At 60.2% G+C, this 56,714-nt stretch carries 51 protein-coding genes and 3 pseudogenes (2 of these 54 only partly in view); 20 read left to right on the top strand and 34 right to left on the bottom strand.

From position 1 onward, the window contains the following. From ACIQLI_RS17375 to ACIQLI_RS17350, 6 genes and pseudogenes are all read right to left on the bottom strand, one after another. Nucleotides 1-868: the 5' portion of a dipeptide ABC transporter ATP-binding protein gene (locus ACIQLI_RS17375; protein ID WP_400390632.1), read on the bottom strand. 791 nt of this gene lie to the left of the window's left edge; only the first 868 of its 1,659 coding nucleotides appear in the window; it begins with the start codon at nucleotides 866-868; its stop codon lies off the left edge, out of view. Continuing rightward, entirely contained in the window at nucleotides 865-1,605 is a 741-nt protein-coding gene (locus tag ACIQLI_RS17370) for an ABC transporter permease (RefSeq protein ID WP_400390695.1), read from the bottom strand. The genes ACIQLI_RS17375 and ACIQLI_RS17370 overlap by 4 nt, the downstream gene beginning before the upstream one ends. Before the next feature lie 24 nt (nucleotides 1,606-1,629). Continuing rightward, nucleotides 1,630-1,806, bottom strand: a pseudogene (locus tag ACIQLI_RS17365) (hypothetical protein); the annotation flags it as partial. Nucleotides 1,807-1,808: 2 nt separating this feature from the next. Next, nucleotides 1,809-2,813: an ABC transporter permease gene (locus ACIQLI_RS17360; RefSeq protein ID WP_400390630.1), complete on the bottom strand. Its 1,005-nt coding sequence runs from the start codon at nucleotides 2,811-2,813 to the stop codon at nucleotides 1,809-1,811. A 452-nt stretch (nucleotides 2,814-3,265) separates the two neighbouring features. Next, a complete protein-coding gene (locus tag ACIQLI_RS17355; protein WP_400390628.1) occupies nucleotides 3,266-4,309 on the bottom strand; it encodes a proline racemase family protein in 1,044 nt (347 codons plus the stop codon). 241 nt (nucleotides 4,310-4,550) lie between these two features. Next, nucleotides 4,551-5,915 carry an ABC transporter substrate-binding protein gene (locus ACIQLI_RS17350; protein WP_400390626.1) on the bottom strand — a complete coding sequence of 455 codons (1,365 nt, stop codon included), beginning with the start codon at nucleotides 5,913-5,915 and terminating at the stop codon, nucleotides 4,551-4,553. A 555-nt stretch (nucleotides 5,916-6,470) separates the two neighbouring features. Between ACIQLI_RS17350 and ACIQLI_RS17345 the strand changes: the two genes are divergently transcribed. From ACIQLI_RS17345 to ACIQLI_RS17335, 3 genes are all read left to right on the top strand, one after another. Beyond that, the gene (locus ACIQLI_RS17345; protein ID WP_400390624.1) at nucleotides 6,471-7,745 is read left to right on the top strand and encodes a D-arabinono-1,4-lactone oxidase; all 1,275 of its coding nucleotides are present in this window, start codon (nucleotides 6,471-6,473) and stop codon (nucleotides 7,743-7,745) included. Nucleotides 7,746-8,100: 355 nt separating this feature from the next. Continuing rightward, the gene (locus ACIQLI_RS17340; protein WP_400390622.1) at nucleotides 8,101-8,877 is read left to right on the top strand and encodes an SDR family NAD(P)-dependent oxidoreductase; all 777 of its coding nucleotides are present in this window, start codon (nucleotides 8,101-8,103) and stop codon (nucleotides 8,875-8,877) included. A 514-nt stretch (nucleotides 8,878-9,391) separates the two neighbouring features. Continuing rightward, on the top strand, nucleotides 9,392-9,676 hold the full coding sequence (locus ACIQLI_RS17335; protein WP_400390620.1) for a hypothetical protein: 285 nt from the start codon (nucleotides 9,392-9,394) through the stop codon (nucleotides 9,674-9,676). 661 nt (nucleotides 9,677-10,337) lie between these two features. Here the strand turns inward: ACIQLI_RS17335 and ACIQLI_RS17330 are convergent. The 5 genes and pseudogenes from ACIQLI_RS17330 to ACIQLI_RS17310 form a co-directional block, all read right to left on the bottom strand. Continuing rightward, nucleotides 10,338-11,564, bottom strand: coding sequence for an MFS transporter (locus ACIQLI_RS17330; protein WP_400390618.1), 1,227 nt, complete (start codon nucleotides 11,562-11,564; stop codon nucleotides 10,338-10,340). A 251-nt stretch (nucleotides 11,565-11,815) separates the two neighbouring features. After that, nucleotides 11,816-12,412, bottom strand: a pseudogene (locus ACIQLI_RS17325) (putative PEP-binding protein); the annotation flags it as partial. A 740-nt stretch (nucleotides 12,413-13,152) separates the two neighbouring features. Further along, the gene (locus tag ACIQLI_RS17320; RefSeq protein ID WP_400390616.1) at nucleotides 13,153-13,956 is read right to left on the bottom strand and encodes a TetR/AcrR family transcriptional regulator; all 804 of its coding nucleotides are present in this window, start codon (nucleotides 13,954-13,956) and stop codon (nucleotides 13,153-13,155) included. Between the two features lie 60 nt (nucleotides 13,957-14,016). Beyond that, complete coding sequence (locus ACIQLI_RS17315; RefSeq protein WP_400390614.1) at nucleotides 14,017-14,988, bottom strand: PDR/VanB family oxidoreductase; 972 nt, start codon at nucleotides 14,986-14,988, stop codon at nucleotides 14,017-14,019. 4 nt (nucleotides 14,989-14,992) lie between these two features. After that, a complete protein-coding gene (locus ACIQLI_RS17310) occupies nucleotides 14,993-16,153 on the bottom strand; it encodes an aromatic ring-hydroxylating dioxygenase subunit alpha (RefSeq protein ID WP_400390612.1) in 1,161 nt (386 codons plus the stop codon). A gap of 202 nt (nucleotides 16,154-16,355) precedes the next feature. Between ACIQLI_RS17310 and ACIQLI_RS17305 the strand changes: the two are divergent. Continuing rightward, nucleotides 16,356-16,754: pseudogene (locus ACIQLI_RS17305) on the top strand (DUF779 domain-containing protein). Nucleotides 16,755-16,887: 133 nt separating this feature from the next. Here the strand turns inward: ACIQLI_RS17305 and ACIQLI_RS17300 are convergent. Continuing rightward, a complete protein-coding gene (locus tag ACIQLI_RS17300; protein WP_400390610.1) occupies nucleotides 16,888-17,919 on the bottom strand; it encodes a DUF4192 domain-containing protein in 1,032 nt (343 codons plus the stop codon). A gap of 1,514 nt (nucleotides 17,920-19,433) precedes the next feature. Here ACIQLI_RS17300 and ACIQLI_RS17295 point away from each other — a divergent pair. Next, entirely contained in the window at nucleotides 19,434-20,381 is a 948-nt protein-coding gene (locus tag ACIQLI_RS17295; protein ID WP_400390608.1) for a hypothetical protein, read from the top strand. Between the two features lie 1,289 nt (nucleotides 20,382-21,670). Here ACIQLI_RS17295 and ACIQLI_RS17290 read toward each other — a convergent pair. The 4 genes from ACIQLI_RS17290 to ACIQLI_RS17275 are packed head-to-tail and all read right to left on the bottom strand — an operon-like array spanning nucleotide 21,671 to nucleotide 26,379. Then, nucleotides 21,671-22,714: a zinc-binding dehydrogenase gene (locus ACIQLI_RS17290; protein ID WP_400390606.1), complete on the bottom strand. Its 1,044-nt coding sequence runs from the start codon at nucleotides 22,712-22,714 to the stop codon at nucleotides 21,671-21,673. 46 nt (nucleotides 22,715-22,760) lie between these two features. Then, nucleotides 22,761-24,062, bottom strand: coding sequence for a four-carbon acid sugar kinase family protein (locus ACIQLI_RS17285; protein WP_400390604.1), 1,302 nt, complete (start codon nucleotides 24,060-24,062; stop codon nucleotides 22,761-22,763). Nucleotides 24,063-24,064: 2 nt separating this feature from the next. Next, the gene (locus ACIQLI_RS17280; protein WP_400390602.1) at nucleotides 24,065-25,330 is read right to left on the bottom strand and encodes a RuBisCO large subunit C-terminal-like domain-containing protein; all 1,266 of its coding nucleotides are present in this window, start codon (nucleotides 25,328-25,330) and stop codon (nucleotides 24,065-24,067) included. A gap of 38 nt (nucleotides 25,331-25,368) precedes the next feature. Continuing rightward, nucleotides 25,369-26,379, bottom strand: coding sequence for a 2-keto-3-deoxygluconate permease (locus ACIQLI_RS17275; RefSeq protein ID WP_062065703.1), 1,011 nt, complete (start codon nucleotides 26,377-26,379; stop codon nucleotides 25,369-25,371). Between the two features lie 149 nt (nucleotides 26,380-26,528). Between ACIQLI_RS17275 and ACIQLI_RS17270 the strand changes: the two genes are divergently transcribed. Both ACIQLI_RS17270 and ACIQLI_RS17265 read left to right on the top strand, forming a co-directional pair. Further along, nucleotides 26,529-27,389 (top strand): GntR family transcriptional regulator, encoded by an 861-nt coding sequence (locus ACIQLI_RS17270; protein WP_354517222.1) that lies wholly within the window; start codon nucleotides 26,529-26,531, stop codon nucleotides 27,387-27,389. Nucleotides 27,390-27,756: 367 nt separating this feature from the next. Then, complete coding sequence (locus ACIQLI_RS17265) at nucleotides 27,757-28,134, top strand: hypothetical protein (protein WP_400390600.1); 378 nt, start codon at nucleotides 27,757-27,759, stop codon at nucleotides 28,132-28,134. A 215-nt stretch (nucleotides 28,135-28,349) separates the two neighbouring features. Here the strand turns inward: ACIQLI_RS17265 and ACIQLI_RS17260 are convergent, their stop codons facing one another. After that, complete coding sequence (locus ACIQLI_RS17260) at nucleotides 28,350-29,141, bottom strand: SDR family NAD(P)-dependent oxidoreductase (protein WP_400390598.1); 792 nt, start codon at nucleotides 29,139-29,141, stop codon at nucleotides 28,350-28,352. A 150-nt stretch (nucleotides 29,142-29,291) separates the two neighbouring features. After that, complete coding sequence (locus ACIQLI_RS17255; RefSeq protein ID WP_400390596.1) at nucleotides 29,292-30,044, bottom strand: sugar phosphate isomerase/epimerase family protein; 753 nt, start codon at nucleotides 30,042-30,044, stop codon at nucleotides 29,292-29,294. 14 nt (nucleotides 30,045-30,058) lie between these two features. Here ACIQLI_RS17255 and ACIQLI_RS17250 point away from each other — a divergent pair, with 14 nt between their 5' ends. Next, entirely contained in the window at nucleotides 30,059-30,484 is a 426-nt protein-coding gene (locus tag ACIQLI_RS17250; protein WP_400390594.1) for an aldehyde dehydrogenase family protein, read from the top strand. Between the two features lie 172 nt (nucleotides 30,485-30,656). Here ACIQLI_RS17250 and ACIQLI_RS17245 read toward each other — a convergent pair whose 3' ends face one another. Together ACIQLI_RS17245 and ACIQLI_RS17240 are read right to left on the bottom strand one after the other, a co-directional pair. Beyond that, the gene (locus tag ACIQLI_RS17245) at nucleotides 30,657-31,175 is read right to left on the bottom strand and encodes a PaaI family thioesterase (protein ID WP_400390592.1); all 519 of its coding nucleotides are present in this window, start codon (nucleotides 31,173-31,175) and stop codon (nucleotides 30,657-30,659) included. A 43-nt stretch (nucleotides 31,176-31,218) separates the two neighbouring features. Further along, nucleotides 31,219-31,935: an SDR family oxidoreductase gene (locus ACIQLI_RS17240; RefSeq protein ID WP_400390590.1), complete on the bottom strand. Its 717-nt coding sequence runs from the start codon at nucleotides 31,933-31,935 to the stop codon at nucleotides 31,219-31,221. Between the two features lie 126 nt (nucleotides 31,936-32,061). Here ACIQLI_RS17240 and ACIQLI_RS17235 point away from each other — a divergent pair, with 126 nt between their 5' ends. Further along, on the top strand, nucleotides 32,062-32,544 hold the full coding sequence (locus ACIQLI_RS17235) for a winged helix-turn-helix transcriptional regulator (protein ID WP_400390588.1): 483 nt from the start codon (nucleotides 32,062-32,064) through the stop codon (nucleotides 32,542-32,544). A gap of 378 nt (nucleotides 32,545-32,922) precedes the next feature. Here the strand turns inward: ACIQLI_RS17235 and ACIQLI_RS17230 are convergent, their stop codons facing one another. The 5 genes from ACIQLI_RS17230 to ACIQLI_RS17210 form a co-directional block, all read right to left on the bottom strand. Continuing rightward, nucleotides 32,923-33,795, bottom strand: coding sequence for a hypothetical protein (locus ACIQLI_RS17230; RefSeq protein ID WP_400390586.1), 873 nt, complete (start codon nucleotides 33,793-33,795; stop codon nucleotides 32,923-32,925). A 17-nt stretch (nucleotides 33,796-33,812) separates the two neighbouring features. Then, nucleotides 33,813-34,322, bottom strand: a complete 510-nt coding sequence (locus ACIQLI_RS17225; protein WP_400390584.1) for a flavodoxin family protein — start codon at nucleotides 34,320-34,322, stop codon at nucleotides 33,813-33,815. Between the two features lie 84 nt (nucleotides 34,323-34,406). Then, complete coding sequence (locus ACIQLI_RS17220) at nucleotides 34,407-34,808, bottom strand: hypothetical protein (protein WP_400390582.1); 402 nt, start codon at nucleotides 34,806-34,808, stop codon at nucleotides 34,407-34,409. A gap of 115 nt (nucleotides 34,809-34,923) precedes the next feature. Beyond that, a complete protein-coding gene (locus ACIQLI_RS17215) occupies nucleotides 34,924-35,331 on the bottom strand; it encodes a hypothetical protein (protein ID WP_400390580.1) in 408 nt (135 codons plus the stop codon). Continuing rightward, a complete protein-coding gene (locus ACIQLI_RS17210) occupies nucleotides 35,328-36,728 on the bottom strand; it encodes a DUF4389 domain-containing protein (protein ID WP_400390578.1) in 1,401 nt (466 codons plus the stop codon). Before ACIQLI_RS17210 ends, ACIQLI_RS17215 begins: the two co-directional genes overlap by 4 nt. 382 nt (nucleotides 36,729-37,110) lie before the next feature. Here ACIQLI_RS17210 and ACIQLI_RS17205 point away from each other — a divergent pair, with 382 nt between their 5' ends. The 3 genes from ACIQLI_RS17205 to ACIQLI_RS17195 all read left to right on the top strand — a co-directional run bounded on the left by ACIQLI_RS17205 (nucleotide 37,111) and on the right by ACIQLI_RS17195 (nucleotide 39,129). Further along, nucleotides 37,111-37,242, top strand: a complete 132-nt coding sequence (locus tag ACIQLI_RS17205; protein ID WP_400390576.1) for a hypothetical protein — start codon at nucleotides 37,111-37,113, stop codon at nucleotides 37,240-37,242. Between the two features lie 995 nt (nucleotides 37,243-38,237). Further along, complete coding sequence (locus ACIQLI_RS17200; protein ID WP_400390574.1) at nucleotides 38,238-38,684, top strand: universal stress protein; 447 nt, start codon at nucleotides 38,238-38,240, stop codon at nucleotides 38,682-38,684. Nucleotide 38,685: 1 nt separating this feature from the next. Continuing rightward, nucleotides 38,686-39,129 (top strand): pyridoxamine 5'-phosphate oxidase family protein, encoded by a 444-nt coding sequence (locus ACIQLI_RS17195; protein WP_400390572.1) that lies wholly within the window; start codon nucleotides 38,686-38,688, stop codon nucleotides 39,127-39,129. Between the two features lie 84 nt (nucleotides 39,130-39,213). Here ACIQLI_RS17195 and ACIQLI_RS17190 read toward each other — a convergent pair whose 3' ends face one another. Further along, on the bottom strand, nucleotides 39,214-40,077 hold the full coding sequence (locus ACIQLI_RS17190) for a universal stress protein (protein WP_400390570.1): 864 nt from the start codon (nucleotides 40,075-40,077) through the stop codon (nucleotides 39,214-39,216). A 475-nt stretch (nucleotides 40,078-40,552) separates the two neighbouring features. Here ACIQLI_RS17190 and ACIQLI_RS17185 point away from each other — a divergent pair, with 475 nt between their 5' ends. Beyond that, nucleotides 40,553-41,251 carry a response regulator gene (locus tag ACIQLI_RS17185; protein ID WP_400390568.1) on the top strand — a complete coding sequence of 233 codons (699 nt, stop codon included), beginning with the start codon at nucleotides 40,553-40,555 and terminating at the stop codon, nucleotides 41,249-41,251. A 4-nt stretch (nucleotides 41,252-41,255) separates the two neighbouring features. Here ACIQLI_RS17185 and ACIQLI_RS17180 read toward each other — a convergent pair whose 3' ends face one another. Continuing rightward, nucleotides 41,256-42,965, bottom strand: a complete 1,710-nt coding sequence (locus ACIQLI_RS17180; protein WP_400390566.1) for a GAF domain-containing sensor histidine kinase — start codon at nucleotides 42,963-42,965, stop codon at nucleotides 41,256-41,258. A 153-nt stretch (nucleotides 42,966-43,118) separates the two neighbouring features. Between ACIQLI_RS17180 and ACIQLI_RS17175 the strand changes: the two genes are divergently transcribed. The 4 genes from ACIQLI_RS17175 to ACIQLI_RS17160 are packed head-to-tail and all read left to right on the top strand — an operon-like array spanning nucleotide 43,119 to nucleotide 46,267. Then, complete coding sequence (locus ACIQLI_RS17175) at nucleotides 43,119-43,589, top strand: pyridoxamine 5'-phosphate oxidase family protein (protein WP_400390564.1); 471 nt, start codon at nucleotides 43,119-43,121, stop codon at nucleotides 43,587-43,589. Continuing rightward, the gene (locus ACIQLI_RS17170; protein ID WP_400390562.1) at nucleotides 43,586-44,050 is read left to right on the top strand and encodes a pyridoxamine 5'-phosphate oxidase family protein; all 465 of its coding nucleotides are present in this window, start codon (nucleotides 43,586-43,588) and stop codon (nucleotides 44,048-44,050) included. Before ACIQLI_RS17175 ends, ACIQLI_RS17170 begins: the two co-directional genes overlap by 4 nt. A gap of 49 nt (nucleotides 44,051-44,099) precedes the next feature. After that, nucleotides 44,100-44,336: a hypothetical protein gene (locus ACIQLI_RS17165; RefSeq protein WP_400390560.1), complete on the top strand. Its 237-nt coding sequence runs from the start codon at nucleotides 44,100-44,102 to the stop codon at nucleotides 44,334-44,336. Beyond that, entirely contained in the window at nucleotides 44,333-46,267 is a 1,935-nt protein-coding gene (locus ACIQLI_RS17160; protein ID WP_400390558.1) for a heavy metal translocating P-type ATPase, read from the top strand. The genes ACIQLI_RS17165 and ACIQLI_RS17160 overlap by 4 nt, the downstream gene beginning before the upstream one ends. Here the strand turns inward: ACIQLI_RS17160 and ACIQLI_RS17155 are convergent. Continuing rightward, entirely contained in the window at nucleotides 46,206-46,628 is a 423-nt protein-coding gene (locus ACIQLI_RS17155; protein WP_400390556.1) for a pyridoxamine 5'-phosphate oxidase family protein, read from the bottom strand. The two genes, ACIQLI_RS17160 and ACIQLI_RS17155, sit on opposite strands and share 62 nt — an antisense overlap. 262 nt (nucleotides 46,629-46,890) lie before the next feature. Between ACIQLI_RS17155 and ACIQLI_RS17150 the strand changes: the two genes are divergently transcribed. Further along, entirely contained in the window at nucleotides 46,891-47,397 is a 507-nt protein-coding gene (locus tag ACIQLI_RS17150) for a pyridoxamine 5'-phosphate oxidase family protein (protein WP_400390554.1), read from the top strand. Here the strand turns inward: ACIQLI_RS17150 and ACIQLI_RS17145 are convergent. Further along, nucleotides 47,394-48,188, bottom strand: a complete 795-nt coding sequence (locus ACIQLI_RS17145) for a universal stress protein (protein WP_400390693.1) — start codon at nucleotides 48,186-48,188, stop codon at nucleotides 47,394-47,396. The two genes, ACIQLI_RS17150 and ACIQLI_RS17145, sit on opposite strands and share 4 nt — an antisense overlap. A gap of 169 nt (nucleotides 48,189-48,357) precedes the next feature. Here ACIQLI_RS17145 and ACIQLI_RS17140 point away from each other — a divergent pair, with 169 nt between their 5' ends. Then, nucleotides 48,358-49,506, top strand: coding sequence for an acetate/propionate family kinase (locus tag ACIQLI_RS17140; RefSeq protein ID WP_400390552.1), 1,149 nt, complete (start codon nucleotides 48,358-48,360; stop codon nucleotides 49,504-49,506). A gap of 7 nt (nucleotides 49,507-49,513) precedes the next feature. Then, a complete protein-coding gene (locus ACIQLI_RS17135) occupies nucleotides 49,514-51,931 on the top strand; it encodes a phosphoketolase (RefSeq protein ID WP_400390550.1) in 2,418 nt (805 codons plus the stop codon). A 323-nt stretch (nucleotides 51,932-52,254) separates the two neighbouring features. Here the strand turns inward: ACIQLI_RS17135 and ACIQLI_RS17130 are convergent, their stop codons facing one another. The 5 genes from ACIQLI_RS17130 to ACIQLI_RS17110 all read right to left on the bottom strand — a co-directional run. Then, nucleotides 52,255-52,878: a DUF305 domain-containing protein gene (locus ACIQLI_RS17130; RefSeq protein ID WP_400390548.1), complete on the bottom strand. Its 624-nt coding sequence runs from the start codon at nucleotides 52,876-52,878 to the stop codon at nucleotides 52,255-52,257. 148 nt (nucleotides 52,879-53,026) lie between these two features. Continuing rightward, complete coding sequence (locus ACIQLI_RS17125; protein WP_400390546.1) at nucleotides 53,027-53,518, bottom strand: hypothetical protein; 492 nt, start codon at nucleotides 53,516-53,518, stop codon at nucleotides 53,027-53,029. Nucleotides 53,519-53,618: 100 nt separating this feature from the next. Further along, on the bottom strand, nucleotides 53,619-55,754 hold the full coding sequence (locus ACIQLI_RS17120) for a copper-translocating P-type ATPase (RefSeq protein WP_400390544.1): 2,136 nt from the start codon (nucleotides 55,752-55,754) through the stop codon (nucleotides 53,619-53,621). Nucleotides 55,755-55,816: 62 nt separating this feature from the next. Then, the gene (locus ACIQLI_RS17115; protein ID WP_400390542.1) at nucleotides 55,817-56,122 is read right to left on the bottom strand and encodes a heavy-metal-associated domain-containing protein; all 306 of its coding nucleotides are present in this window, start codon (nucleotides 56,120-56,122) and stop codon (nucleotides 55,817-55,819) included. 177 nt (nucleotides 56,123-56,299) lie between these two features. Next, a protein-coding gene (locus ACIQLI_RS17110) for a multicopper oxidase family protein (protein WP_400390540.1) crosses the window boundary here: on the bottom strand, nucleotides 56,300-56,714 show its 3' portion. 1,046 nt of this gene lie beyond the right edge of the window; only the last 415 of its 1,461 coding nucleotides appear in the window; its start codon lies beyond the right edge, outside the window — the gene reads right to left on this strand; the stop codon is at nucleotides 56,300-56,302.

Genomic DNA, 56,714 nt, shown 5'->3' with positions numbered 1-56,714 from the left:
CAACCGGGGGACGCGCTTTATCGTCCTGTGGCAGAGTGGACGCGACTTCCTTGTCGACTGATGGTGCGGCGGCCAGGAGCTTTTTGGTGTACTCGTGCTGGGGATCACCGAATATTCGGGCGGAATCGCTGATTTCCACGATTTCGCCGTTAAACATGACGGCAGTTCTGTCAGCGATTTCCGAAACGACGGGCAGGTCATGGCTGACATAGACCGCTGAGATGCCAGTTGTGACTGTGAGGTTCCGGACCAACTCCAGGAATTTGCGCTGAGTGGTTACGTCGAGGCCGGTGGTGGGTTCATCAAAGACCACGAGCGCCGGCCGGGCCGCCAGTGCTATGGCGATGCCGACGCGCTGTTGCTGGCCGCCGGATAGTTGGTGAGGGTATGCCCGCAGTGTTCTCTCACCGCCTGGTAATCCCACCTGATCCAGCAGAGAACTAATTCTTGTCTCCACAGTTTCGTTTTCTTCAAGGCAGCCCGTGTGTGCGGCGACAGCTTCGGCAAGTTGGACGCCTACTTGCATCGAGGGATTCAGTGCGCTGGCCGGGTCTTGGGGCACATATGCCACAGTGCCACCTCGGGCTTGCCGGAGGGCTCTGCTGCCCAGAGAGAGTATGTCTTCCCCATCGACAAGGACAGAGCCGCTTTGAATTTTCAGGCCGGAGCGGACGTAGTTGAGCAGGGCGAGTCCGGTTGTTGTCTTTCCGGACCCGGATTCCCCTACGAGACCTAGGACCTGACCCTTGAGTATGTCGAAGGAAGCCGATCGAACAACGCTTTTCCCTCCTTTTTTGAGGGTAATCGTGAGGTCCTTGACCTGAACGCGTGGCGATTCGGCAACGTCGTGGCTGATTGCTTTGATCATCGGTCAATAACCGTTCCTAGTGAGCTTGCAATGACTGCTTCTTCGCCGCTTTCGTCTCCCATGCAGGCACGGGCTATGGCATCACCGAAGGTGTTTGCTCCCACGGCAAGTATCGCAAGCAGGAGGGCTGGGATGACGACAGCCAGCGAGTTGAGCTCAAGGCCAAGCCTGTTCTCGTTAATCATCAGTCCCCAATCTGCAGCTGGAGCCTGCCGGCCAAATCCCAGAAAGCTAAGGCCGGCAAGGATAATGATTGAGAAGCTCAGTCGAAGACCGAACTCGACAATCATCGGTCCCAGAAGGTTGGGAAGGACGTCACGCCGTAGCACTCTGGCAACGCTTACTCCCCACAGCCTCGAAATTTTCACGAAATCTCTTTCGGTTACATCCTGGGCGGCCGCGAAAATCACCCGTGCAACCTGGGGCGCGTGGGAGAAGCCTACTGCGAGAACAAGTAGCCACAGCTGCGGGCCGGCGACGCTCAGCAGCAGCAGTGCGAAAATAATCTGAGGAAGTGCGAGCACGATATCGACAAGGCGCATGATGACCGTCTCCGCCCAGCCACCAACGTAGGCGGCAATCAGGCCAGCAGTTGCGCCCAGGATCACTCCGATAGCAGTCGCTGAGGCGGCTAATAGGAGCAGAACCCAACCGCCATTGAGAACTCTGGACAGCACATCCCGTCCGAGGGAGTCACTTCCAAAGAGGAAGGAGGCATCCGGGCTGCCGAAGGTCAAGGTGACTACCTTGTCGGAAGGGAACGGCGCCACGAAAGGACCGATTGCTGCCAAGAGCACAATGAACAGGAGCAGGCCAGCTCCTACTTTGCCTCTGGTACTGCGCATAGTGCGCTTGAAGATGATCAAGGCCCCGGATCGGGAGCGCTCAACGTCAGAGGCGGGCGCGGCGGGAGATGCCGGTAGTTCAACAGCGGACATCATTACACCGACTTCCTGCGACGAGGCGTAAGGGCAAGAACAACCAGGTCAGTGGCAATGTTCAGCAGAACGTAAAAGACTGCCAGGAGCAGTACTACGTACTGAATAACAGGGACATCCCGGGTTGTGACGGCACTTACCAGGGCCAGGCCGACGCCCTGATAGTTGAAAACGGACTCCACGAGGACGACGCCTCCGGCCAAATACAAGATGTTGAGGCCGACTACCTGAACGGTGGGGGCAAGGGCATTCGGCATGGCATGCCGCAGCAGGATCCGCCCTCTGGAAAGCCCCTTGAGTGTCGCCAGCTCTGCATATTCGCTCGAAAGCGCCTCGATGGTAGCGGCCCGCATCATCCGGAAAACATATGGCGTTACAACAATGACCAAAGTGAGGGCGGGCAACACCAACTGATCGAGGTGACCAAGCACGGTGTCCCCGGGCGGCATGACGGACACGGCTGGAAACCAATGGAACACAGCTACCGAGAACACGAGGATCACGAAGATCGCCACAACGAACTCGGGGAGGGCGCTAGCGACCAGGGCGGCCACACTTGAGACATGGTCAAACCAGCCATCGCGGCGGGCTGCCGCCAACAGACCAAAGACAATGCCAAGGACAGTTGAAACCACTGTGGCGATAAGCAGAAGGACTCCCGTGTTGATCAGCCTCGGAGCGAGCAAGGCGACGACGGACTCGCCGTTAGCTAGGGAATTCCCGAAATTCAGGGTCAGAGCATTGCCAATCCATGACAAAAACTGCTCCAACGGTGGCTGATCCAGCTTTAGTTGTTCCGTCAGCGCGGCCAGCCGCTCAGGCGTGGCGCTCTGCCCAAGAATCGCTGTTGCGGCAGTGCCAGGCAGAACGAGTGTCGCCCAGAAAACAATGACGCTAACTGCAGTGATCGACAAGATGCCTGTACCCAGACGTGAAAGAGCCAGCCGAAGAAGCGGGGGCAACCGAAAACGAGACCGACTGTGAACGTAGGGCGTCGTTGCACTCATGTCCGGTCCTGTTCAGGATATTCAGGCGTTGGGCGGAATTTCTTCATCAGTGCCTCCGTGTGCTCAGTTGTGCGTCGTGCTCTAGCTCACTTAAGGCTAGATCTAGTGGCCATTTATGGCAATAGCTTTTTACTGTTTAGCGGTATATTTCCTGACCGATTTCGTGAACCGCTGTGCCGTTGGTGTTGGAGTCGATCCGGCAGTCGGCCTGCAGTTACCCTTTGAAGCGGCTTGGGCCAACCCAGCGGCGGCAAGACTTGTCCTCCAGCGCTGGCGGCGAAAGATTGGGCGTATCCGCAATGTCGATGTGCGCTCGAGGCCTTTCTACCTTTTCCTAACTCCGTGAATGAGCTGATACCTGGGAGTCAGATTAGGCAAAACTTGTCGAGCCCATCGCCCGATACACCGGTTAAGGTTTCCGGTTTCTCGCGCTCCTGCGGGGATCTGGTTTTTCATTCCAAGGGCGGGAGCTCAGTGATTGAGAAGCCTGACCCTAGGGGATCATCGCCGTATATGTGGACCTGTCCGGTGCCAGTAAGGTAGCCGCGGCCGGATATTTTGACAGTTGTTTGCAGGTTCCCGCCTATATGGTCCACACGGTGAACAGTCCCGGTGAATCTCTCGCCAAGAGGTCCTTCGTGAATTAAGACATCCCCGGAAGACATGTGGCCGCTCGCAACCAAGGAGGCGATCCTCGCTGTTGTGCCCGTTCCACAAGGTGAGCGATCGATGATGCCTGGCGTGACGATCACGACGATGGGACAAGCCACTTCGGACATTCGGTGCTGGTTATAGAAGAGGACGTGATCCACTCTCCGCAAAGCTGGGTCTTCGGACTTTGCGAGGGCGCGCAAGAGGGTCACACCCGCGACCTTCAAAGCGGGGAGGTCGCCCCTGACGTCCAGGCCAAGGTTGGTGGCGTCTACTAGAGCGAAATGATTGCCGCCCCATGCGATATCGGCTGCGACTGCACTGCCGTCAGAAAGGGGAATTTTCTGATCCAGCGCTATGCTGCGGGCCGGGACGTTAGTAAAGGTAACGCTTTTCACGCGCGCGCCGCGGATGCTTGCCGTAGCCTCCACAAGTCCTGCCGGCGTCTCTATTACCAGTTCTGTTAGGGGTTCGGACATATGCACCACGCCTGCCTCCAAGAGCGCAGTGACGGCGGCGATAGTGTCGCTACCGCACATGTCCAGATAGCCGTGTGCCTCCATGTAGAAAAGCCCTATGTCCGCCCGTTTGTCACCCGGTTCAACCAGGACAGCTGCGCTTGTGAGTGCGCCACCCCGCGGCTCCAGAACCAAGGCAGTACGTATGTAATCGAAGCGCTCACGGAATTCAGCCTGAGCGTTGGCAACGTTATTTCCTGCAAGCTTCGGAATACCACCGATGAGCACGCGTGTAGGGTTGCCGCCGGAATGAGAGTCGAGAACGTCCAGGGTAATCCGGTCCCTTCCGTCCAGGATGCCGTGCGATTCTGCATTCGAATAATGCATGCTACTCCTGCGTCCTACATTGAAGTCTTTTCCGGAAATGGCTTCTAGGTCCGGAGCGGTGCCTTCCCCTGCTTTACGTGTTGCCCTCATCGCCGGACCCTTGCTTCGACCACACATTGCCGGTTCCAAGTGCACTGCATTTTGTATCGGCGCGTTCTCAGTCGGAGAGGCTTGCCTGGTCCAGGGACTTCGGCCGGAGAAGCCGGGCGAGGCTTCTCCGGCGTTGCCAGAACAATCTTTTTCAGGGCTGGAGCCAGATGTCTTGGTACGTGTTGTTGCTGAGGGGAAAACCGGATATATCTTCCACCACGCCGCCGACTTTGGGAGTGACTGCATCGATGACGGGGTAGAATGCAGGGATGATGTTTCCGCCACGGTCGTAGTCGATCTTCTGCATGGCTTGCACATAGCCTGAACGCTCGTTGGTATCGAGGGTAGAGATGGCCTTTTGGAACAGCTGGTCGTACTCATCATCCTTGAATGCTGTGGCGTTGAATGGAGCGGTCGAGAGCGTAGCGCCCACCACGTTTGCCAGGTAGGGAACGTAATACCAGTAGTCTTGGGCGAAGGGCGCCTTCAGATAGCTTTGCGCGAAAAACGTCGTTGCTGTCTGAAACTCCACCGAGATATCGATGCCGGCTTCCTTGGCCTGGGCTGCGAAAAGGGTAGCGACACTGCGCTGTGCGGGAACGACGTCATTTGTGATAAGGGTGAGCTTCAGATTTTCGTGCCCAGCCTCGGCGAGCAGCTGCTTCGCCTTGTTGACGTCCCGGTTTCTTGTCGCCGCACCGGCAGATAGTGGGTCAGCGACACCAAATACATCATTACCTAGGGTTCCGTACCCGCCGTAGACATTCTGGTTGATCTGGTCCCTGTCAATGACCAAACGCAACGCCTCTCTTACTTTGGGGTCATCGAAAGGTGCTGTGTCGCAGCGCATCGTGATCGGCGCCCAACCGCCGGTCTTGGAAATTACCACTTGGTATTTTCCGGTTTGGACCTGACGTACGGACTGGGCGGACAGGTAGTTAATGGCGTCCACTTGTCCGTTCTGAAGGGCGTTCAGCTGGGTGGTTTCGTCCGCCATGTTCAGGACCGTAATCTGGTCCAAGTAGGGCTTGCCGGAATCCCAATATCCGTCAAAGCGCTTCACTGAGCTGCTGACTCCAGGCTTGAAGGACTCAAGAACAAACGGGCCGGTACCCACTGGCTTTTCCGCCGTCCAGCTTTGAGGCGCCATGTAGTAGAAGGGCAGCCCCGCCAATACTTCTTCGAGAATTGTAAAGGGAGAATTAAACGCAAGTTCAACGGTCGTGCTGTCAACAGCGCGGGACGCGCCCATGTTGATTGGACCCAGAGGCACTGCCCCCTGGTAGTTGTTGTCGATGATGCGCTTGAAATTCCACAACACGTCTTCGGCAGTGAACGGATTGCCATCATGCGTTTTGGCGTTCGGGCGGATCTTAATAGTCCACCGCGTGCCCTGGGCATCAGCCTGCATGGACTCCGCGAGGAAATACTTGATGCTCTTTCCATCATGAGAGAGCTTGACCAGCGGATCGTAAACTTGGGGCAGGCGCACATAGTCCGTGTTACTGATACCCAAGTGCGGATCAAGTGAATCAGTAGCGGCACCTCCGGACGCGCCGATGCGCAAATGCCCACCCCGCTGAGCAGGCCCAGAAGGGCCCGAAGACCGGAGGGCAGTGCTCCCCCCGGACGTGCAGGCACTGAGGCTGACTCCCAAGGCCCCGACACTGAGCGCGCTCAACTGCAGGAAGCGCCTGCGTCCCACATCCGTATGTTGTCCTGAATGCATGATCGCTCCAATTCTCCGCCCACCGCCGGGTTAAGTTGCGGGAGCAACCACCGACGGCAGTTCTTATACGTTGAAAGGCTAGATGAAGTTACCAATTTTGGATAGACCTATCGCGATAATGGTTCAGTAGGGGCAACTTTGAGACCACGGATGATGTGCTCCTAGACGAAAAAGGCCAATTACTATGGCCGTTGTCTCTAGTTGATGTTACCTTCTACGGAAAGACGTACGCTCGGCACCGCAATCAGAAGGTGACCGGTCCTCGGCTCATCGGCGGCACCAACAGCAACTGGCTCCTGAGTGTACCAACCGTCATCACAGCTAAGAAACGATGGGTGTTTTATGCTCGAGAACTTCCCTGGTCCTCCACGGACACGACCAGAAGCTGCCGAATGGAATAACTGGGGACAGAATCAGAGGTTCCGTCCTCAAGAAGTCCGCCACCCGGGGACGGAGATCGGGGTCCGGGACGCCGTCCGCTCGGCAATCAGCAAGGGTGAATCAGTCCGCGCGGCCGGTTCCGGTCATTCCTATACCCCTGTTGTTGAGACAGAGCACACTCTTCTGGATCTCAGGAGAATCTCGGGAATCGTCTCCTTGGACCAAGCGAAGCGTCAGGCCTTTGTCCGCTCAGGCACGATACTGGCAGATCTCGGAGAGCCACTTTGGAAGGCCGGATATTCCCTTGCGAATCAAGGCGACACCCACGGACAAACTCTCGCTGGGGCGACCGCAACGGGCACCAAGGGATCCGGAAAGAGGCTCGGCACTCTCTCATCGATGATCCGCGGCCTGCGCCTGGTCAACGGTCACGGCGAAATTGTCGATATCGACGGCACCGATCCCGAACTCTTGCAATCCGCGCAAGTCTCCCTCGGCCTGCTAGGCATAGTCACCGAAATTACCATCGAGGTCGTACCCGCCTACCGGCTACAGGAGTCAAACCGCATCATGGGTATCGATGACCTGCTTGCGGATTGGGATTCTGCGGTAGAGCAGTACCGCCACTTTTCATTCTTTTGGTCCCCAAGGGACGCCTCATCAGAAATGTACTCACTTCCGCCCACTCCCGCGGATCATGCCTGGGTGAAGTTCCTTTCAGAAGAACCTGCTGAAAATGGGGATCTCAAGAGACCGAGCATCGAAGGGGCTTGGGGCAACAGAAACGGCCGCTCGTACCTCATATACCCGGACATAACGGGGGAGCAGTCCGGGGAGTACGTCGAACTGGAATACATGGTTGATGAGCGGCATGCGAAAGAAGCGTTCTTGGCTGTTCGCGACCTGATGCTGACAAAGTACCCCGACCAATCGCCCGTCCAAGTCAGGTGGCAGCAAGCCGACTCAGCCTTTCTATCCGCCCAATACCAGCGAGATTCAGTGTCAATATCAGTTTCTGGGTCGAGGGCTGGAGACTACGACAAGTTTCTCCGCGCAGTGGATGCAGAGCTCCGTCCATTCAGTGCAAGGCCTCACTGGGGAAAGATGCACTATCTCGGCCCTGAAGACGTCGCACTTCTATACCCGGGACTGACGCGCTTCCTCTCCATCAGGGACAAGTTTGACCCGCAAGGCATCTTTCTCAACAGGCACTTCAAGCATCTCTTCCGTCGCTAGACGGCTGCCACTTTAGGCGCCTTATCAAGCGCCCTGCTGGCTAAACAGACGCCCCGCCCGCTCAGGTTCCAATCCAAGTGCCGTGAGATTCGAGTCCGCAATACAGACCCAGGTTTGCCCCTACACATCACTGCCTCACCGCCCACGCGCCCTTTGCTGGCAGAGCCCAACTCTACGACCCCCTGCTAAGGATGGATCACAATGGAAAGTTTCAGATGGTCCTGGCCGAAGAAATTGAACCGAAGCTATCTGATTCATGGCAAGTAGCCGAGCTTCGCAAGTGACCGGAGAAGCCGTTGCCGTCAACGGCGGATTGATGATGGATTAAGAAATGTCGAATATGCAACTACACCCGATGGACCAAAAACGTGGCATTGTCACGGGTGCATCCCGGGGGCTCGGCCGATCAACAGCCTTGGCCCTAGCTGAAGCGGGGGCCCTGATCCTGGCCGCCGCCCGCGATCAGGACGCCCTCCTAGAAACCTGCGAACTGGCCTCCGATCTGCCTGGAAAAATTATCGGAGTCGTCGCAGATGTAACCAGCGAAGCCGAGGTCAAGGCACTGGTGGATCGCTGTGTCAGCGAGTTCGGGGGCTTGGACTATGTAGTCAACAATGCCGGCGTCCAAGTCGAAAGGTCTCTTTTGGACACTACCAACGAGGACTGGGACCTCGTCGATGTGACAAACGTGCGAGCAACCTTCTGGTCCTGCAAATACGCCATTGCATGGATGATCGCCAATGGCGGAGGCAGCATCGTGAACATCGCATCAGTTCTCTCAGTTAGTGCAGACCCAATGCTTCCGGCTTATACCGCGAGCAAGCACGCCGTCTTGGGGCTAACACGAAGCATCGCTGTAACCAGGGAGTATGCCCGCGCAGGGGTCAGAGCGAATGCAGTCCTTCCAGGCGACATGGAAACCCCTATGGTCGCCCAATACTTCGCATCCCACGATGACCCTGACGCTGCTCGGCAGCAAATAGCCTCTGCCTATCCGGCAGAACGCATCTCTGACCCCATGGAAGTAGCCCGAGTAGTCAGGTTCCTGGTTTCCGACGAATCCTCCTTCGTCAATGGCAGCGCCATCACGGTTGACGGCGGGATTCTCGCGAGTCTCTACACGACCGCGTAACCATGTGAAGTGGTGGCGGGTCGCGGCGTGGCGAACGCGGCCTGCCAGATGTGGCCCCGCTTAATGCTGAACGGCTTTGACCCGCGAATACTCATTGGCTCCTCTGCAGACGGGACGGCACCTCAAAAGGAGAAGCCCATAAACGAAAAAGCGTTCCTTTGTTTTGGGGACTCCCTGACATGGGGCTGGACCCCACTGGTGAAGTGGTGCCTGCCTACGACGCGCTTCCCAAGGCCTCTTCGCCGGACTGGCGTAGTAGCAGACCTGCGCGGAGAAGGACATGCCGCTATTGAAGCAGGACTAAGCGGACGCACAACAAACGCTGAAGATCCGCTTGATCGCGACTGAATGGTGCAGCGTACCTCCCAGCCTGCTTGGCCGGCCACCTTCCCTTGGATTTGGTCGTGCTCATGTTGGGAACTAACGACACGAAGGCATACTTCGATCGAACCGTAGAGGACATATCCGTCGGAATGGCAGCGCTTGTGAGTCAAGTGCTCGCATCAACCGGGGAGTGGGAACAAATTATCCCGCTCCCGAAGTCTTGGTTGTCGCCCCTCCCTCAATCAGTCCCCTGACGGATGCCTGGACATCGAACGTATCTGAAGGGGCCAGGGCCAAAACGGCAGGGCTTGCGCCGGCATACAGAGAATTTGCCCAGTTCTATGGTCACCACTTCTTCGATGCCGGCTCAGTGGTCAGCACTGAAGAGGTCGACGGCCTGCACTTAAGCGAAGAAAACAACCGGAAGCTGGGCATCGCGTTGGCCCGGGAAGTACAGAAGATCCTTGCATCATAACTCCCGTCCGGATGGGTGCCGATATCCTCAGCCTTCCTGGCGAGCTAAGAGAAGCGGATGCTGGGGCGTAGGTCGCCCAAGTCCTGGAACTGGATTTAATAACTACTCCATTGCCAGAAACGGCCAAAGAAACTAACCTTTTAGGTGCCGGAGTATCACCGATGCACCGGCCCGTTAGCTTACTTGCAAGCTTGCGGCCCCTGCGTGAAGGGTATGACTAAATGCACTATCTAGGCTTGGCCCTGATGCTCTTAGCCTTTGTTGTTTTGTCAAAGGAGCCCGTAGTCTGGGCTCGCCGGCTCCCACCGGCGAGGGCGGCATCTGGGCGAACTATGCATACGATATCGCCCTCAGCCGCAGCGGTCCTTAGCGCAATTGCCGGAGCTTTTCTTCTGGTGAGTGGCCTGACGGGCGACTGATAGACAAGGGACAGGCAGGTATTCGCCTGAGAATATATATCCATTGAAGGCAGTTTGAACCTTGCCTCGTTCCTCTGAGGAGAAAACGGTCTAGAGGAGAATTATGGAGCTGGTCGATGGCAAGCCTGACAATTGCATTTGTTCGAGTTCCAGACTTCCACGGCTCTTGATCAGAAATACCAAGGGCAGGCATTCACTGCGATCCAGGGTGCCAGCATATTGGTGCGGATGCCCGCCGTGCCTTAGAAGCGGCGGTCAGGTGTGGGGCCACCTACAGGGCGGACGGTCTCATGCAGTGTTTGGTTGTCGTCAGGGGGCCAAACCTCGGCCGGAAGTCTTGCAGGATCTGGAGTGGTAGTTGCAGGAATCTGCGTCGCCGTTCCGAGAGCAGCAGAAGCTATTGCAGCAAGAACCAGAAGAACTAAGACCACTGTTGTAGCGAGTCGGAGGCCGAAGTGTTCCCCCAGGATTCCCAGCGCGGGTGGTCCTACCAGGAATGCGACGTAACCAGCCGCGGAAACCGATGCAACGCGGGCGGCTTCATTTGGCCCGGATTCACCCGCCGCCGATATTGCAACTGGAAATCCTAAAGCCGCGCCCATTCCCCAAAGAACAACGCCGATTACGGCAAGCAATTGGTTGTCCGGGAATATTACAAGGATCAGGCCAACGCCCCCGACTAAGGCACTGCCGCGGATGGTGGAGATGCGTCCAAACCGTGTGAGCACGGGCGCTCCAAGAAATCTGCCCAGTGCCATGGCCGCGGCAAATACGGCGTACATGGCGGCACCGCCGCTGGGGGTAAGACCATGCCCGTCGACCATCAGAAGTGGGAGCCAGTCGTTTGCGGTTCCCTCAGAGAAAGCCATGGCAAGGACTATGAGGCCTAAAAGTAAGAGCTTGGATTCCTTGCAAAGGGCTGTTGCGTGGCTCTTCGTCCGGCTACACCCTTGGATCCGCCCCACGCCGGATGGTATTTTTCGAATCGAAGTCGCCATAACAACTGCAGCAAAGATCCCGATGCTAAGGAGATGAATTGCGACCGGGAAATCAATCGCTGTCAGGACCAAGCCTATTGTGGCTCCAATGAGCATTCCGAGGCTGAAAAATCCGTGCATCGGTGGCAGAGTGGTTACTCCGAGAGTAGCTTCCACGTCCACTCCCTCGACATTCATAGCGACTTCGCTGCATCCCATTCCCAGACCGAACAAAACGAGTCCAGCGCAAACAGTTAAGGCCGACGACGTAGCAGCTCCAAACCCGATTGCCGGTGTGCTGAGCACGATGCCGATCATTCCGCCCAAGACGACGGGCTGGGTTCCAAGCCTGGCGACCAATGCTCCTGAGGAGAGAACGCCAATCATTGAACCCACCGACAGGCCAAAGAGGATGAAACCCATTTCGGCTGTTGAAACCCCGAGGATGTCGCGTATGGCCGGCGTTCGGGTGACCCAGGACGAGATGCTCAAGCCTGGTAGGGAAAAAAATAGAGCGAACAACGCGTAACGACGATGGATGGAAGCAATGCCCACGGGTAGTCCTTTCTAGCGGAGACGGGAGGTGACGGAATTCAGGGGCGTGCCGTAATAGGAGGCACCGTTAGCAGGGACGCAGCGGTACAACGTGCCATACACAATCTATTTCGCCAGTGCACCGGCGGGCAGTGCCTACTGGGTCCAGGTCAGGCCGAAGACCAAACCCGTGACACAGCCGAGGCTCGTCAGCTCGCCGGGACCCCGCCCCTTACTTCGACTGTTGCGCCAGCGAGGCGGAGCCAGGTATCCACTACGGTGTCGGGGTTCAGGGAGACGGAGTCGATGCCTTCGGCCACCAGCCACTCAGCAAAGTCGGCATGGTCGCTCGGGCCTTGGCCGCAGATACCGACGTATTTCCCGCGTTCCTTGCATGCCTTGATGGCCATGCTTAGGAGCTTCTTGACGGCAGGATCGCGCTCGTCGAAGCCTGCTGCGACGGTGGCGGAGTCCCGGTCCAGCCCCAGGGTCAGCTGTGTCATGTCGTTGAAGCCTATGGAGAACCCGTCGAAGTACTCCAGGAAATCGCCGCCCAGCAGCGCGTTGGAGGGGATCTCGCACATCATGATCACTTCCAGGCCGTTCTGCCCCCGGACCAGGCCGTTTTCTGCCAGCAGATCGATGACGCTGCGGGCCTCATCGAGGGTCCGCACGAAGGGGATCATGAGCTTGACGTTGGTCAGACCCATGTTATTGCGGACGAAGGACAGGGCCTCACACTCGAGGTCGAAGCAGTCCCGGAATGAGGAGTCCAAATAGCGTGAGGCACCGCGGAATCCGAGCATCTCGCCCGCTCTTCGGCGGAGAACACCGCCGTCCGCACCGGTGAGCACTGCCCGCATAGTGGGTGGTGGTACCCGGTCCAGCCAGAATTGGCTGAAGTGCTTTCGGCGGACACTTCTGGAGCAAGGTTCATCGGGGAGGGAAGCGTTATGCCCGCTGTGGGTGGCCAGTCAATCCTTTGGCTTCGCGGCCAGGAGCAGTCGACCGTGAAAATGTTTGAGGATCTCGCGCGCTGACCATTCACGCGCGCCTAGGATTCTGTACTGCAGGCCTACCTAGAGTATTAGGGAAGCCGACGGCGGAAACGCGCCTCACACCAGATACGGCGGCTCTGCCCTTGAGAATGACACCGTGGCCTCTGTCTCGCGTCGAACGGAGTCAGTAGCGAAATCCGCTGTTCAGCCGTCCCACAGGACTTGAAGCCTTGAACCAGGTGGGTCAGAAAGGTGTACTTGCTCAAGAGTCCTATCGTGGTCTCCGTGTGGCACACGCTCGATTCTGCGGCCATCATGACGTGGCCAATACGCGCGTGGCCCTGGACTTGTCGGCCGTCGCTGCGATCCTCGAGCATACTTCGGGCCGGACTAAGGCGATGGTCGAGGACAGCTGGGCCGAATACAGCAGGGCCGAGGTGAAGTCTTATAGCCGCCCGATGGTTTCCGATCTGGTCGATGAATCGGAGATGCATGGGTGGGGGCAGTGGCCCCTTGGGAAGGTGGATTATCGGCAGATTTGCAGGATGCTAAGCGGTCAACAGATCTGCATAGGCGGGTAGTTCGGGAAGGAGTTGGGGCCTCTGCGGTTCGCACTCCCACGGAGAGAAATCAAGGCTCTCCACCAAGGTGACGCTTTCCGTTGTAGACAGCGGCTCGGCCTGCAGTAGTCTCAGCCCGTGGTTTACGAGATGGATACAAAGGGCAGATGGGCTGAGCGCTTTGTTAGGGCGGTACCACAGGCTGGTTGCTGAGTACATGCCTAGTAAGCTGAGGCGGGCAACGTTAAGGTCTTCGCACTCGAATTCGCCAGTTGCCACACCAGCCAAAATTGCATCCTGCCAAAGGGCTTCATAGCTTCGCCGCAGATTGAGGATTCGCTGTCCTGTCTCCGCTTCCCGGTCAATCGCCCGTAGCTCATTGTCGATGATGTAACAGGTCCTCGGGCTGCTGACTTGTGCCGCGATCAACGCCCCAGCCAACTGGGTGAACCCCAGTCGAGCTCCGGACGAAGCCCTCACCGAGGCTACACCTGCCTCCAAAATAGTTTGGTTGGAGTCCTCCATGATGGATTCGAGGATCGCACGTTTGGAAGCGTAGTAATGGTAGAGAGTCGCAGAGTTTATGGAAGCGGCCGAGGCGATCTGCCGTATTCCCACAGCGTTATAGCCGTAGCTGAAGAACAGGTCAACGGCAGCAATCCTTATCACCCCTTCACGTTCACGGACGGCAGGTGCTGGATCTGCCCCAATAGACGACGACAGGTTCTGGGGTTCCGACTGCTGAGGGCGCATGGAGTCCATACTAAGGGCCCGGGTTGAGGAGATATTCATGTACGATCGCTCCGCTCCTTCTCCGGAATTTTGTTTCCGGGTAGGCACACACACAGAAGTTCAGATGTCTAGAACCAGCCGGCGTGACTTGGCGCGCGAACAGCAGATCATCAGCGACTCATTCGCGACCTGCTCCTCAGGGGTGAGAACGCTGTCCCGGTGCTCCGCTTCGCCGTCCACGAGATAAACCTCGCAGGTACCACAGGTGCCTTCGCGGCACGATGTCTTGACTGATATGCCGCTAGTTTCAAGTACCTCCAAGATCGATTTATCCTTCGGAATGGTGAAGACCTCACCTGATTTCGCCAGCTCGACCTCGAACTCGGTTGAGGGGCTTTTCGTGTCCTGCAGCACTGGCTGGAAGCGCTCTGCATGGAGTGATGCTGACGGCCATGTTGCTGATGCTTCCGTCATTGCAGCGAGCAGAGGTGCAGGACCACAGCAGTACACTCGAGCGCCGAAGGACGGGGAAGTAAGGAATTGACTGACCGGGAATCGGCCCCGCTCATCACTCGGCCACGCCTGCACCCGATCGCCGTACTTCTCAAGTTCGTCCAGAAACGCCATTTTCTCCCTGGACCGCCCCAAGTAAATGAGCTGCCAGGCAGAACCCCTTGCTTCAAGTTCATACACCATCGGAAGGAGGGGAGTTATACCGATGCCACCTGCCACCAGGAAATGCGACGTCGCATCCACCAGCGAAAAATGGTTGCGTGGTTCACTCACCCCAACCTGCTGACCTATGCGTATGCGTTCGTGGATATAGCGCGAGCCGCCCCGACCAGCTTCGTTACGCAATACTGCGATTCTCCATCTGAATACGTCTTCAGGATTGCCACACAGGGAATACTGTCTCACCACTCCCGGGGCCAGCTCGAAGTCGATGTGAGCCCCAGGTGTCCACCGCGGCAATACACCATCCTTTGCTTCCAGCGTAAGAGTGAGAATACCCTCTGCTGCGAGGCTCGCGTCCGCGACTATTGCTTGGTAGGACAGGGGAGTCTTGGGCGCCGTCGCTACCTCGCTCAACATTGGCCTAGATCTCCTTTACAGACGCCGGATCGCCAATCATGGACAAGTACAACTCCAAAGAGCTGCGGATCCCCGGTTCGCGCGTAGAGCTATTAGGACCTGGTGTATATTTCGACGAATTCACGCCGAGTTGCTGGCCTTCGGTAAGTGCGATGTCCTGCTGGGTGGTGACATCCCATAGAAAAGTCAGCTCCTCCAGTTGATAGTCGACACCCTCTTCCGCCTCAGCATTTACATACCAGTCCACTATCAACTTGGACTCCGTCGGCGAAACCGGGAACACTTTCGTCGTGATCCCGTGGTCTACGTAAAACTCAGAGAAGATCCCGGTGGGCTGGAAAACGAACCCCGTGGCGAAGCCCTCCGGCACTGGGCGACCATCGGCATATTCGCCAAGCAGCTTTTTCGAGACGACGCTGCCATCTCGAGTAAGCGATTGTAGCCCCTTCTTCAACGGCATATAGCTGTGGTCGTAGGGCCTCGCTGCGGTCCATTCCTGATGATGGTTGTGCATTTCTTCCAGATCCAGAACCTGACACAGCTCAGGGTGTGACGGTGCGCAGTGATAACACTCAAGAATGTTCTCCATCAGCAGCTTCCAGTTAGCTGCACACGGATATTCGATCGTCGCCGCAATCTTCATCCGATCCCCCTTCATGGTACAGAAGGAGTCATCCGCGTTCTTGAGTTCGTCGGCCAGTGAAGATAGCGGCTCCTCCGAGAAGTTCACAAAAATAAAGCCTTGCCACACCTCTACCTGAGCACGGTGCAGACCAAAATCGCGGAAGTCGAAGCCCTCCCCGTCACTGTGCGACGGCGCCGCCATAAGTTGGCCGTCTAATTCGAAAGACCAAGCGTGATACGGGCACACGACACGGCGCGTCTGCCCACTGCTTCCCGCCTCGCAGATACGGAATCCGCGGTGGCGGCACGTGTTATGTAGTGCGTTGACGCTGTCGTTAGCACCCCGGGTGATGATCAAGCTCTCGTTAGCCATCTCGAAGGTGAAGTAACTGCCTTTCCGAGGGATCTGCGAAACGTGACCAGCCAGGAGCCATTGATTCCGCCAAACTTTGGAAAGATCCACTTCATACAAGTCGGGGGACAGGTAATAGTTTTGCGGAAGACTCGTAAAGTACGTATCCCGCTCAATAACTGAAGACATCGATAATCCCTTCGAGGACCCCTCAATCGATCGATTGATTGGTCAGGCCAGTTTAGGGTTGGCTGTGATCCTCGTCAACCAAATGTGGGCCAAGTTTTACGGTGGATGGTCCAGCAGACCGCACCAGGCTGGGCCAATACCCAATCAATCCGACGGAGGATGCAATCGTCGGTATGACAGGGGGCATGGCCCCAGCGGCGCGATCGACGCCGTGGTGACGCTGCCCGGGGAGGACTTTTCCCGGTTGGCGCTCACACCCTAGGCCGCGGAACTCTTGCGGAAGCTCTGGCTCCGGCACGGGCCGCTGATGTTTCACCAGCCCGGCGGGTGCTGCGACGGTTCATCGCCCATGTGTTTTCCTGCGGGCGACTTCCTCACCGGTGACTCCGATGTCCTGCTGGGCCTGTTCGAATGTTTCGGATGGCCTTGACCCCTGGCCTCATGAGTTCCGGATGTCCCGGGAGCAGTTCAACTACTGGAGCCACACGCATCTGACAGTTGATGTGTGCCGGGGCGGGGCAGTGGTTTTTCGGTGGAGGCACCGGAAGGCAAACGGTTCCTGATCCACTCTCATGGACTGGCCCGCCTAGCAGTTCGATAGAGAACGCTTGGGATCCTCTACGTTGCGGAGTCATCATCGATGAACATAGTGCGCACGGGCCGCAGGAGTGCTGGTTCCCGCCCCTCCCGGATCCGGCGAAAACGCCGATAACCGATCTTCGGTAAACCTGTTCTTAGGGCATGTCGAGTTGGGTTTTGTAGGCGGTGGTTTTGTTGATGTTCCAGCCGGCGATGATGCCGGCGCCGAGCATTTGGTCGGTGAGTCTGGCGAAGCGGTAGCCGGGGTCGGTGTCGAGGGCGAGTTGCATGTATTGGTGTGCTTTGGAGCCTCGGCCTTCCCACCAGTTGATGTAGCCGATGGTGGTGAGGATGGGTGCGGCGTGTTGCGGGCTGGTTCTGGTGTACGCGTGGAGGAGGAGTTGTTGGGCCCATTCGACTCGTGACCATTGCGGTGCCGTGGCGGTTTGGGAGAAGAGGATGTGTTGGGGTGGTTCGTCGATGCCTGGGATGTCGGCCATGAGCCGGTCCCTGATGTGGGGGAATTGGAAGTTCGCGATGAGGGTGGCGCAGTCCTCGTCTGTGGGGAAGTCATTGCTCACGAGCATGCTCGTCCAGAGTTGGCTGGCATGTTCCGCAGCTTGATGAGGTGTCTGGGCTCGGATGGTGTTCATGAGATTCTCGACGGCGATGGCGTGGTCTGCTTCGTCGGTCGGTGTGGGAAGGATGATTCGATTGGTGGGTTCGATGGTGCTGCCGCGGTAGATGAATTCGGCGTTGACGCGGCTGTATTCGGTGGTGCTGATGGGCAGGCTGATGTCTTGTCCGGGTTCGCTGTCGTAGGGGGAGTATGTGTCGTCGCTGACGAAGATCCCGTCGCGTATGGTGATGCCGTTTTCGGCGAGGACCCCGGTGAGTGCCGCGATGGTGGCTGCATGCGGTTTGGGCTGGCCGGGTTCGCAATGGGTTGAGGTGTAGAGGGCGAAGACGATGCTTGTCGCGCTGGTGTCGCTGGTGAGGTAGCTGCTGACGGTGCGGGCGTAGGGGAGTTCTGTTCCGGGTTGGCGGGGGAGGTCGATGCGGAGGGTGGCGCCGACTTTGCCCTTGTCCAGGGTGATGCAGACGAGGCTCTCGTTGGGCCAGAACCCTAGGGTGTGCCCGATGAAGCTGAGCAGGTCCGCTGGGTCTTTGATGGTGAGCGCATTCATTGTCCTTTTCCTTTGTGCGTGCGTTGTGTCTTTGGTCTTGTGGGCCGTTCTGATAGGGGACCTGTGCGCTGGTAAGGGGCTGGAGTGCAACTCGGAGGACCGGGGCTGGTCTGGAAAGCTCGGAAGGATCCAAGTGGCGTCGGAGCACCGAGCGAAGTTTCCAGATCGGCGCTGGCCTGTCAGCGGATTGGTTCCGCGGAGGCCCGTCCCGCGATGATCGGGATATCAGAATGACAAACAGCGTTGTTGCTTCTGGCTGTTCATGGGGAGCTTGATGCGCTGCGTCATGACGTGAGCGGCCCTGTTCTTCGGTGTGCCATCGCTCGGCGGGATCGCTGCGCCGGATGCCGGCCGGGGGACTGCTTCCAGTCCCGACATATGCGCCGTTATCGGCCAGAGGGAGTCAGACATACAGCTCTGGACGTGGCGGATGGTTGACTCCCCGGCCAGTCCATGGTTGGCGGGTCGCCATGACGGTCAGTGGGCGCCCCCGAACTAACCCCACCGTCGCCCCAATGAAGTGTTTCAGTTTGGGGAGTGCCGGGTCCTCAGGTCGGCCAACCAGCTCTGGACCGCCTAGCCGGAGGAGGTACGGCAGGTCTGCGTCGTCGCGGCCCCAGTCAGGAACGGTCCACTGTCTGATGCGGAACTCCGTGGGTACCTCCGGGCGAGCGGCCCGAACAGTGTTGAGAAGGGGACTGGCATCAATGAGGAGCTTGCGGAGAAGGGGCGCAATCCCGAGCAGCTCGTATCGGCTCCGCCCGCCAGGATCCTCGCTCCGCCGTCGGATATCGGCGACTGTCTCGACGAATAGCCATTCGGCCAGTATGGTCTCGGAGCCCATCTTCGGAGCCATTGTGCCATCTTCTGCTGTTGAGACGGATCGCGGTCACGTTCTCTGCTGTTGACCGCCGGAACCAAGTGTATGCATGCGCGGGGTGGCCCGGCGCCTTCCTGCATACCCGCCTGACTTGTCGAAAACCCGAACGCTCGAACAGGGGATGTGAGCCCACTCGACGAGAGGCCGAACTCACACGAGTCCGTTCGTTGCAAGACGAGTGCAATCTGCATAGGCACGCCATGGGGAAAGCGCTACGAACGCACTCTGCACTTCACTTCAGGATCAGTGTTAGCAGCCACAATGAGGGCTGCCGCTATTTTGAATCAAGGCAAATTCAGCTGTCGGAACTGAGCTTCGCCTGCTCTAGTCCCCCAAAGGATCTTGATGTTTCGATCCTCATAAGGGAACTCCGCGTTGAGAATTATTTTCACTTCGTCACCTGGGTAGCTCCATGATCTTGCCGTCGCCAGGCGTGGGGTGGTTATCGTGGGCGTTTAGTTGCATTATCAGGCGGGTGAAGACGGCGGAGTCTTGCTTCGGTTTCATGGGCTAAAATTAGAATTTCTGTTCGAATAAGCGTGATTCACAGCTGCATCCATAGGGGATCGCGGAAAAATGTCGGGCCCCATCATTAGAGTTGACTGGAAATAGCCATCACGCATTAGGGGGACCATTGCCCACAGTTGAATCGCTCGTCCAGTCAGACTCTGGGATGCGCCAGTTAGATCTGCTCATCATGCTCACCGAGATGCCCGCAGACAGGGACAACCAGGTGAACATTGAGGAGATGGAGCGCGACCCGCTCTTGAAGGGGCTGACCGAGTCTGAACTTGAGGGCGACCTCGAACTTCTGAAGGAATGGGGCTGGGTTGACTTCTGGCCGTCACTAAGCGGCATCGGCTCGGTCGTCCTCAAGCAGCCGGGTCTTGACGCCGCAAGAAACTTCACAGCTCTCCGGACCGACCCTCGCCGCCGTGTCCTGGAATGTCGGGACGCAGTGCTCAAGTGGCTCTATGACGGACATCTGCTTAATGAGACCCCGCAAGGAATCAGCGACTTCCTCTATTGCCGCGGATGCCAGTACTTGGGTGCTCAGTACAGCCAGGAGGAACTATTCCGTGCGGCCCAATGGCTGATGGACAAAGGGTACATCAAGGGGCACAAGGTTATGGGCGGGGAAGTTCTGAGGCCTTCCATTACCTCAGATGGCACGAGTGTCGTTGAAACCGGTCAATCAGTAAACGCAGTACTCAAACAAGCAGGGATGACAGTGAACGAGGTCAACATCAGCGGCTCTCAGGGAGTCAACGTTTCCGTGGCAAGTAGCCACGTCAACCAGTCCAACACTATGACCCACGGTCAGATCGAACAGGTCGAGCGCATACTCGCGTCAGTGCGCGCCATGCTGACCCCGGCAGTCATTGGGGTGACGGCTGAAGTAGCTGATCAGGCTCAAGCAATCGTTGGTGAGGTTGAGGAAGAGATTCAGGCATCGTCTCCCAACTCCGGCAAGGTGAAGGGTCTGCTATTGAAATTGGCAGAGCTGGCAGGGACCGGGACGATCCAGGCTACCGTTAACGCTCTGAGCGCACTGATGCAGCAGGGGATCGCGGGAATGTAGCGACGGAAACTCGAGTGGGGCAGGTGCCGAAGCGACTAAACTCGGCACCTGCCCCCGGAGTCCTCTCAATGTCAGTCCGTGGGGCTAGCTGCCCATGTAGGAAGCCGATAACAGTAGCCACCGATGGCAGTGGTGTTGTGAAACGTATGACCGTGACTGTTTCCCGGCCGAGTCAGGGAACGCTCAGCAGATGGCCTTTGACCATTAATGTCTTGGCTCCCAGGTCTTGTTCAGAGGACTGGTGCAGTGATGCCGACCGGTCCTGCCTACCCATCGACCTCTTTTGACGTCAAGGCAGCAATTGAGTAGGGCGCCCGCGTCTTGACTCCAGCCTTGATGGTGTGTTGCATTCCGGTTTGATCAAGCCGATGACGCCGCTGATTGCGTCGCTGAGAAGGTCATTGTTCTTTGCCGTCAAAGCGACCGGCTACCGTTGGGAGTCGCGACGAGCGATGGGGTTGGAAACGGGGCTTGAGCACGTCACGTCGTTGCTTGGGTTGAGCCGCTATGAATGTTTCGAAGGAGGAAATCGGATGAACAAGTCTTTGTCAGTGCTCCCAGGCACTTCCGACTACCGAGGATTGCCCGTCGCCTGCTGCGTTCTGCATTTCGTTTCCCAGCCAAGGACGGCGACCCGACGACCGCCGACAGGGGCAAATGGAGGTGTGGACAATGTCCACACTTTCGGCCTCGGACTCGCCCGTGCAACCACCGGACTGGCCCGGATTCCGCATCTTTTCGCCACTTCCTAGTGTTTCCAAGGCCTGGAATCCCGTTCGAGTCCCACCTCGGGCACAGAAAAACCCCCTCTACGGAGGGGGTTTTTGCTTTAACGTGTTGACAATTGTTGACACGGGTCTCTGACGTGTGGTGCCGGCTTGTGCCTGGCCGCCGGTTGGCCTGTTCGGTTGTGGGGAGCGGGTTCAGGGTCGTGGCTGGTGGGTCGTCCGCTTGCTGTGACCTGGGGTTAGGTGTTCCTCTCTTGGCTCGTCGGGTAGTTCGTGGTTGGCCTACACCTCTTCATGGGTAGAGGGGCGGAGCGCAACATGACTTCTAGAGCATCCCGCGGAGAACCGCAGCCTTGGCTCTTTTCTGGATTTAGGAAGCCAGGCTGACCGTTGCTTTGTCAGCCGAGTCTGCGTACATTTTCCGACGTGAGAGTGCGGCCGCCATGGCCCGGCCCGTTGCGCCAAGGACAGTGGGGTGTGCTCATACGTGCACACCCCGCCTCTCCTCTAATCTGCCCAGGCCGCGCAAAACGGACCAAACCCCGTGGCCTGAGGGACCATTTAGCCGAGGTTCGGGATGAGCAGGACTTTGCAGGCGTCTCCTGTGAGGAGTTCTACGGCTTCGTCGATTTGGCTGAGTTTCATGCGGTGGGTGATGAGCCAGTCGAGGTCCAGTTTTCCGGAGTCCAGCAGCAGCAGGCTTTGCTCCCAGGTTTCCCAGAGCCGACGTCCGAAGATGCCACGCAATGCGATGCCCTTCTTGTTGATGTATGCCGCAATATCAACTTCCGCGGGGCGGCTGGGGTGTCCGACGGTGATGACGGTGGCTTCGCGGCGGACGGCTTCGAAGAGGGTTGCCAGTGTGCCTGGTGCTCCGGAGCATTCGAAGGCGACGTCGAATCCGCCACGGCGCCCGGTCAGTTCGCGGCAGCGCTCAACGATCCCGTCGTTGGGGTGCAGCGCGGTTGCGCCGAGCTTTTCGGCTTGGGCGCGGCGGTAGGGATTGGGGTCGACGGCGATGACGTGGGAAGCGCCCATGAGTAGTGCGAGGTTCACCACGACGAGGCCCACTGGTCCTGCTCCGCTGACGAGAACTGCCCTCCCCGCGACGGAGTAGTCGGCCCTCTGGATGGCGTGGACTGCGACGCCGGCTGCTTCAAGAAGAGCGCCGGATTCCAGGGACAGGCCAGTAGGGAGTTTGACGCAGATGTCCTGCGGCACGGCGGCGTACTGGGCGAAGACGCCGTCGATGTGCATGCCCAAGATGCCTGTGCGTTCGCAGGTGTGCGCGTCTCCTGTGCGGCAGGGGAAGCACTGGCCACAGGTCAGGTGGCTTTCGAGGGCAACTTGGTCGCCGACATTGAGGCCGGTGACGCCGGGACCGATTTCGACGACGGTGCCCGCGCCTTCGTGACCGAGGACCACCGGAAGGTTGAGGTTGAAGGCCTGGGCCGAGGGGGTCCATTCGTAGAGTTCGCGGTCGGTGCCGCAGAGGGAGGCCGCGCCGACTTCGATGACCACCGATCCCTCGGTTGCCTTGGGGTCGCCGGCATCGGTGACGTACGAGACGCCTCGTTCAGCTGAGTTTTTGACTACTGCCCGCATGGGGGCCGCCTTTCGTTGGTTCTGGTGATGAGTTTTGTTGGGGGAGTCAGCGGGGGAGCTGGCCGGTGAATCGGCGCAGGATGTCTGTGGGGCCCACCTGCCCGCCTTTGAGCAGGAGCCTGCACCCGCCCACTGCGGAGTCGTCGTCGGCCTGCAGAATGGGGCCGGCTGTGACGAACTGGTCAGATACCCGCAGCTGGCGAACGCCCATGGCGATAAGTGCGTGGCTGGAGGTGTCGCCGCCACAGACGGCGATGTCGTGGGTAAGTCCGGCTTGGGCCATCCGGGCGGCGATCCCTCCGATTAATGCCCCAACGTACCCGGGGTCGGCCGGTTTGGCCGCGCCGTACCGGGGATCTCCAGGACCCCGGGTGGTGTGGACCACCACGTTGCGGCCCAACTCAAGGGCCTCTGAAACGTGCCGATCCAGCGCGGCCAGGGCTCCGGCATCGTGACCCTGTAGTAGCTCAGCCGAAACAGGCGCGTCCTCCCAACCGTGGGAGACGGCGTCTTTGATCTGCTCTGCTGTGGTGCTGGAAGCGGAGGCGCTGATGGCCAGCACGGGTCCTGATGGCTGCTGCGGGCCCGAAGTGCGGGGAGCCTGGTCCGAAACAGACCTGGCGAGGGCTGCCATGATTCCACCGGAGCCCACAACAAGGGAGGGCCTATTGCCATGACCCTCGCGGGTCAGGGCTTCGGCGACTGTATCCATGTGCTGTTCGTCAACTGCATCCACCACGAAGGCCTGTGCGTTGGGGTCCCGGCGCCGGTCTGCCCAGGCGTCCTTGAACGTCCCGTCGTCATAGGTGGGCAGGTGAATGGCACCCGGTTCCCGGGCGGCGCTACCGAGCTGTTCGGCGAGGACTTGGCGCAGGTCGGCTTCGGCCATGGGGGTGGAGGGATGCCTGGACATGACGGGGTGGCGGTCCAGCCGGTAGGTCTTGCCGGCGTAGCTCGCGTAGTGGTTGCTGAAGGCTGTGTAGCGACCGAACCCGGGCTGGGCCGGCACTACAGGGATTGGTCCGTGGAGGGGAAACTGCCGATGCAGCAACTGAATTCCGCGGCCGATGCTGCCGACGGTGGGGGAACTATCGAACGTGGAACAGACCTTGTAGAGCAGCACTTCCAGGTTCAGTTGTGCAATGGCGCCAAGGTCACGGGCAACCAAGGCATCGAAGGCCTCACCGGCCAGGGACCTGGCGGGCCCGGCGATTCCGACGACGTCAGCATCGGTGGGTAGCGATGCATCGCCTATGACGAGGACTGCTTCCAGCCCGTAGCGGTGGGACTGGGCCAGGACATCGGCGGCTCCCGTGAGGTCGTCGGCGACGAAACCGAAGGCGGGCATCTTCAGACACCTTTCCCGAAGGTTTGGACTGCGTGCAGGAGGGCGTCGTCCCCGCTGTGGGAGCGTTTGTGTGCAGCTTCCTGCAAAGGTACGCCGGCTACGGCAGCTTCCCAGGCCTGACGCAGGCTGCGCACCCCGGCCCCGGGGCCGTCCGGGTGGGCAGCAACGCCGCCGCCGGCGAGCATCATGAGGTCTGTGGAGCCTACGGCCTCGAAAGTGGGCCCTGGGGTGGTGACGTTTTGGCCCGAGGACAGGACGGGCAGGGGTGCGACGGTCTGTCCCAAGGGTTGGAGCAGGCTGCGGATGTTCGCGGCGACTTCTTCGTCCAGCTCGTAGAACTTGCTCCCGAGTCCGCTGGCATGGAGATGGTCCGCGCCGGCTAGGCGTGCCATCTGCTGCCACACCCGGTAGTCCATGCCGAGACCCTTGGACCGCATGGAGGCGGCGAGGCCGGCGCGGTGGCCGTGGATGGGAACTTCGGCGAAGCTGCGCAGCAGGGCCAATGCAGGAAGGCCCATGACCGGGATGTTCAGCATCACGCACCGGCCGCCGGCTTCGACCGCCAGGTCATGGCGCCTTTTGAGGCCGGCGAGGTCCCCGGTGATGTTGAAGGCATACATGGTGGAGTGGCCGGTGGCCTGTTCCGCGGCACGAATTTCTTCGGTAGCGACAGCAATCCGGCGTTCCAAGGGCAGGTACGCGGGGTCGGTCATCAACTCGTCGTCTTTGATCAGGTCGATGGATGCCATGGCCAAGTCCCGCACCACGAGCCGGAATTCCTCTTCGGAAAGCCCGACGTTGGGTTTGACGATGGTTCCCACCATGACGCCCTGAACGTCGCTGATGAGTTTGCGCGTCCCTTCGATGCCGAAAGCCGGGCCGGGATGGGCGGCAACAAAGTCCTCGGGGAGGGCGATGTCCTGCAGCCTGCAAGCGTAGAGATCGCCCAGTTCGAAGAGGTTGCCGGCGATTGCGGTCTGCAGGGTGGCCAGATCGGTACCGATATTTTCCATCGGGAACTCGACTGTGACGAGCGCTGCGCGGACCTTCTCCGGGGTGGACCGTGACGGCAGTGAGGGGCGGCAGAAGCCGAGCTCCTGGACCTCTGAGACACGTGCGGCGTGCCGCTCCCGGATTCGGGCTGACTCGCCGGGTACTGGCATGAACGTGCCGCTGGATTGTTCGCCTGCCATGATGGCTGCGGCTTTTGCAGGGTCGATTTCCGACTCCAGGTAGTAGGTGCATCGCACCGAGCGCGGATCGCGCATGGGTTCTCCGTCCGTGAAGGGGATGTACAAGGAAAGTCTTAGACAGCTGCTGGTACAGGATCCGCCGGCTGCAGGCCACCGGCCCGCTTCAAGGCCCAGGATGCGACGATTGGGGCCAGCAGCGCTGTCACGAGAACGGCCGTGGCGGCCTGGGCTGACGCGGAAGCGACGAAGGGTTCGAACCTTGGATCTGCGACGGCGACTACCGCAGGTACGGCGACGGCGTTGCCGGCCGTGGTGCCCGCCGCGAACCCGATACCGCTCTTGGACCCGCGCCGGAGGACGAACCGGTATCCGAGATACGTCAGGCCGCCGGTGAAGACCACGACGATCAGGCCGAGGAAGATCCCGGCGAATCCGCCGGTGAGCACGGTTTTCAGGTTGATGCCCGTTCCAACAGCGAAGGACATGAAAGGGATCACGATGTTCGGAACATGGTCCAGGGCCTTCGTCCACTCCCGGTCAACGGCGCCGATGAACAGGCCGATGATGAACGGGATCAGTGCCGCGGCGAAGGCGAGCACGGGAATATCGCCCAGCCCTGATGCGCCCAGGAAGATCAGGGCCAGGAACGGGCCATCGTCAAAGGCGCTGGCCACGTACGCGCCGGTGTCCCTTTCGTCGCCGTACTGGCCGGCGAAGGCCAGCCACAGGGCGCCGTTGCTGTTACCAAAGATCGCCAACATGGCCAGGATCGATACCCCCGCGATGCCATCGATGCCGACTACCAGGCCCAGGATCACGGCAATGGTGGCCGGGATCAAGGTCTTGCAGACCAAGACAACCGTGGTGGTGGACGCGGCGGCCTTGCCGCTGTGGCTTCCGGTGATTTGGGCTCCGGTGGCCAGGATCAGCACCGCGATCAGCGTCAGGGCCCCGTCCTTGAAGAGCGCCGTGGTGAAACCGCCGATTTTCAGGGCTTCGGGCGCGAAAGTGTTCATCAGCACGCCCAGCATGAGCGGGATCAGCATCATGCCGGCGGGCACCTTCTGGAGGAAGGCAAACATCGGCAACCGTGAACGACCTGACCTCAAATGCATCTGCGTCATTATTCGACCTCTCTACGTCATTGTATGTTCCAGCCGACGGATCAAGTCCGTACAATTAGTACGTACATTACATGTGGGATGGATCACGCGTCAAGGGTAAGAAGAAGTCCGGGCGGGCTATGATGTGCTCGAACGCCAAAGGAGTCAGTGTGAGTGTGCAAACCACCGGGGGAGAGCCCCGGGAGCGGTCCAACGGCCTGAACCGTGCGGAAGGGCCGCCTCTTCACGCGCAGATCCGGGACATCCTTCACCGGCAGATCCTGGACAGGCCTCTGTTGCCCGGTTCGCCGCTTCCCACTGAGGAGGAACTCCAGAAACAGTTCGGCGTCTCGCGTAGCGTTGTGCGCCAGGCGTTGTCCGGACTTTCCGACCTCGGCCTGATCCGCCGCCAACGCGGCCGCGGCAGCGTGGTGGCCGCCGCTCCTGTCCTGCGAAGGCATCTGCAACAGGCCGGCGGACTTGACGAACAAGCAGCGGCGCACGGTCAGCGCCTCCGAACCCACGTCATCTCCGTGGAACACGCCACCCCGCCTGAGCCGGCGGTAGAGGCTCTGAATACCACCAACACCTGGAAAATCGAACGCATCCGCTACCTGGAAGAGACCCCAGTGGCGTTCATGCGCACTTGGGTTCCCCGTGACCTCTTTCCGCACTTCACCAAGGAGTTGCTGGAGAACGCATCACTTCTTGGCCTCATGCGGGAACACGGCTATCACCCGGCAGGCGGACCCCGGCAGGTTCAGGCGGTGGCAGCAGATGCCGACCTTGCACAAAAACTCGAATCCAATGCGCGTGAACCCCTGCTCCTGCTTCAAGGGGTAACGAGTGACGCGCTCGGTCATGGCCTCGAATGGTTCAGCGTGTGGCACAGCCCCAACACCGTCTTCGACGTCGACGCGCAGGTAACCTCACAGCCAGGACGAGTGTCGCAGGATCACATCAGCCGCCTGCGGAGCCTGACGCGGCAACTTGAATCCGAACTGGCAGATATTGAACGAGGTGCCCGCTAAGGGCGGTGCCGGTCTACGCCGCACCGCATAGACGTGGCCTTGGCATGAGCCGCGGGCACACCAGCAGGCGAAATTCGATCCGGTTAAGGCACGTCGTGATGCGTTGAGCAGGGGTGCCTTTATTGGTGTTCCAGTCAGCGATGATGCTATCGCCGATGGTCGGAGTTGTTGAGCCCTTTTGGGCCCCGACCATTGAGGTGCGGTCTCTGTTTGGGCGAAGGGGGTGGTTCGTTGATGCCGGGACGTCTGCCATGGTCCGGTTGCGGATCTGGGAAACTGGAAGTTCGCAATCACCGTGGCAGGTTTATTGTCTGCGCTACTTCGATCTGTCCGGACAACCTGTCACCAACCCGACTGCCCAACTGACATGCGCAGCTGGGCCGTATCTGAAGACGTTGGCGATCGTGGGGTTCGATCCATTGCTTTTCGGCATTCAGGCTGGTGCGTATCCCTGGCCAGCCAAGTACTTGAAGGCGCTCCACGCTGGCGCATTCAATTGGCATCCGTGCTGATGCTGCGCGGCGAACGATGGCCGACGCTTCGGTCCTGCCCGAAATACAGCCGGGCCGTCACAAGACAGGCAAGCCAGCTCCTGTCGGGCCAATTTCTGTTCTTGTGGAAGAAGAACCGCGAAGTCAGTGGCGGTCCATTCCGTGCCATCCAAGATATTCTTTGCCATGAACACGGCGCCTCCTTTAGTGCAGCTGTTTGGGGGACGATTGGTTTTGCTTTGGATTTTGAATAGGGTCGTTGCCGAGCTCCTAAATAGCGATATGCCGAAGTCTGTCGCTGGTCCACTGAGTGGCCGGACCCGTGGGTGGCGCGAGACGAGCCCCGCCAGCGCAACGATGCATTACCGGCTTGTCGAACCGGGCATCCGCCATGTCTGGCGCAGCCGGTGGTGACGGTAGCGGTGGCGGGGCAAACCTCATATTCTGGGGTGTCTGTACAACTTGGGCCTCAGGGTTTGGAACTTGGCCGTCCCGGAATATGGCTCAGAATGGACTTTGAGAAGCCGCCATCGACACAAATGTCTTGCCCGGTGACGTAGCCGGCCAGCGGGCTTACAAGGAACTCAATCACATTCGCAATGTCCTTGGGATCTCCAATTCGGGCCAAGGGGATAATATTTTCCCTTGCTTTCTTGATGTCGGGATCCGCGTACATCTTTTCGGTCATCCGGGTGTGAGTCATGCCGGGGGAGACTACGTTGACGCGAATTCCTTCAGGTGCCCATTCCAGAGCGAGTGTTTGGGCAAGCATTGTCAACGCAGCCTTGCTGGGGCTGTAGGCGCCTGATCCAGCGTGGGGGATCTGACCTGACATTGACGAGGTGAAGCAGGCGGCACCCCGACTCTGCCGCAAGTGCGGGTGGCTGGCTTTGGCCAGGAGCCACGCGTCGCGAAGATTAACGGAGAACATGTCGTCCCAGTCCTCTATTGTCACATCGCAGATCGCGCCAGGATTGGCAATCCCGGCATTCGCAATCAGTGCATCCAGCCCCCCAAACTCAGCCACGGCGGCGTCGACCAATTTGCCGGGCACCTCCGGGTCGCCGAGGTCTCCCGCCAAAGCGATCGCGGAGCCGCCCATTGACTCGATTGAACGCACTACCTGCTCTTGGCTGCTGTTTGTGTCGTGTCCTGCCACTGCTATCCGGGGGTGTTCGCCCCGGGCGAGAGCCGCCTCTGCAATTCTCAGGCAGGCGGATGCTCCAATGCCGCTACTGCCGCCACTAACCAATGCTCTCATTGAAAAGACTCCTTATACAGCGGTCACATTCGGGAATATTCCGGATCACTCCGCAACGTCCATTGGCATTGCGGCACGATGAGCAATGTGACCTATTGACTATTTCTCTCGTAGATCTTCGGCGGAAATGCCGTGATCTCAGGCGTTCGGTTAGTTTCCCAGTTCCCAGCCTTGATCCTTGAGGTCTTGCATCGCCGTCTTGAATTCCTGCAGGGGGTTCTCCTCGCGAATAATCTCAAGAACAACGTTGTCCACCCCGCACGTTTCCTTTACGGCCTTGCCGAGTCCGTTCCAATCGATCACTCCTGTGCCGATCGGATCGTGCCCCCAGGTTTCAGTGCCTCTATCAGAAATATGCACCAGGCCAATGGATTTGTGATGGAAGAGAAGGCTCTCTACTGGGTCCTCACCTATGTAGGCTGCGTTTGCGACGTCATACACGATCTTGACAGAGTCATCGTTGATCGTGCTGACGACGCCTGCCAGATCTTCGATGGTAGGCGTGAAGCAATAGGGGGTGTTCTCGAAGAGGAGACGCGTGCCGGCCTGTTTGGCCAGCGGAATCAGGCTTTCCAGACTCTCAAACATCCACCCGTAGGTTTTCTCCAGCGAGGGGGAGATCATGGGGCGGCGTGTCCCGGGGGATATGACTACCTCCGAGACCCCCCAACCTTCGGCAAGCTCAATCACTGACGTGATGTGCTCGATGCTCTTTCGCCGCATATTTGCTGCGGGGCTGGCGAGATTGATGTCGTATCCACCGGCGTTCAGAGACCTGATGGAGGCGCCGTACTCATTGAGCCGGCCATAGATTTCGGAGCGCTCCGCCTTGGAGATTTCGTCGGGCCAACAGTGCGGAGAACTCACTGGAACCTCAAAAATCCGGTATCCGTTTCCGGCCAATTCCGCAATCGCACTTGGAACGTGCCCAATCTGAAGGGGCCACAGCTGCCCTCGGTGGCGGGGCTTTGGAGGGAGCTGGCTACTTCGTGGCACCGACCGTCCTCACCAACGTGTCCGAAGGCGCCGCCTGTACCTTGGAAGAAATTTTCGGCCCCGTAGTCACCGTAGAGACCTTCGCCAACGAGGATGAGGCCATCACCCGGGCCAATGCAGTTCCCTATGGACTGGCTGCTTCGGCGTGGACACTGAATCCCCAACGTGGGCACGATGTCGCTTCCAAGCTGGACGCAGGTACAGTCTGGGTCAACTCCCACCTGGTGCTGGCCAACGAAATGCCGTGGTCCGGCTTCAAGAGCTCCGGCTATGGACGCGACCTCTCCGCCTACGCCCTGGACGACTACTCGCGCACCAAGCACGTCATGCACAACAAGGCCCGATAGAGTCCCGCTACGCAGTAAACCTGAACGTCCTCTGAAAAGACCGGAGACACTCGGCGGAAGCACCACTTGGCCGAGTGTCTCCGGACTCAGGTGTCTTCGTGATGGAAATACCACCCCCGGATGGGCCTGTTTCATGGTCTTTATAGGCTGGTCCTCTGAGGAGCGGCTGTAGTTAGTTCCCGCCCGGTTGGTGCGGGAAGACCAGCAGCGTGCTTGTGGCAGTGGCGAGGAGTTTTCCGTCGGCGGTGCTGAGGCGTCCTTCGGTGAAGATTGCCCGCGGGCCGGCTTTTACAACTGAGCCCTCTGCGCGCAGAGCACCCTTCTGAAGCGTGATGGGTCGCAGGTACTTGACCGCCAGATCGATGGAGGTGTAACCGATCCCTGCTTCCAAGGTGCTGTGTGCGGCACAGCCGAGCACAGTGTCGAGAAGGGTGCAGGCCAGGCCGCCGTGCACCATCCCGAGGGGGTTGTAGTGCGCTTCTCCAGGCAAGCACTGGAACTCGACGTGGCCGTATCTCACGTCGACCAGATCAAAATTCATGAGGGAAGCGATCGGTGGCGGAGCAATGCTGCCGTCTCGGAGGCCGGAGAAGTAGTCCATACCCGATAGCCGTGGCAGCTTTTCGAGCGCGATTGCTGGATCCGTCCACGTGAATGTTTCAGAGCGTTGTGCTGAGGCGTCGGTTGTCACGGGTTTCTCCTTGGGGCTCTCATGACTTCAGGTTTTGCAGCGGTCATACCGGGGTGGTGGCTGCCAATGCGGGGTAAAGGTCCGAGATCGGCCCAGATAGGCCGAGCTTCACCCCTGCGCTGATTTCGTCCACGATGACCTCGTAGTCACCCTGTTCGAGCCCATCGAAGGACTTCCGCGCCGCTTCCTCGGCCGAGGTCTTCGGGGCGCTGACGCCCTTGGCCATGGCTGTGTCCATGAAGCCGACGTGAACACCAGTGACATGCGTGCCTTGGGGCGCCAATTCCTGGCGGAAGGAGTTGGTAGCCGACCACAGCCCTGCCTTTGACGCACTGTAGGCACCGGTCAGGGCGATCCAGCTGAGCACCGAGTGAATGTTGAGGACCGCTGACGTACCACTTGTGGCAAGCACCGGTGCGAATGCCCTGGTCAAGGTAACAGGTCCGAAGAAGTTAGTCTCCATGATTTCGCGCAACTTCTCGTCGGAGAGAGCCAGGAACGAATCCGATTCGACGCTGATGCCGGCGTTGTTGATCAGAACGGTGACGTCCTGGGCCTGAGTAACGGCGGCCCGGATCGAGTCAGGGTTGGTGACATCGAGTGCGAGGGGGACGACTCGGGAGTCGCTCCACTCCTGCGGTCGGCGGGCCGTCGCATAAACCTTCGCGGCACCCCGGGCGAGGGCCTGTTGCACGAGCTCGTGGCCCAGGCCTCCATTTGCACCGGTAACAAGGACGACGGCGCCAAATAGCAGCGGCATGGATTCTCCTGAACTCAGATTGGAGGCGACGCGGTTGTCGCGACCTCAGAACATCAGAGTAATGGAGTAAGTTGGATTTTCCAACCCACTTGTATACTTGAAAAACGTAACGAAAGCAGGTGCCAGGTGAACCGTCCAATCGACAAGGAACTTGATGGGCCCAGGGCGTGTTTTATCGCGGCCGGGCTCGACGTTCTGGGGGAGCGGTGGGCGCTGCTGGCGCTTCGCGAGATGTCATTGGGCGTACACCGGTTCGATCAGATCGCGCGAAATACCGGGGCGTCCCGTGACATACTTACGGGCCGACTGCGCACCCTCGAAAGTCGCGGCGTGATTGAGCGCGTCCAGTACTCCGAACATCCCCCGCGCTACGAGTACCACCTCACAACTTCCGGGGCCGAGGTAGCCCCCATCCTCATCTCACTCGCAGCCTGGAGCAGTGCATGGATGCGAGACGAGACGCCCCGTGCTTCCTACCAGCACAGTTGCGGTGCCGACCTGCAGCCGGTGGTCTCCTGTGCGGTGTGCGGTGAAGAATTCGCCCAAGGAAGTCTGATGTTCGGGCCGCTTGTGTCATCGGCCGGTGCGGAGCCGGCGTCCGGCGGGTAGGAACAGACGGGACAGTGGGCGACGGCGGTACCTCCCGCCGTCGTCCTCTTGCCGCGGCTGCGTGCCCGGATTTTCGCCGGCAAGGCGCCCTGAACACGGGCTTCAGGTTCGTTTTGATCCTGAAGAACGGAGAGCCCCCCAACCGGAACCGGTCGGGGGGCTCTCCTGCGTTCGCGCTGGCGGCGGCCCTTAGGGCATGTCAGCGGGGACTTGGTAACGATGGATTGCGGATCTACTGGCCCGAACCCTTTACGCGGGTCCCCGCCGCTGCGGCCAGGTGCTCACCCTCAACGACTTCGGGGTCTGCTGGTGAGACCCCAGTGACGCAGGAACGTCCTCTTCATGTGCTCAACCTCCCTTGGGACCCGCTCGTGGCCTTCAGCCATGAACGGGGACGGGTTCCATTGACGGGCTGCGTGGTTGTCTTCGTGTTGAGCGGAGCTGCCGAATGAAGACCACGCAGAGGGCTATGGAGAGGGCGCCGATCGGCATCATCATGCCCCATCCGGCAGGACTTTCCCGAAGGTAAGAGATGATCGGAGTGACGAGGATCGGTAACGTCGTCAGCCCGAGGAAGACAAGAGACCCCACCGCTGTTGCGTGTCCCCAGACGTGTCCGCGGATCAGGAGCACCCCTGAGGTGAAAACGGCGGGAAGGAAGAATGCCAGATCAAGTACGTGAACTGGACTAGTCGGCACATTCCAGCTCGAGGCACTTCTCGATGGAGCTCCTGTCAGAAGGTCACCGAAGATCTCGTTTAGCCAGAGAAGCGTGAACAGGGCACTGGTAACAATGAGAACCCACCCGGTTAGACCGGTGGCCGTCCGACCGACCAGGTGAGCCGCTTCTGGCACGACGCTAGCCAGGGTGCCGGCCAACGCGAATACCGAGAGGCCAAGAACGGCTGTCCAAACCAGAAACAAAGGACCGAACTGGATCGAGAAGGCGTAGATCGAGTAGTTGTACGCGGTAAAACCCAGACAACCGGCCAATGACAACCACGACCCCATCGATCCTCTTCTGGCCAGGAAGGCAAGGATCACGAGCAGCGGAGAAACCAGCAGCCCGTTCACCACGTCCTGGGCAAGAGCGGCGTTGAAGAGCAGATCCGTCTCACGCCCGTAAATCGCGGCCGGCTGGAGGATGCCAAGGACGCTACCGGTGAACGCAAGCACACCGGCGGAGGCTGAGAGCCACGTCCAGATCCGCGGCAACCTGCCGGAGGAGACCTGAACATGGTCCTGCGGCATGGGATCAGTCGGCAGCATCACGAACCAACGCCAAGCCGGGCAAATGAATCGCCGGCCCATTCCGCTGCACGGTCGAGCTCACCGTCGAGCAATGGCCCTTCGTAGCCATGGACACGGAAGGTGCGCTGCTTCACAGACGTGTCGAATCCAAGGGAATGTAGTTCGTGTTTCGCCGCTTTGGCCGCGGAGCCGGGCACCCTCGGTTTGTCGACCCGGGTATCAAAGACAATAACCGGGATTTCAGCCTTGGGGCGTTCGAGTTGGTTGAGCCATTCGCGGATGCCGCGGTCAGGTTCGTGCGGTGCGGAGTGCGACTTGACCGCTTCGGCGCGGGTGGCTGCTCGCGTCATCGAGAACGCGTGCGTCGGGCCGCCGACGACTAACAGGTCGTACCCGTCGACTGAAAGTGGCGCGGCATCCGAGTCCGTCACATCGACGTCGGCATCGATGGCCAGCTGAGCGCCTATCGTTCGCGCGACTTTCTCGGTGTTGCCCCATAGGGACTCATAAACAACCAGTGCACGCATCGTTACTCCTAGTACATGACCCAAAGGAGTGGGTCTTCTTTTGAATTGTTTTTTGTGTGCCGCATGGCTATGTGCCGTCTGGCTTTAGGTTTTGGGGATCAAATTCTTACGCGCGGACAGCCGTGATCGTTCGTGGGAGCCCAACGCGATTCGCCTGGGTTTCAATCGCCTGCTCGTGACGGCGAGATTCCGCCAGTGGAGGGCTGCTGCGATCAGTATCAGGGGGACGTGGATTGCCGGGAGATTCCTGGACAGCCATGGTGGGAGATAAATGTCAGTGACGGATCCGGTGTTGTCTCCGAGGTTGCGGGCGACGGCTGTCAGAGGGCAATGAAAGCCGTTTGCGGCGAACACCAGTGTTTCCAGAGCAACGACGGACGCTGCAGCCCCGGCCCGGCGGTCCGATTGTCCGCGGATTCCCGCGTACAGGACGTAGACCATGCAGCCCTCGATTATGAACCAGGCAAGGGTGTGAAACGCCTTCACAGCCTTCAGTAAGCCGCTATGCCCGTTCGTCCGTGCCGTTAAGGGGATCATCGGGAAAGCGCGGTGCGGCGCGTACGCCAGGCGTATTGGGTTGAGGTGCAACACTCTTCTCATGTCAATCCTTACGGGCGGGCGTGATGGCATGGGGCCGGCCAGTGACTGACACCGTGTGCGGCTTGGGCGTTGAATGTCCTTTGGTCTGTGTGATGAATGCGTAGATGACCCCAGCAAGCACGATCACATTGGCGACCGTCCCATAAGCTGCGTCAACCCAAGAAGTGATGATCACGCTCTGGGAGATGATGACTCCCGCGGCCCCGACGACCCACCACTGCTGTGCCTTGGCGATGATGCAGATGGCTGCCGTCAGGAGCAGGACCGCTGCCGAAAGCCAAAGGACACCTAGCACTGGGGTTATCTGCTGACTCAGCTGCGGGACAGTACTGATTCCCAACCCCTTTGAGGCGCCGAAGAGGTGAATCAGGGCATGCAATCCCAGGAAGCCTTCGAAGATCCATTTCACGACAACACCTCCACGTTTTCCGGGTTGGTGGTTGTCATAGACGGGTCGTCCCCGCCTTGGTCAAGCCTGAAGGGAGGATATTCGTCGCGCATCAGCGCTACGTAAATGGTCACTCGGAAGATCCACCGGTTGATGCCCATGATGAGGCCGAAGAGACCCTGACGGTATGTACCTGTGAAAAGCAGTATCAAGCCGGCGATGAGGACCAGAGTCCCCAGCAGGGAATACTCAAGGCCGGGCTGTCCGGGATTCGTTGGTGAGTTCTGACCGAACCAGATGACTCCGGCGCCCGTGAAAATGGCAACGATCAACAGATGCGGTACGGCCAGAATCCATCCCTTGATCAGGACAAGACCGCGGGAAAGTCGTTCGGGGTAGGCGACATTCAAGTCGGCAGGGTAATCAGTCGAGGCGAGCGTGAAGGGTGGGTAAACGTCTGTGCCGAGAGCCGAGTGGGCGTAGAACGCTACGCGCCAGTTCCATCGAAGTACACCGACGTTGAAGGCAAAGAGGCTTCGAGGGTATCGCCCGGTGAAGAGAACGGCCAGACCAGCGATGACCGTCGTCACGAATAACGCGAACCATAGGAAGAAGAGGACAACAAAGTGAGGCACGGCGAGTAGCCACTTCACCAGCCACAGACCCCGTGACAGCTCGTTGCCCAGCTTGCCGTAGAACATGGTCTCAGAGGGATGCCCGAGGACGCTGTTGATAGTAGCTGTCTCGCCGTCAGCCAACGGTTTCTTGTCCGATCCGATCTGCGACTGGCTCAGGTTTTTCCCCGCTCGGGCCGCCCCGAGCCAGATCAGACCCACGCCGATCAGAAACGTCATGGCCCCGACGAGAAGGGCGATCAGTGGAAGGATTCCGAGTTGATCGGAATGGTAGCCTGCCTGCAGATTCGTGGCCACACTAGGGGTGGCGTCGGCGTTCATGACAACGACTACCCATTCACCACTATGTACAGGGGTGACAAGGGTTTGGAGCCCGGGCCCGTGAGCGGAGGCCAGCCAGAATGTCTCGGTTGCAGGGTTTGTCGGAGTGTCGTTACCGGACTTCTCCTCGTAGCGTACGTCGGAGGGAAAGGAGGTGATGCTTTGGATCTCAGCCCGAGCAACATCGCCGAGGTACTTGTCCACGTCAGCTCGCGCACCGATACCTATGAAGATGTCCTGCTCGGACCCTGCGGCTTCTGCTTGCAAGCGAACTTCACCAAGATCGAATGGTGTCCGGGCTATGGCTGGCTCGTCGATGACCAGTTCGAGCGTCGGGGAGACGAGCGCGTAGGATTCAGTGGCGAAGGACCGCGCCGAGGACTGCACGTAGGTATCTGCTCCGTTGGGGGAGACTGCGCTTAGCGCTGCTGCACCCAGTACTGTTCCCCCAATACCGAGCACTGCCAGTAGTGTGCCGGTAACTATGGCGACAGCCGCGGATACAGAGGTTGGTCTCAGCCTATTTGTGGGGCGTGTGGCGTTGCGCGTGGATGGATCTGTGCTCATAGCGTGCCGTCCTGGAGGGAGAGATGGTGGGGGCTCGAGGGCGAGCCTGAGTTGTCGGAGCACCTACGACTTGTCTGAATGCGTTTACCGTCGGTGTTTGGCGACAATGGGATGTCCGCCGACGTGAAAAATCGGAATCGTCCGTAGACCGGATTTAGGGCCCGCCTGGAAGTCATTGGGATTCGGGCGGAGTGAACCCGGCCGTGGAGGGACCTGTACTGTGGCTTCACCTGGATTCTCCTGGTAGTCAGGCATCGTCCTGAAGCAGGGTCTTTTCATGCAATCCATTGATCGCATGGTCGCCAGCGACCCAACTTCGATCCGTCAAGCCCAAGACTGCGGCTGGCTGGGGGGTATCTACGTGGACACGCCTTGCATTGCCGTTCACTTCGACATCGTCGAACTCTGAGCGTCCCATGATTCGCCTCCTGCTGTCCTCTCAAGCATGAGCGGCAAGGGGCGCGACAAACAGGGCCTAAAGTCACAGCAGTCGTCCCATCCGAGACGCGCTTCGCGCAGAAATGTACCGGCAACCATCAGTGGGGCATAGCTGTGTGAAGCAGCCCGCAGCACTAAAGGACCCTGGCCGCCGGGCTGAAGTCAGGGTCGGGTGCCTCAAATCGGACACAAAGAATCGCTTTGATCGAGGCCGCCGTCTGCTCTTCCGAACAACCGAGATACGACGTTGCCGTCCAGATAAACGGGAGGCCAGGAAAGTTTCGAGGGACTTTGGGCCCTTACGGTGAACGGCCTACTCATCCATGCTGATGATGGGCATCGCGAGCGAACGAAGATGCGCCCGGATTGTCGACAGCAGAAAGGAGGGTCTCTGGTGACTGGGACCTTTGAACTATTTAGGGATAACCAAGCCAATGTCCGGTTTCGCTTGATGGATGAAGCCGGGCGGGAACTAGCCGTTTCTTGCGCTTTCTTGGACATGGGCGCTGCAGTGCAGGGCATATCTCAGGTCCGTGAGTGCGCCGGCTTGGGCCTCGTAGAAGACCACTGCTCACCGCCGCAGCCATGAAGTCGGAACCCTCACCCGGTCAAACTCCTGAGCCAGAACGAAATGCAGCTCGAGCGCGTCAGGGAGCCAGGATGAATAAAAGCAGACCTCAGGTGCAGAAACCAGCCAAGCACGCTCGCCGAACTTTCTCTGATCAAGCCAGAATCGGTGGAATCAAGGGGACGAAACAGCATGCAGCGTACCCCGCGATCCTGTTCAATCCACTGGCTCAACAGCTTCTCCGGCTCGGAAAACGCCGTGAGGCCGCTGAAGCCAAACTCGAAAAGCGGCTAGGCAAACAACCGAAGCCCAACGTCCGGAGACTGCCGGGCGCGTGAGGGGTAGCAGGGCTCTTTCAGCACAGGACCGAACGTTTACTGATCCCAGGAGAAAAAATAATGAGCAAGGACGGATCACCAGGGAAGATTATTGTGGGGGTGGATGGTTCGGAGCCGTCCATCGAGGCGCTCCGCGAAGCCCAACGTTTGGCAGTCCCCTTGGGGGCAACAGTCGAGGCGATTGCCTACTGGGATTTTCCGCCGGACTATGAGGGCTATCTCGCCGTGGGGATCACGGGATTTGAGGAGGCAGCCGGGCAAGTCCTCATGGAGTCAGTCGAAAAGGCGTTCGGCATTGACGTGCCGGACAACGTCACTTCGCACCTGGAACAGGGCCATCCCCGGCAAGGACTGATCAAAGCAAGCCGCGGGGCTGAGATGGTAGTCGTGGGCAGGCGCGGCCATGGCGGATTCGGCGGTCTCTTGATGGGATCGGTCAGTTCGGCCTGCGTCGCCCACGCACATTGCCCCGTTCTTGTAGTGCACACCCCCGAAAAGGAAGCATGAAATGAGTGTGCCCAGCCAAGAACCTGTACGCATCGACGGTGCCCGTCACGTCAGCGAAGACCTTAGCGAGGTGCAGTGCTGGGAGAGGCTGCATTCGCACGACACAGGGCGGATAGGTTTCGTCCACCACGGCCGGGTGATGATCTTGCCTGTCAACTATCTGGTTCACGATCACGCCCTTTACTTCCGTACCTCGCTGGAAGGGTTGATTGGTGGGCCGGTGGCCCGGATACAGACATCTTTCCAAATCGACGATGCCAGGGCTGATCGAAGCGAAGGGTGGTCGGTGTTGGTCAGCGGGTCCTCATCCCATGTGGTTGACCGGGAGTTACTCACGCGTCTCTGGGGCCATATGACGGCAGAACCATGGGCCGGTGGAGACCGAGGCCTCTTCATCTGTATCCAGCCCACCATCATTACAGGGAAGCACGTATATCTCGCCTAGCTGTAACGCGAAAGTGCGGGCTTGACCGGGGAACCGGCAAGCCCGCACTTTCAGTGACCCCGGTTTGGGGTGCAACGGTTGCTTTCAGTCGGAGTGCTTGACCGGGCTGATCCTCGCGATAATCGTGGGACATGGCAATTTGGTGAGAACCGCATGCGCTGTCGAGCCCAACAAGAGGCGTTTAAAACTGCCCCGTCCGCGGCTGCCTACCACCAGCAATTGTGCCGTAGCTCCGGCCGCGAGCAGTGCTTCGGCGGGCCGTGTGTGAGTGTCGAGAACCTGGTGCACCACCAAATCAGGGTACTTGTCTGCCAATCCGGCGACAGTCTCGGCTAAGACCACGCGCTCCTCTTCCGTGATGACCTCGAAGTAGTTGGTGTGGGGTACACCGCGGGTTACCCATGGTTCCGGTGTGAGGAAGGCATGAAGAACCGTCAGCTCCTGGCCCTGACGGTCAGCCTCCGCCGCGGCAAACGCGACGGCCTGTGTGGACTCTTCAGAACCATCTACGCCGACAACAATTCCTTGGCGGTTTGTCATGTCGTGCTCGCCGACAACTGCTACAGGACAACGCGCAACGGCGGCGACCTGCAAAGCGCGATCGGTCAGGGAACCGCCAGCCCAACCATGGCCGGAACCTATGACCACCATGGCGGCCTCTTTGGACCTCTTGCCCAATGCGTAGCCTGCTCCGCCCGAGACGAGGTCGGTGGTGACATCGACAATGGGTTCCATCTTTGCGGCCCGGTCCTTCGCAGCAGCAAGAAAATTGATGCCGGATTCCCGTATCCACTCGTTGTACCCCACAGAATCGTACGCCCAGCGGTCATCCACAGCATGGACAAGCTGTACCGGCAGCTTCAAGGTGGCTGCTCTATGCATGGCCCAACGCATGGCGGCCTCGCTGCTGGGTGAATCATTGACGCCGACGACGATTGCTTCATTCATGGCTTGGCCCGTTCTTCGTTGATGGGTTCCCCGGACGTCGGCCGGGGCCTAGTTGCCAGTTTGTACCGGGTTCAGACCGCCCGGTTAGGGCCGGAAGTCCTTATTCCGGTGTGGCTATGGAGATGGTCTCTTGGTATTCCGGGACGCGGGCCAGCTGCGCTGCTCCCAGGACGTGACCGGCCGGTACGAACGTGGCCTCCATGCCATGGTCGAGATGAAGGCCTCGTGGCCATGACCATGACCCATGCTGCGGACAGGGTACGGCTGCACGGGGTGAACCAAAGCCGGGCCGTTGAGGGCTGTTCAGTGCAACGAAGCCATTGTCCCCGCGTGGTGACGCGGCGGCCTAAAGTCACACGCGCCGGCAGGGTCCTTGGGCCCTTGTGGGCGGGGCAGGCAGTCGGCGAGAATTTGGCAGGAGCCGCCAACACGGAGCTCTCGATATTGCGGCCATCGGCCGCCGGACAGGAGCATCATGGATCGCCCAGAAACAGCCGGTCAAACCACCGGCGTTTCCCCCGGAGAACCAATCCGCGTTTTCATCCTCGACGACCACGAGTTGGTGCGCAGGGGCCTCCAGGAACTTTTGGAAGGCGAAGGTTTCGTGGTTGTCGGCATGTCCGGTTCGGCGGAAGAAGCGACGCGCCGGATTCCCGCATTGCGTCCCGATGTCGCTGTTCTGGACGCACGGTTGCCCGACGGCACCGGAATCGAGGTCTGCCGGGACGTTCGCTCCGTCGACCCTGGACTGAACTGCCTGATCTTGACAAGCTACGACGACGAACAGGCCCTCCGCGCCGCTGTTCTTGCCGGGGCCGCAGGCTACGTCCTGAAGGAAATCGGGGGCACAGACCTGCTCGGCGCCTTACGCAAAGCCGCCCACGGCGAGTCGTTGTTCGACGAAGCCGTCAAAACGAGAATCATCCAGGGGCTCACGGTGCCAAAGCGGCAGGATCCCAGGACAGCTTCCCTCACGCCGCAAGAGCGCCGAGTCCTTGAATTTGTTGGTCAAGGCATGACCAACCGCCAGATTGGCGAAGAAATGCTTCTGGCAGAAAAAACGGTCAAGAACTACGTCTCATCCCTGCTGGCCAAACTAGGGTTTGAACGCCGAACCCAGGCGGCGGTGTTCATGGCTCAAGCACCTGAAGAGGACGCCGGTTCCCTGCGCTAAAGGATCAGCTCAGCGGGGCAGACCATGTCAACGATGTCCCGTTTCCAGGCGCACTGGTGATCGTACTACTGCCGTTCATCTCCTTTGCGCGCAGAGCTATGTTGGCCAGGCCGTTTCCCGGGACAGGATCGACGAACCCGCATCCGTCGTCCACCACTTCCAGAGTCAGCTGTCCTTCGGCCACTGATACAGAAACGTTGATGGATTGGGCTCCTGAGTGGCGCACAGCATTGCTGAGGCCTTCAGATAAGACGGCCAGCAGGTGTTTGATGATGGCTTCGTCATCCACCGAGTCAACGGCGCCAGCCAGAGTCAGATGCGGCGCGAAGGCCAGGGACTTGGCACCAGCCTGGATCGACTGGAGGATGCGGCCGCTCAACGGCTCCCGCTCGCGGGTACTGGCCTGCAGCGAATAGATGGTGTTACGGAGATCGCGGATACTTGTGTCCAGCTCTTCCGTCACAGAGTCAATCCTGCTCAAGGCAGCCTCGCCGGTTGTGAAACGCCGGAGGCTTTGGATGCTCAGCCCAGCTGCAAACAGCCGTTGTATGACCAGGTCATGGAGATCCCTTGCGATCCTGTCCCTGTCGGAGAACACCACCACTTGTTCCCGGAGCCGGTGAATCCGTTCCAGCGCCAGCGCGAGGGCCACGTGAGAACCGAAGACCGCCCCCATCTCCACATCGGTCTTCGAAAAATTGCCCGTACCGGGATCGCGGGCAAGGACCAAGAGACCGTGATGGGCTCCTTGGGCGCTGAGGTCGATGATCAGCAGCCTGGCCGACACCCCTTCGATGGCGAGGCCGAGGAGATCCTTGGAATCATCAAGGCAAGTGGGCTTTCCGGTGCTTGCGACGCCCTGCACTTCCGTGGCTTCCATCGCCAATGACGCGCCGGCGAACTCAGCGGCACGGGCTCCAGCCGTGCCCGCCACGACGTACGGCTCATGTGGGGACGGAACCAGGATCAAGGCCAGATGGGAACCCGATTCCCGGAGTGCCCTCGCCGCGATCAGGTCCAAGGCCGAGTCCTCGGCCTGCCCCAGTTGGTCTGCGCCGAGCATTGTTCCCGTGACGTCCATGCAGGCTTCAAGCCAAGAGGAGCGGCGGCGGGCATCTTCATACAGCCGGGCGTTCTCGATTGCCACGCCGGCTGCCGCGGCCAACGCCACGGCAAGGTCCTCATCTTCCGGCGTAAAGTCTCCGCCGCCTTCTTTTTCGGTCAGGTAGAGGTTCCCGAACACCACATCCCTTACCCGTACCGGAACTCCGAGGAACGACTTCATGGGCGGGTGGTGCTGCGGGAATCCGTAGGCTCTCGGGTGCTGGCCGAGGTCGTGGAGGCGCAGCGGAGCCGGCTCTGTGATGAGCAGTCCGAGGACACCGTGTCCAGTAGGGAGTGGGCCGATGCGTTGGGCGAGCTCGCCGTCTATACCTACCGTAATGAAATGACTGAGAGCGTTGTCCTCGCCGATGACACCCAAGGCGCCATAGCGCGCCTGAAGCAGCCTGCATGCAGAGGTCACCACGCGGTCCAGCACCGCTTCCAGGCTCAGGTCTTCTGCCACTGCCACAACCGCTTCGAGTAAACCCCGTGTTCTTTCCTGCGCCTGGAGAAGCTCGCCGGCGCGGCCTACGAAGTCCTTCAGGAGGTCCTCAATCCGGATCCGCGGCGTAACGTTGGGCTGGGGCTCAGGTGCTTCTGAGTCGTTCACCAGTTCCTTTCGAAGACTGCTGGAAATCCTGTGAGGTGCCCGAACGGCGTCCTGTTGCCAGACTACTCTGGCGCCCGTCCGTCAGCCATGGACACTGTGCATGTGGGCCTTTGTGCCCTGTTGTCCCGGCGCCACCAGACCTACGGTCTAACCATGACGAACAAAGCCACGGTTCCGGAAGCCGAGATCCTGGACAACAACCAGTGTTGGGAACTGTTGCGCAGCGTCTCGGTGGGCCGCCTCGCAGTTTGGGCGCAGGACCATCCGGACATCTTTCCCATCAATTACAAAGCAGACCACGGCACGCTGGTCTTCCGCACTGGCGAGGGGAGTAAGCTCCACGCCGCCCTCAGTTCCACACCGGTGGCGCTGGAAGCTGACGGGGTAGACCCACAGGCGGGAGTCGCGTGGAGTGTGGTGGTCAAGGGAAAAGCAGAGAGCATTAAGCTGACCCAGGAAGTACTGGACACTGTCGGTCTGCTGCTGTTCCCGTGGCAGGCTGGGCGGAAGGATCATTTTGTCCGGATCGTTCCCACCTCGTTGTCCGGGCGCCGCTTCAAAGTGACACCCCCACTGACGTGGTGGAGTCCGCTCGACGACGCCACCAGGGCGGGTTTGGAATGAACACACGGCCAAGTGCCGCCGTCGAACGTCTGGCACCGGACGAATGCTGGGACCTGCTGGCGCAAACCAACGTAGGTCGCCTGGCCGTCCTGGTAGACGGACATCCCGATATATTTCCAGTGAACTATGTGCTTGATGGCGACAGCATCGTGTTCCGCACCGGGGCGGGCACCAAGTTTTGGAGCACGCTGACAACCCCTTGCGCTCTGGAAAGTGATGGCTACCGGGCTTTCAGCGGAAAGGCGTGGAGCGTGATTGTCCGAGGGCAGACGCACCTGATACTCGACCGGCAGGAAAGGTCCGACGTCGACGCCTTGGGCCTGGATCCCTGGCAACCAGGCGCCAAGGACTGCTACCTGAGGCTGACTCCGGAGGCGGTCACTGGGCGGCGGTTCAAGACCAAAAGGCCAGATCTCTGGGGGACCCCCTTGAACGACGCCCGCCTGAGCGATTTCCACTAGCACCCACGCCCGGTGTTTCAGCCTGGCATGACAAGGACGGAAATACACTATGAAGGCACTCGTCTACGGTGGCCCCGGCGAAAAGTCCTGGACAGACGCTCCGGATCCCGTCATCCTGCACCCCACCGACGCAATTGTGCCTTCGAAATCGGAGTCCAGGCCGGGCACGTGGCCCCGGAAGACGTCGTGGGCATCGTGGGGGCGGGATCCATTGGCCTGGCGGCCATGGAAGCCGTCGGTGTACCGGAGACCAGCCGAAACCCTCATGACTGACCAGCGGACATGACACAACGCCTGCTGCACTCGGCCTTGCGCTTTCCGCTAGTGACAGTAACCTTGGTGGTGCTCGCCACCGTCGCGGTCCTGACAGTCATCGGACTCATGCCGGCAGCCCAAGGGCTGGCGAGCATTTTTGCCCTTAGTGCTGCCCTCTACCGGGCCGGCACCATGATCAAAGGGCTCCTGCACGGACGCTGGGGTATAGACCTCCTGGCCGTGATGGCTATCTGCTCAACTGTTGCGGTGGGGGAATACCTGGCATCCCTGATCGTGGTGCTGATGCTGACTGGCGGCGAAGCGCTGGAACAATTTGCCCAAGGCCGCGCAACCAAGGAGCTCCGTGCACTCCTGGATCGGTCCCCACGGAACGCGCACCGGGAACGTCCCGGCCTGCCCGTGGAAGATATCCTGGTCGATGCCGTGATGCCGGGGGACGTGCTGCTGGTCAGGCCGTCAGAGTTGGTTCCGGTGGACGGTAGCTTGCTGTCCGACGTCGGAATCTTTGACGAGTCAGCGCTGACGGGCGAAAGCCTGCCTGCTGAGCGAACCAGGGGCGAACTGCTGCTCAGCGGTTCGATCAACGGGGCCGATGCCGTGCGTATGAAGGCCACGGCCACCGCAGCGGATTCCCAGTACAGCCAAATAGTTGCCTTGGTTCAGGAAGCTGCGGCAAGCCGCGCGCCGACAGTACGGCTTGCAGACAAGTACGCGGTGCCGTTCACCCTGGTGGCCTTGGTGCTGGCCGGTGCTGCGTGGTTCTTCAGCCAGGATCCAGGACGGTTCGCTGAAGTTCTGGTGGTAGCCACCCCATGCCCATTGCTGATTGCTGCACCTGTCGCGTTCCTTGCGGGGACCAGCAGGGCCGCACATGCCGGCATCATTATCAAAAACGCCGGGACGCTGGAGCAACTCAGCGGAGTCAAGACCGCCGTGTTCGACAAGACCGGGACCCTCACCCAAGGCAATCCTTCCCTGGCCGGAATCCGGGTGGCCCCGGCCTCAAATCTGTCCGAAGACGCACTGCTGCAGTTGGCCGCCTCCGCTGAGCAGTATTCCACCCACGTCCTGGCGGCTTCAGTCATGGCAGCAGCCCGAGCGCGCGGCCTGGCGCTGGTACCGGCAATGAGAGCGAGTGAACATGCAACCAACGGGGTCACGGCCGACTGCGGAAACCACCAAGTAGTCGTCGGAAAACCTGCTTACGTCGGTTCCCTGGTGAGCGGCTTCGACATGACGGCACTGCCCGGAGGCCATCTCGGGATTTACGTCGGGGTGGATGGTCGGTTTGCCGGCGCTCTGATCATGAGCGATCCATTGCGCCCAAATGCGAAGGACACCCTGACGGAACTTCGGAGGCTCGGGGTTGCGGAGACGATGCTCCTGACCGGAGACGCTGCAACGACAGCCCAACACATCGCCGCGGAGGCGGGTATCAGCAACGTCATTGCCGAATGCCTGCCTGCTGACAAAGTTACTGCCGTAGCCGCACTTCCGCGCAGGCCCGTGATGATGGTGGGCGACGGCGTCAACGACGCTCCGGTACTGGCAGCGGCCGACGTCGGCATAGCCATGGGTGCCAAAGGCGCCACTGCGGCCAGCGAGTCGGCGGACGTGGTGATTATGGTCGATGACCTGTCCAAGGCTGCGGTCGCGGTTGACATCGGGCAGCGGACCCTTCGAATCGCGCGGACCAGCATTTGGACTGGGATACTGCTGAGCCTGGGCCTGATGGTGATGGCCTCGCTTGGCATGATTCCGGCCGTCGCCGGAGCGCTGCTGCAGGAGCTGGTGGATCTTGCCACTATTCTCAATGCACTCAGGGCCTTGGGTCCTGGACGGTCTGTTGCATCAGTGCAGATTGCGGAGGGCCGTGGGGTCAATACCGCTCCGGCTCATCACCGAGTTCAAAGTGGCGGCCATGGACCCGGGTTGGAGTGATCTCCACGTAGGTGTACTTGCGCGTCGGAATCCACGGCTTCAGGGGCAGTTTGTCGGCCTCGTCGATCTCCGATTGTGACTCGATCACTCTGGCAGTCCCCTTGAGGACAACGCTCCAGGCTTCGGCGTCGACGATCTCCTCCACTTCGAAGGCGACCTTCTCATTGACGGTCAGCTCAGCGAGCTTTGTTCCCGGGTTCGTCCTCAGCAGCAGCCGCCGCTTGTGGGCGATGAAATTCAGGGGGTAGATGTCTGGCTCGCCCAGGACACTGACAGCCAAACGACCATGTTGGTTACGTTCCAGAACCTTCCATGAGTCGGCTTCGGATAGGACGGTTCCGGGGCGTTCGTCGGTTTCCATGGTCTATGTCTCCTGGGTGGGGTGGTGGCTGCTGGCGATTCGCCGCTTCGCCGTTGGTTTCGGTGCTCCCGAGCCTATGGCTGGCTCCCCGCCTCCAACAGAGTCCAAAGTCCCAAGGGCGAAGCAGCCACCATGACCTTCGACTCTGGTGATGAGGGCCAGCGGGGTGGAACACGCATAGCGCCTCAGCAGGGCCGAAGGTCACGGTCGGGAGGGACCTTCTGCCCTATAAGGGCGTAGCCGGACGGGATAGGCTCGGCCCATGGAGAACACATCGACGGATCAGGACACCAAAGAACTCAGCGTCCACGACTGCTGGAAGTACCTGCAGTCGGTGTCCATCGGCAGGATCGCCCTTATCAACGGCGAGGTACCGGAGATCTTTCCGGTGAACTTTGTTCCGAACTACGGGACCGTTCTTTTCAGGACCGGACCGGGGACCAAGCTCGACGTCCTTCGGGAAGGGACGGTCATTGCGCTGGAAGCCGATGGGTTCAACCGTTACGGAACCGTAGCCTGGAGTGTCATCCTCAAAGGAAGCCCGGAGTTCGTGACCCAGCCTGAAGACATCCAGGAGGCCGTGGAAGCCGGCCTTTCTCCTTGGCAGCCCGGCGCCAAGGACGTTCTGGTCAGGATCACGCCCACGGAGATCAGTGGTCGCCGGTTCGTCATTGCGCCTCCGTCGAAGTGGTGGCCGCCGCTGGATCCGACCGCCTCTGACGCGCACGACGACGAAACCCAGGACGTCCCGCCCGGCACCGCTGGCTAGGGACGGGTCAGGAGGGTGGGGCACTGCACATGCAGGAGCACATGCTGGGCAACGGAGCCCAACAGCACACTCAAACCTCCCCGCCCTTTGCAGCCCATGACCAGCAGCTGTGCTTCTCTTGCGGCAGCTATCAGCGCCTCTCCGGGGCTACGAGTGGTATCCAATACTTCCTTCACGACGACGGACGGGAACCTGTGGTTGATCTGCTGGACAGCCGCGCTCAGGACATACCCACCCTCGGCAAGCACACTCGCGGGACCTGTTGCATGGACAATGATCAATTCATCAGCCAAACGTTGAGCCTCCTTGGCCGCTTGGTCCAGGGCATCGAGTGACTCAGCGGAGCCGTCAACGCCAACCACTACGCCGGAACGCTGTTGAGGCGCAAGCGCCGGGACAACGGCGACATCGCCTTTGCTGGTCACAGCAACTTGGAAACTGACCGAACCGCGTCCCTGCCCTTCCGTGCCGGGTCCGCGGTCCGTGCCTACCACCACCATCGAGTAAGCCGGTGACACGGCAGCAATAGTTGCGGCAGGTTCGCCAGATAACCGCTGAGTCGTCATGCCCACGTTGGGGAAGGCTGCCGCCAGCCGTTGCGCTTCGCTGTTGAGAAGGTCCTCAGCGCGGCTTAGGGCCAGTTGATGGTCGTTCTCCCGGGGGTAAGCCCACTCCCCGGGGACCACGTGGACCAGGGTGAGGCCAAGATCAAGGGAACCCGCGCGGGCCGCAGCCCAGTCAGCCACAGGTGAGCCCGCCCGTGAGCCGTCAAGGGCAACCAGAATCTGCATCTTCACGAACCGACGTTCCCTTCGGATTGCCAACGGTAGTGGTCTCCACTATCGGCGGGACGGCCCGCCGTCGCAAGGGCCGTAAGGCCCTCCCACTGAACGGCTCAGTGCATTAGGGTCCAGAGGAGAGGCCTCGACCGTAGCCTTCCCGCGGAAGTGAGAGGAGAACATGCGTGTTCTTGTGCTGAATCCCGGGTCCTCATCGCTGAAATACCACCTGCGTGACACAGCAGCTACCAACCCGGCTGCTGGCATTCTCGCGTCCGGACAGGTTGACTGGCCACCGGACGAGCGTTCCAGCGCGACCCGCCTGCACGCTGGCTTTGAAGAGCTGAATGACACCGTGAAGCGCCTCGGTGCCGTGCATCCGGAGGCTATTGGACACCGCGTCGTCCACGGCGGCGTGCGGTTCCGCACCCCGGTTCGTGTCACGGCGGACGTGATAGCCGCCATTGAAGAACTAAGTCCCATGGCGCCGCTCCACAACCCGGCCAGTGTTGCCTGCATTGACGCCGCGGGCAAACACTGGCCCGCCCTCCCACAAGTGGCCGTCTTTGACACGGCGTTCCACCGCTCCATTCCCGACTTCGCCGCCCGCTATGCCATTCCGGAGGACGCCTACCGGGTTCATCCAATAAGGCGCTATGGCTTTCACGGTATCTCGGTGGAGATGGCCTGCCATGACACAGCAGAGTTTCTCGACGTCGCGCCTTTGAATGCGATAGTGGCCCACGTGGGCAACGGTGCCTCCGTCACCGCTGTCAAGAACGGGCTCAGCGTGGACACCTCCATGGGAATGACCCCGTTGGAAGGGCTTGTTATGGGCACACGCTCCGGAGATCTGGACCCGTCCGTGGTCCTACTGCTGCAGCAAGAAGGCGCAACTGCCGACGAGGTTTACCAGCTTCTGAACCACCGCTCTGGCCTGTTAGCTCTGGCAGGAACCGCTGACATGCGTGAAGTTGGCGTAGCTGCCCGCCACGGAGAACCAGGTGCGATCCTCGCTTTGGAGATGGCCGCCTACCGTCTCGCCAAGTACATAGCGGCCTACTCCATGGTGGTTGGCCGGCCTGACGCACTGGTGTTCACCGGCGGCGTGGGTGAGAACTCTGCGCTGTTCAGGGCCAAGGTGGTCTCCTGGTTGGGACCGCTGGGGCTTGGCCTTGATGAGGACCTGAATACGTCCGCCCAGGAAGGCATCCGCAAAATCAGCACCGCCGACTCCGCCTTTCCTGTGCTGGTAGTGCCCAGCGACGAAGAACGCGCCATTGCAGAATCGACGGCGGCCTTGCTCGCCATGCCCCCTATGGAAGGTTGATCCCACCATGAGCCTGCACGAGAACGCCACCGCTACCGACACTGAACCGGAAGTTGAGAACTTTGACCTCCTGCACCGGTATTGGTCCGCGGCCAACTACCTGACAGTTGCCCAGATCTATCTACAGGAGAACCCGCTTCTCCGGGAGCCGCTGCGAGCAGAGCACATCAAACCCAGGCTTCTGGGTCATTGGGGCACGAGCCCCGGATTGTCCCTGATCTATGCACACCTCAACCGCCTCATTCGTCGCACGAGTGCGGAAGTTCTGTTCGTCACCGGTCCCGGCCACGGAGGTCCCGCCGTCGTCGCCAATACCTATCTGGAAGGCAGCTACTCCGAGATTTACCCAGCCGTTGGCCAAGAGCTGAAAGGGCTTCGGAGACTGGTCCGGCAGTTTTCGACGCCGGGAGGCATCGCCAGCCACGTCGGCCCGGCCACGCCCGGCTCCATCCATGAGGGCGGCGAACTGGGCTACTCCCTCATGCATGCCACCGGCGCGGCCATGGACAATCCGGACCTGATCGTTGCCTGCGTCGTCGGTGATGGAGAGGCAGAAACCGGTCCCCTCGAAGGCTCATGGAAGGCACCCTCGTTCATCAACCCACAAAGGGACGGGGCAGTACTTCCCATCCTCCACCTCAACGGGCATAAGATCTCCGGCCCCACCGTGCTGGGCAGACGATCGAACGCTGACGTGGCGTCATTGCTCGAAGCACACGGCTGGGATCCCATCATCGTCTCCGGCGACAACCCCGCCATCGTCCACCCTGCCCTCGCTTCAGCGCTGGACTCGGCCTACGCCTCCATCCGCGCCATCCAGTCCCACGCCCGCATAGAGGGAGTCACAGGACCCGCACGATGGCCCGCCATCATCCTGCGCACCCCCAAAGGATGGACAGGACCGGTGACAGTAGACGGACAACCCGTAGAAGGAACCCACCGCTCCCACCAAGTCCCACTCGCCGGAGTCAAGGAAAACCCCGAGCACCTGAAGCAACTCGAAACGTGGATGCGTTCCTACCGGCCGGAAGAACTCTTCGACGCCGACGGGCGCCTTATCCCCGAACTCGCACAGCTCGCCCCGGACGGCGATTTACGCATGGGCGCACTGCCCGCCAGCCGCGGATGGGGAAGCCGCGACCTGGCCATACCCTCGCTCGATCGATACGCACTCGAAGCTCTTCCCCGCGGAGGCGTGATGCACCAGAGCACCAAACCGTTAGGGGAAATGCTCCGGGATATCTACCTCGACACTGCCGACGACCCCAGGTTCCGCCTCTTCTGCCCAGACGAAACCAACAGCAACAGACTCGGAGCAGTCTTTGAAGCCACCGACAGATGCCTCCTCGAACCAGCCGCGACTCCCGAAGCCGCGCTCGCGGACGATCATGTTTCCGCCGGCGGACGCGTGATGGAAGTCCTGTCCGAACATTTGTGTCAAGGGTGGCTGGAAGGATACGCGCTGACGGGCCGCCACGGCCTGTTCGCGAGCTACGAGGCATTTGCAATGGTGAGTGCATCCATGACCATTCAGCACGCCAAATGGCTGCAGCACGCAAGGGACCTGGACTGGCGGCAGCCCGTGCCGAGCCTGAACATCCTTCTGACCTCTACGTGTTGGCGCAATGATCATAATGGGTTCAGCCATCAAGGGCCTGGTCTCATCGATACGGTTCTGTCTCTGTCCAGCACCGTCATCCGTGTCTACTTCCCTCCTGATGCAAACACGTTGCTGGTCACCGCGGAACATATGCTGCACAGCAAGGACTACGTGAATCTGGTGGTGATAGATAAGCAGGAACATCCGCAATACCTGACTCTCGACGAGGCACGCGAGCATGCAGCCGTGGGCGCATCCACCTGGGATTGGGCGGGAAATGAGAATCCCGGAACCTCAGCTCGCAAGGCACCGGACATTGTCCTTGCATGTGCCGGAGATGTACCTACTCAGGAGACTTTGGCGGCTGCATGGCTCCTTAAGAAGCACGTCCCGGACTTATCCGTCCGAGTGGTCAACGTCATGGACGCCATGGTCTTGCCACCTCCAGACACGCATCCACATGGCTTGGCGGGCGACAAGTTCCAAGAACTCTTCACGGCCGACGTGGACGTGGTGATGGCGTGGCATGGATACGCAAGGGCCCTGCACCAACTCCTGCACGGCCGCCCGCATCCCGAGCGGTTCCATGTTCGCGGTTACAACGAGCAAGGCACCACCACCACACCGTTCGACATGGTGGTCCTGAACAAGGTCAGCCGGTACCACCTGGTGATGGAAGCACTGCGACGGGCTCGTGGGCAATTTGCGGGGGCAGACCGACTGCTGCAGCATTGCCGGACGCAGTTGGACGCCCATTACCGCTACATCCGGGAGCACTTCGAGGACCTCCCCGAAATCAGGGACTGGGTGTGGGCGCAGCAGTAATAGGCTTCCAACACAGGTCGAGTGTTCATAGTCTGTGCTCATGAGTGAGCGGGGGAGTACCTGGCACGGTCAGCACCAGGCCGGCCTGAGCAGGGGAGAACGTGCAGCCGACTACCTCCGCAATGGCATGGACAGTTGGTCTTTGTTGGATCTTTCATCCTGCTGAATCCCTTCCTGTCCATGTTGGTGCCACCGATCTTGGTAGCGGGCTGTTTTGTGACGTCGAAGAGCCCGTCGTGGGGTGGCCAGCAGTACTTGGCGGGTGTCGGGGTTCAAGGTCAAACCGTGGACTTTTTGAGGAGGCCCGGCGCCACGGTGGCTGGCTAAAAGCTGGCCAGCAGTGTCTGCATTTCCTTGATCTCCGCCTCCTGGGCGCTGGTGATGTCCTTGCTCAGTTGGACAGCTGCGGGGTCTTTGCCGTCCGTGGTCTCGGTCCTGGCCATGGTCACGGCGCCCTCGTGGTGGACGATCATTTGGGTCAGGAACAGTTTCGCGGCGTCCACGCCTTGGGCGGCTTCCAGCTTGGTTATGTCTTTGGCGCCCATCATGCCGTCCATGCTGTGCCCGGTGGGCATCTGCGTAGATTCGCCCCAACTCTGCAACCAGCCGGTCATCTTCTCGATTTCCGGTCCCTGCGCGTCTTTGATACGGGTAGCCAGGGCGGTGACCTCGGCGGGGATATTCGGCTTCTTGAGGATCATGTCGCTCATCTCCAAGGCTTGGGCGTGGTGCGGGATCATCATCTGGGCGAACATTACGTCCGCAGAGTTGTGGGCAGCAGCGTTCGCGAACGGGGTTGACGGGTTGGACGTGCTGTTGCCGTGGTCCATACCCGGCATGGAGGTCGCGGAGGAACCGGAACCGCTGGCGGAACCACAGCCCGCGAGGGCGATCACGGCGGCGACGGCAGTACCTGCAAGGGGTAAAAACTTCTTCGTGTTCATCATGATCAGGTCCTTCAAAGTGGTTTTCAGGGACGCAAAGGCGTCCACAAAAAAGAGGGGGTGGGGAAGCCATCAAAGACGCGCCGGAAGGACAAATTCGCTTCCGGTCGCAAGAAATGTTGCCGGCTTCAAGCCGGGCGGTTTAGGGCGTCTATGTTCTGCTGATCGAGAGTTCGCCCGGTGAAGGACTGCCGGGACGGTAGGGCCACTGGTTCCAGACCATGGCGGTGGACGTTTGCGACGGGGCCGAAACAGACGGCGTTTCGGCGGGTACCGGCGCAGCCAGAACACCGGCCGCCGCCGAGGGGATACAGGTCGCGCTCATGGAGTGCTCACTGGAGCAGTTCCCTGAACAAGAGCACTGGGCCGGAGAGGCTGCGCCATTGGAAGCGGACAGCTCCTGCAGGGAACTGGGCCCGGATGATGAGGACTGATGGCCTGCATGGCCGGACGGGCTTCCGGACATGGCCGGAGCCGACGCGGTCAGGGCCGCCAGGTCTCCGGGAACCGTCGCGCTCGAGTGCGCTGAGTGGGTGCCGGCCATGACGTGCATGCCAAGGATTCCGGTGATGAGGGCCTGGACCACGGCCAGCAGTACCGCCGTGAGCAGGGCGGAACCGGCGATGGTCCGTCGTGCGGCCATACTGGTGCTCCTCCCTGCGTACTGGTTCTTTCAAGGCTACCGGCACCAACGCCTGGGTCCGTGTGGGACGGAGCACGTCGGTGCCGGTGGCGCTAAGTGGTCAACGAACCTGCGAGGGGTTCAGTTTCACCCGCCTGAGCAGCTGGGCGTTGAGGGCGACCACGATCGTGGACACCGACATCAGCACCGCCCCGGCTGCGGGGGAGAGCACGATCCCGGCGAAAGCCAGGACGCCGGCGGCCAGCGGGACGGCGATGATGTTGTATCCGGTGGCCCACACCAGGTTCTGCCACATTTTGGTGTAGCTCGCCCGGGACAGATCCACCATGGACAGAACGGCCCGGGGGTCGTTGCCGGCCAAGATGACTCCGGCCGATTCCATGGCCACGTCAGTGCCGGCGCCGATCGCGATGCCTACTTCGGCCCGGGCCAGCGCCGGGGAGTCGTTGACACCGTCGCCGACCATGGCCACTTTCAGGCCGCGGGCCTGCAACTGGGCTACCTTCTTGTCCTTATCGGCAGGAAGCACCTCGGCGAAGACCTCATCGATGTTCAGTTCCGCGCCCACCGCCGTCGCGACCTGCTGCGCGTCGCCGGTGATCATGGCAACCTTGATACCCCTGCTTTGCAGTGCGGCCACAGCCTGCCGGGATTCGGGACGGATCGCGTCCTCAAGACTGACCGCCCCCAATATCCGGTCCCCGTCAATGACGTGCAACACGACCGCGCCACGGCCCATCCACTGACGTGTTGAACCGGCCAACGGCTCCGGTTCGCTCAGCTCCAGTTCGCGCAGCAGCGCCGGGCCGCCGACTTGGACGACGCGTCCATTGATCGTGGCGCGCACGCCCCGGCCGGTCATGGACGAGAAGCCCGTGGCGTGCGGGAGGTCCAGGTCCTTGCTCCGGGCAGCGCGGACGATGGCCCGCGCCACGGGGTGTTCGCTGTCGGACTCAACTGCCGCTGCCAAGGCCAGCAGTTCATCGACGGCACCGCCGTTGACGGTAGCCGTGTCCCTGACGTCTGGCTCGCCCTTGGTCAGCGTGCCGGTCTTGTCGAACAGAACGACGTCGACGGTGCGCATCCGCTCCAAGGCCATCCGGTTCTTGATCAGCACCCCGGCCCGGGCGGCCTGTTCAGTGGAGATCGCGATCACCAGTGGAATGGCCAGGCCGAGCGCGTGCGGGCAGGCGATCACGAGCACAGTCACGGTGCGAGTGACCGCTTCGGGCAGGCTTCCGAGCAGGATCCACGCGATGAAGGTGATCACGGCGGCGATGGTGGCGAAGTAGAACAAGAACGCCGCTGCCCGGTCCGCGAGGGCCTGGGCTTTCGAGGACGAGGCCTGGGCTTCGGCGACCAGTCGCTGGATGCCGGCCAATGCCGTGTCGTCCCCGATGGCCGTCACGGTGACTCGGACGGTGTTGTCGGTGGCCACGGTCCCGGCCACAACCGGATCGCCCACGGAGCGCGGTACTGTTTTGGATTCACCGGTGATCATGGATTCATCGAACTCGGCTTGTCCGTCAACGATTGTCCCGTCGGCGGGCATCCGGGCCCCGGACCGGACCAGAACAACGTCCCCTTGTGTCAGGTCTGACACCGGGACGGTTTCGACGCCGGCGTCGGTGACGCGTTCGGCTTCGTCCGGGAGCAGTGCCGCCAAAGCATCCAGAGCGCCCCGGGCGGAGCCGAGGGCTCGCATTTCGATCCAGTGGCCCAACAGCATGATGGCAACCAGCAGAGCCAGTTCCCACCAGAAGTCCAGATCGAAGTTTCCGATCCGCAAGCTGGTGGCCCAAGACGCGGCGAACGCGACGGTGATGGCCATCGCGATTAGCAGCATCATCCCCGGCTGCCGGTTCTTCAGTTCGTTGATACCGCCCTTGAGGAACGGCATGCCCCCATAGATGAAGATCACGGTGCCCAGGATGGGCGGGATCCAGGTCGAGCCAGGGAACTGTGGGGGCACGTACCCCAGCAGATGCCCGAACATCGGGCTGAAATATACGACGGGGACCGACAAGGCCAGCGTCAGCCAGAACCTGTCTTTGAACATCGCGGTGCTGTGCCCGGCATGCTGGCCATGGCTATGCACCGCGTGATCATCGGAATCGTGCCCGTGATGGTGATCCGGTGAGGCTGCGCTGGTTACTTGGTGCGCGTCGGCGGGATCTGGTCCGGCCTCGCCTACCGGGCCGGCATGTTGAGTTTGGTGATGGGAGTGCTCTGTCATGGTGTGCTCCTCCAATGACGGCCACGCAGCACGGATAGGCGCGCAGGACCGTGATGTCTGGACTAGCTGTTGGCCAGGCTGTATCCGGCCGAGGTGACGGCGTCCTTGACCGCAGACGGTTCTGCGGATCCGGTGATGACCAGGCGGGAAACCCCGCCCGGAACAAGGTCAACAGTTGCGGAATCGACGCCTTCGACGGTGGAGACCGAACGCTGAACGCTGGCCACGCAGCCTCCACAGGTCAGTCCTTCGACGCCATACTCAACGCCCGCTTCTGTGGACGAAGCGGAGGGGGCTTCTGTGGAGCAGCAACCGCAGCCCGACGACGATGCGGTCAAGGACAGTTCGGTACGTGGTGGTGTTTGCATGTCAGTTCCATTCATTGCAGAAGATGCGATGGGTGCTGTGGTTGAACGGCTGTAAAGAGGAGCCATAAGCTCTCCGCGACACGCCTCTCACTGACAACATCATCAATATACCCCTGGGGGGTATGAAGGACAAGTGCTGATTTCTCACCGGATGGTTCGAGATTTCCGAAGCGATATTCAACGGACCTCGATGGCGCCCATCATGCCGAGGTCTTCGTGATCCACGATGTGGCAGTGATAGACGGAGCGTCCGCTGAAGTCCTTGAAGGCGATTCTGACCTTTACATGCCCGTTCGCGGGTACGTTCACCACGTCCTGCCAGATGACCTGGTCGTAGTCGTGGCCGTTCTCCCCGATGATTTGCATTGGCCAGATATGGAGGTGGAACGGATGATCCATGGGGCCGGCGTTGGTCAGCGTCCACTCCTCCACATCCCCGGCCGATACCGTCGTGTCTGTTCGGGTTTTGTCGAAATTCTTGCCGTTGATCGTGAAACTCATGCTGCCCCCGCCCATGTTCATGCCGGTAGCCAGGATGATCTGCCGGCGAGCAGCTACGGGCGCTGCCCGTAAGTCTCCGGGCACTTTTTGG

It is taken from the genome of Paenarthrobacter sp. NPDC091669 (genome assembly GCF_044756725.1).
In the GTDB taxonomy this organism is placed as follows: domain Bacteria; phylum Actinomycetota; class Actinomycetes; order Actinomycetales; family Micrococcaceae; genus Arthrobacter; species Arthrobacter bambusae_C.
The sequence above is the reverse complement of the archived record's forward strand: the minus strand, read 5'-3'. Positions and strand labels throughout refer to the sequence as shown.

Bases quoted from the DNA above. Each gene is read 5' to 3' on its own strand.
- ACIQLI_RS17360 (WP_400390630.1), bottom strand. From the start codon at position 2,813: ATGAGTGCAACGACGCCCTACGTTCACAGTCGGTCTCGTTTTCGGTTG.
- ACIQLI_RS17355 (WP_400390628.1), bottom strand. From the start codon at position 4,309: ATGCATTATTCGAATGCAGAATCGCACGGCATCCTGGACGGAAGGGAC.
- ACIQLI_RS17345 (WP_400390624.1), top strand. From the start codon at position 6,471: ATGCTCGAGAACTTCCCTGGTCCTCCACGGACACGACCAGAAGCTGCC.
- ACIQLI_RS17340 (WP_400390622.1), top strand. From the start codon at position 8,101: ATGGACCAAAAACGTGGCATTGTCACGGGTGCATCCCGGGGGCTCGGC.
- ACIQLI_RS17320 (WP_400390616.1), bottom strand. From the start codon at position 13,956: ATGAATATCTCCTCAACCCGGGCCCTTAGTATGGACTCCATGCGCCCT.
- ACIQLI_RS17315 (WP_400390614.1), bottom strand. From the start codon at position 14,988: ATGTTGAGCGAGGTAGCGACGGCGCCCAAGACTCCCCTGTCCTACCAA.
- ACIQLI_RS17310 (WP_400390612.1), bottom strand. From the start codon at position 16,153: ATGTCTTCAGTTATTGAGCGGGATACGTACTTTACGAGTCTTCCGCAA.
- ACIQLI_RS17300 (WP_400390610.1), bottom strand. From the start codon at position 17,919: ATGAATGCGCTCACCATCAAAGACCCAGCGGACCTGCTCAGCTTCATC.
- ACIQLI_RS17290 (WP_400390606.1), bottom strand. From the start codon at position 22,714: ATGCGGGCAGTAGTCAAAAACTCAGCTGAACGAGGCGTCTCGTACGTC.
- ACIQLI_RS17285 (WP_400390604.1), bottom strand. From the start codon at position 24,062: ATGCCCGCCTTCGGTTTCGTCGCCGACGACCTCACGGGAGCCGCCGAT.
- ACIQLI_RS17280 (WP_400390602.1), bottom strand. From the start codon at position 25,330: ATGCGCGATCCGCGCTCGGTGCGATGCACCTACTACCTGGAGTCGGAA.
- ACIQLI_RS17275 (WP_062065703.1), bottom strand. From the start codon at position 26,379: ATGACGCAGATGCATTTGAGGTCAGGTCGTTCACGGTTGCCGATGTTT.
- ACIQLI_RS17265 (WP_400390600.1), top strand. From the start codon at position 27,757: ATGCGCAGCTGGGCCGTATCTGAAGACGTTGGCGATCGTGGGGTTCGA.
- ACIQLI_RS17260 (WP_400390598.1), bottom strand. From the start codon at position 29,141: ATGAGAGCATTGGTTAGTGGCGGCAGTAGCGGCATTGGAGCATCCGCC.
- ACIQLI_RS17240 (WP_400390590.1), bottom strand. From the start codon at position 31,935: ATGCCGCTGCTATTTGGCGCCGTCGTCCTTGTTACCGGTGCAAATGGA.
- ACIQLI_RS17230 (WP_400390586.1), bottom strand. From the start codon at position 33,795: ATGCCGCAGGACCATGTTCAGGTCTCCTCCGGCAGGTTGCCGCGGATC.
- ACIQLI_RS17225 (WP_400390584.1), bottom strand. From the start codon at position 34,322: ATGCGTGCACTGGTTGTTTATGAGTCCCTATGGGGCAACACCGAGAAA.
- ACIQLI_RS17205 (WP_400390576.1), top strand. From the start codon at position 37,111: ATGCAATCCATTGATCGCATGGTCGCCAGCGACCCAACTTCGATCCGT.
- ACIQLI_RS17200 (WP_400390574.1), top strand. From the start codon at position 38,238: ATGAGCAAGGACGGATCACCAGGGAAGATTATTGTGGGGGTGGATGGT.
- ACIQLI_RS17195 (WP_400390572.1), top strand. From the start codon at position 38,686: ATGAGTGTGCCCAGCCAAGAACCTGTACGCATCGACGGTGCCCGTCAC.
- ACIQLI_RS17190 (WP_400390570.1), bottom strand. From the start codon at position 40,077: ATGAATGAAGCAATCGTCGTCGGCGTCAATGATTCACCCAGCAGCGAG.
- ACIQLI_RS17185 (WP_400390568.1), top strand. From the start codon at position 40,553: ATGGATCGCCCAGAAACAGCCGGTCAAACCACCGGCGTTTCCCCCGGA.
- ACIQLI_RS17175 (WP_400390564.1), top strand. From the start codon at position 43,119: ATGACGAACAAAGCCACGGTTCCGGAAGCCGAGATCCTGGACAACAAC.
- ACIQLI_RS17170 (WP_400390562.1), top strand. From the start codon at position 43,586: ATGAACACACGGCCAAGTGCCGCCGTCGAACGTCTGGCACCGGACGAA.
- ACIQLI_RS17165 (WP_400390560.1), top strand. From the start codon at position 44,100: ATGAAGGCACTCGTCTACGGTGGCCCCGGCGAAAAGTCCTGGACAGAC.
- ACIQLI_RS17160 (WP_400390558.1), top strand. From the start codon at position 44,333: ATGACACAACGCCTGCTGCACTCGGCCTTGCGCTTTCCGCTAGTGACA.
- ACIQLI_RS17155 (WP_400390556.1), bottom strand. From the start codon at position 46,628: ATGGAAACCGACGAACGCCCCGGAACCGTCCTATCCGAAGCCGACTCA.
- ACIQLI_RS17150 (WP_400390554.1), top strand. From the start codon at position 46,891: ATGGAGAACACATCGACGGATCAGGACACCAAAGAACTCAGCGTCCAC.
- ACIQLI_RS17145 (WP_400390693.1), bottom strand. From the start codon at position 48,188: ATGCAGATTCTGGTTGCCCTTGACGGCTCACGGGCGGGCTCACCTGTG.
- ACIQLI_RS17140 (WP_400390552.1), top strand. From the start codon at position 48,358: ATGCGTGTTCTTGTGCTGAATCCCGGGTCCTCATCGCTGAAATACCAC.
- ACIQLI_RS17135 (WP_400390550.1), top strand. From the start codon at position 49,514: ATGAGCCTGCACGAGAACGCCACCGCTACCGACACTGAACCGGAAGTT.
- ACIQLI_RS17130 (WP_400390548.1), bottom strand. From the start codon at position 52,878: ATGATGAACACGAAGAAGTTTTTACCCCTTGCAGGTACTGCCGTCGCC.
- ACIQLI_RS17125 (WP_400390546.1), bottom strand. From the start codon at position 53,518: ATGGCCGCACGACGGACCATCGCCGGTTCCGCCCTGCTCACGGCGGTA.
- ACIQLI_RS17120 (WP_400390544.1), bottom strand. From the start codon at position 55,754: ATGACAGAGCACTCCCATCACCAAACTCAACATGCCGGCCCGGTAGGC.
- ACIQLI_RS17115 (WP_400390542.1), bottom strand. From the start codon at position 56,122: ATGCAAACACCACCACGTACCGAACTGTCCTTGACCGCATCGTCGTCG.